Here is a 55241-nt window from a genome sequence, read left to right as displayed (position 1 = left end):
CTACCCCTCAGGACACGATCAGCCATGGACCCACTCCTTAAATCTCTGCGCTAAATCTCTTCGGGCTGAGAACGCTACGACGGACTATGTAGTTCCCAGGTGCGATTGCCCATCATCGACGGGCGATCGCGACGCGACCTTCCATGATACCGGGAGGGCAACGTCGGCCGGGCTAAAGTCGGGCGCGTGACCCGTCGTACGCGACCGCAACCGTGCCGCTGGTGTGGTCGTGACGTCACCGACACCGGGATGGGACGACGCAGGCAGTACTGTCGCCAGTCCTGTCGACAACGCGCCTACGAGCAGCGGGCCTCGATAAATGGCGGGCCGGGCTCGGCGTTGCCGCCCGATTCCGTGGTGTTGTCCGCGGACGAGGCCGCCGACCTGTCCGACCGCGTCTACCAGGTGCGATGCGCAGCGGAAGACGTCGCGACAGCGCTCGACGAAGGAGCCGGCGCTACCGAGTTGCGCGGACTCTGCGACACGTTGATGCGAGCCGCCAGGGCAGCCGACGGCTGGCGCTGACCGCGATAGTCCGAGACCAACCGCAGAACAGGTACAGTCGCGCCATGGATCGCTGGGCTAGGCCGGAATAGGGGAGGACCGAGCCCGCGGAACTGTCGTGACGTGGCTCGTCACGTCAGAGGTCGCGTCCCGCGTTCGGCGGCGACCGGCGTTAAGCGAGAGGTAAACAATATGGTTGACCAACTCCAGCATGCGACCGAGGCGCTGCGCAAAGCGCTGGTCCAGGTGGAGCGGCTGAAGCGCAAGAACCGCGCACTGCTGGAACGGTCCGGCGAACCGATCGCGATCGTCGGGATGTCCTGCCGCTTTCCCGGCGGAGTGGATTCCCCCGAGGGGCTATGGGACATGGTGGCCGACGGCCGCGACGTGATGTCCGAGTTTCCCACCGACCGCGGCTGGGATCTGGCCGGTCTGTTCGATCCCGATCCCGATGCGCCGCACAAGTCCTACGCCCGAGCCGGGGGATTCGTCGACGGTGTCGCGGGTTTCGACGCCGGCTTCTTCGGAGTGTCGCCCAGTGAGGCGCTGGCGACCGACCCCCAGCATCGAATGCTGCTGGAGTTGTCGTGGGAGGCGTTGGAGCGGGCCGGGATTGACCCGACCGGGCTGCGGGGCAGCGCCACCGGTGTGTTCGCCGGGATCATCGTGCAGGGCTACGGCATGCTCGCCGAAGAGATCGAGGGCTACCGGCTGACCGGCATGACATCCAGTGTCGCCACCGGGCGGGTGGCTTATGTGCTGGGGCTGGAAGGGCCGGCGGTGTCGGTGGATACCGCGTGCTCGTCATCGTTGGTGGCGTTGCACATGGCGGTGCAGTCGCTGCGCTCGGGGGAGTGCGACCTGGCGCTGGCCGGCGGAGCGACGGTCAACGCAACGCCGACGGTGTTCGTCGAGTTCTCCCGGCATCGGGGTCTGTCGCCCGATGGCCGCTGCAAGCCGTACGCGGGCGCCGCCGACGGAGTCGGCTGGTCCGAGGGTGGCGGCATGTTGGTGGTGGAGCGGCTCTCGGATGCGGTGCGGTTGGGGCATCCGGTGTTGGCGGTGGTGCGGGGTTCGGCGGTCAACCAGGACGGTGCTTCTAATGGGTTGACGGCGCCCAATGGTCCGTCGCAGCAGCGGGTGGTGCGTGCGGCGTTGGCTAATGCCGGGTTGAGTGCGGCTGAGGTGGATGTGGTGGAGGGCCATGGCACCGGTACCACGTTGGGTGATCCGATTGAGGCGCAGGCGCTTTTGGCGACTTATGGTCAGGATCGCAGTGAGCCGTTGTGGTTGGGGTCGATCAAGTCGAATATGGGTCATACTCAGGCGGCGGCCGGGGTGGCGGGTGTGATCAAGATGGTGCAGGCGATGCGTCATCAGGTGTTGCCGGCGACGTTGCATGTGGATGCGCCGAGTCCGCATGTGGATTGGTCGGCGGGTGCGGTGGAGTTGTTGGCCCAAGCGCGCCCGTGGCCGGGTGATGGGAGGGTGCGTCGTGCCGGGGTCTCGTCGTTTGGGATTTCGGGGACGAATGCGCATGTGATTGTGGAGGCGGCTCCGGTGGTGGAGGCGTCGGAGCAGCAGCCGCGGTCGACGCCGGCGGTGGTGCCGTGGGTGATCTCGGCCAAAAGCGCTGTGGCGCTGGAGAACCAGGCCGCAAGGCTGGCGGGATACGTTGAGGACCGCGGTGAGCTGGACGCGGTTGATGTGGGGTGGTCGCTGGCGGGGCGGTCGAGTTTTGAGCATCGGGCGGTGGTCATCGGGTCTGATCGTGACCAGTTGTTGGGCGGGCTGGGCGAGTTGGTCGATGGCCTGCCGGGTGGCGGTGTGGTGTCGGGGCGGGCGACCCCGGCGGGCAAGACCGTGTTCGTCTTCCCCGGCCAAGGCTCCCAATGGCTCGGTATGGGAATCGAGTTACTGGACACCGCACCGGTTTTCGCTCAACACATACACGCTTGCTCAGAGGCCTTTGCCGAGTTCGTCGACTGGTCACTGATCGACGTCCTGCGCGGTGCACCGGACGCCCCCGGGCTGGACCGCGTCGACGTCGTCCAGCCGGCCCTGTTCGCGGTCATGGTGTCGCTGGCAGAGCTGTGGCGATCCATCGGCGTTCGGCCCGATGCGGTGATCGGCCATTCCCAGGGTGAAATCGCCGCCGCCTACGTCGCGGGCGCGTTGTCGCTACGCGACGCCGCACGGGTAGTGACGCTGCGCAGCAAGGCGTTACTGGCACTGTCCGGCCGCGGCGGCATGGTATCGCTGGCATGCGACATCGAGCACGCGCGAGAGTTGCTGTCGCCCTTCGACAGTCGGATCGGCATCGCGGCCATCAACGGCCGAACCGCTGTCGTCGTTTCCGGTGACGCAGAGGCACTGGACGAGCTCATTGCCCACTGCACCGAGCGGGAGCTGCGGGCACGTCGCATCGACGTCGACTACGCGTCGCATTCCGTCGACGTCGAAGCGATCCGTGACGAGTTGGCCGAGGTCTTGGCCGGCATCGAACCGCAGTCGTCGCGCACCGCGTTCTTCTCCACGGTCACCGGCAGCCTTTACGATACCGCCGGCTTGGACGCCGACTACTGGTACCGAAACATCCGGCAGACTGTCGAATTCGACCAGGCAGTACGCAGTGCGTGCCAACAGGGCTACCGAACTTTCATCGAATCAAGCCCGCATCCGGCGTTGATTGCCGGCATCGAAGACACCGTGACCGATCACGGTGCCGCCGAACCGATCGTCCTGCCCACCCTCGGCCGTGAGGAAGGCGGGTTGAGGCGGTTCCTGGCCTCGGCCGCGCAGGCGTTCGTATCGGGTGTCGGAGTGGACTGGCGCGAGCTGTTGCCGGGCGGTGAATTCGTCGAGTTGCCGACGTATGCCTTTGAGCGACGCCGGTTTTGGCTCTCCGGTGACGGCGCCGCAGTCGATGCCGCCGGGTTGGGGCTGGGATCCAGCGAGCATCCGCTGCTGGGTGCGGTGGTTGAACTGCCGGACTCCGGTGGGGTGGTGCTGACCGGCCGGCTGACGCCGGCATCGCAGTCCTGGCTCGTCGACCATGCGGTATCCGGGTTGGTGGTGTTCCCCGGCGCCGGATTTGTCGAGCTTGCCATCCGCGCCGGCGACGAGGCCGGCTGTTCGGTTGTCGACGAATTGACGTTGCAGGCACCGCTGATGCTGCCGGCGTCGGGCTCGGTGGCGGTCCAGGTTGTTGTGGGAGCCGCCGAGCAGGCCGGCCAGCGCAATGTGTCGGTGTTTTCCAGGGCGACCGCGGATTCGGACTGGGTGTGTCACGCCGAGGGTGTTCTGAGTGCGGAATCGACTCAACCGGCAGCGGACTTGTCGGTATGGCCCCCGGCAGGGGCTACCGCGGTGGACGTCGGCGACGGCTACCAGCGGCTGGCGGCTCACGGCTATGGATACGGTCCGGCGTTTCGCGGGCTGACTGCGATGTGGCGCCGCGGCGACGAGATCTTCGCCGAAGTAACGGTGCCGGAAGCCGCCGGAGGCGTCACCGGGTTCGGTGTTCATCCGGTGCTGCTGGACGGCGCGCTGCACGGGGCGGCGATGGCCGCCGATGCCGAGGACGTGGCGTTGCCGTTCTCCTGGCAGGGCGTCTCGCTGCACGCTGCGGGCGCTTCGTCGGTGCGGGCCCGGATCGCCCCAACGGGCCCGTCGGCGGTGTCGGTCGAACTCGCTGATGGGCTGGGCCTGCCCGTGTTGTCGGTGGCTTCGATGGCGGTCCGTCCAGTCTCGCAGCAGCAGTTGACGGCGGCCGCGTCGAGTTCGGCAGCGGATCGACTCTTTGAGGTGGCGTGGTCGCCGGCCTCGCCGGGCACCGGAGCTGTTCCCTCGCATGAGGTGTTCGAATTCCGTTCCGTCGGCGACGATCCCGTCGCGGAAGTCTACGAGCGCACGCACGCGGCGTTGGGCGCAGTGCAGTCCTGGCTTGCCGACCACGACTCGGGTGTGTTGGTCGTCGTCACCGGCGGTGCGATGGCGCTACCCGGAAAGGACGTCACCGATCTGGCCGGCGCTGCGGTGTGGGGGCTGGTGCGGTCGGCGCAAACCGAGCACCCGGGCCGATTGGTCTTGGCCGACGTCGATACCCCCGTCGGGGAAGCCGACGTGGCCGCGATTCTTGAGACCGGCGAACCGCAGGTGCTGGTGCGCGACGGGGCGGCCTACACCGCCCGGGTGCACGCCAGCCGGTCCGTCGACGGCTTGTTGACCCTGCCGGATGGAGTTCGGCCGTGGCGGCTGGGTCTTTCGGCTGCCGGCACGTTCGAGAATTTGCAGCTCGAACCGGTGCCCAACGCAGATGCGCCACTGGAACCCGGCCAGGTCCGGGTTGCCATTCGCGCCATCGCCACCAACTTCCGCGACGTGATGATCACTCTGGGCATGTTCACCCACGACGCACTACTGGGTGGCGAAGCCGCCGGTGTGGTGGTCGAAACCGGGCCGGGAGTAACCGAATTCAACGTCGGCGATGCCGTGATGGGGTTCTTCCCGGACAGCAGCGGAACCCTGGTCGCCGGCGATGTCCGGCTGCTGCTGCCCATGCCCACGGACTGGTCATACGCCGAAGCTGCCGGTGTCTCAGCAGTTTTCACGACCGCCTACTACGCCTTCCTGTACCTGGCCGATGTGCAGCCAGGGCAGCGAGTGTTGGTGCACGCCGCCACGGGCGGGGTGGGGATGGCCGCCGTCCAACTGGCACGGCATCTGGGCTTGGAAGTATTTGCCACCGCCAGCCGCGGCAAGTGGGACACGTTGCGGTCCATGGGCTTTGACGAAGACCACATCGCCGATTCGCGCACTTTGCAATTCGAAAACAAGTTCCGGGCGGTCACCGACGGCCGCGGGATGGATGTCGTACTGGATTCGCTGGCCGGCGAGTTCGTCGACGCCTCACTGCGGCTGGTGACTCCGGGCGGGGTTTTCCTGGAGATGGGCAAGACCGACATCCGTGACCCGGGCGTGGTCGCCGACAATCATCCCGGCGTGCGCTACCGCGCCTTCGACCTCTTCGAACCCGGCCGGGTACGCATGCACGAATACATGCTCGAACTGGCAAAGCTGTTCGATGCCGGCGTGCTGAATCCGTTGCCGGTGACCACCTTCGACATCCGGCGGGCACCGGCGGCGCTGCGCTATCTGAGTCAGGCCCGCCACACCGGCAAGGTCGTGCTGACGATGCCCGATGCCTGGACGTCTGGCACGGTGATGATCACCGGTGGCACCGGAATGGCCGGGTCGACGCTGGCCCGGCATGTGGTGACGCAACACGGGGTGCGCCATCTGGTGCTGCTCAGCCGGCGGGGCATCGAAGCCCCGGACGCCGCCGAGTTGGCCGGTGAATTGACCGCCGCCGGCGCCGAGGTCCAGGTGGTGGCCTGCGACGCGGCCGATCGCGCCGCGTTGGCCAAAGTGATTTCCGACATCCCGCGACAGCACCCACTTTCGGCCGTGATTCACGCGGCGGGAGTCCTCGACGACGCGGTGGTGACGTCGCTGACGCCGGACCGCATCGATGCGGTATTGCGTGCCAAGGTGGACGCCGCCTGGAATCTGCATGAGCTGACCCGAGACCTGAATCTCTCAGTGTTTGTGATGTTCTCGTCGATGGCCGGTCTGGTCGGCTCGTCGGGCCAGGCCAACTACGCGGCGGCCAACTCGTTCCTGGATGCGCTGGCAGCGCACCGGCGGGCCCACGATTTGCCGGCGATTTCATTGGCTTGGGGCTTGTGGGAGCAGGCCAGCGACATGACCGGCGGGCTCGACGCGGCGGACCGGGCCCGACTGGGCCGCAGCGGCGTCGTCGGCCTTTCCTCGGCCGAAGCCTTGCAACTGTTCGACACGGCGTTGGCCGTCGACGAGCCGTATCTGGCACCGGCGCGTATCGACACCGCAGCGCTGCGTGGCCACGCCGCCGCGGTGCCGCCGATGTTCACCGACCTGATCAACGCGCCGACCCGCCGTCGGGTCGACGACTCGCTGGCCGCTGCCAAGTCGAAATCAGCGCTGGCACAACGGCTACACGGACTCAGCGATGACGAGCAGCACGCCCTGTTGCTGAATTTGGTGCGGTCACACATCGCGACCGTCCTGGGCAACACCACACCGGAGGCGGTCGACGCCGACAAGGCCTTCCAGGACCTCGGGTTCGACTCGCTGACCGCGGTCGAGATGCGTAACCGGCTCAAAGCTGCCACCGGGCTGACGCTTTCGCCCACGCTGATCTTCGACTATCCGACGCCCAACGGCCTTGCCACCTATATCCGCACCGAGCTTGCCGGTGTCCCGCAAGAAACCAAGCACGTCCCGGCGGTTCGTGCGACCGGCGACGATCCGATCGCGATTGTCGGCATGTCCTGCCGCTTTCCCGGCGGAGTCAATTCGCCAGAAGACCTGTGGGACATGGTGCTCCAGGGCCGCGATGTGCTTACCGAGTTTCCATCCGACCGTGGCTGGGATCTGGCCGGGCTGTTCAATCCCGACCCCGACGTATCCGGTGCCTGCTACACCCGCACCGGCGGCTTCGTCGACGGTGTCGCGGACTTCGACCCCGGGTTCTTCGGGGTGGCGCCCAGTGAGGCGCTGGCGATGGACCCTCAACAACGCATGTTCCTCGAGTTGTCGTGGGAGGCGTTGGAGCGGGCCGGGATTGACCCGACCGGGCTGCGGGGCAGCGCCACCGGTGTGTTCGCCGGGGTGATGACGCAGGGCTACGGCATGTTCGCCGCCGAACCGGTCGAGGGTTTCCGGTTGACCGGCCAGTTGTCGAGCGTGGCATCCGGCCGGGTGGCTTATGTGCTGGGGTTGGAAGGGCCGGCGCTGTCGGTGGATACCGCGTGCTCGTCATCGTTGGTGACGTTGCACATGGCGGTGCAGTCGCTGCGCTCGGGGGAGTGCGACCTGGCGCTGGCCGGCGGCGTCACCATCAACGCCACACCCGACATCTTCGTGGAATTCAGCCGCTGGCGCGGACTCTCACCGGACGGCCGCTGCAAAGCCTTCGCCGGTGCCGCCGACGGCACCGGATTCTCCGAGGGTGGCGGCATGCTGGTGGTGGAGCGGCTGTCGGATGCGGTGCGGTTGGGGCATCCGGTGTTGGCGGTGGTGCGGGGTTCGGCGGTCAACCAGGACGGTGCTTCTAATGGGTTGACGGCGCCCAATGGTCCGTCGCAGCAGCGGGTGGTGCGTGCGGCGTTGGCCGGAGCCGGACTCACGGCGACCGAGGTCGACGCGGTGGAAGGTCACGGCACCGGAACCACATTAGGCGATCCCATTGAAGCCCAAGCCCTGCTGGCGACCTACGGCCAGGACCGCAGTGAGCCGTTGTGGTTGGGGTCGATCAAGTCGAATATGGGTCATACTCAGGCGGCGGCCGGGGTGGCGGGTGTGATCAAGATGGTGCAGGCGATGCGTCATCAGGTGTTGCCGGCGACGTTGCATGTGGATGCGCCGAGCCCGCATGTGGATTGGTCGGCGGGACGGATCGCATTACTCACCGAACCCCAGCCCTGGCCGGCCGACGATCACGTGCGCCGCGCCGGGATCTCGTCGTTCGGGATCAGTGGCACCAATGCGCATGTGATCATCGAGGCCGCTCCGCCCGTCGAAGCGCCGGCCGAAGAATCGGTCAAGCCGCCGTTGGCGCCGTGGGTGCTGTCGGCGAAAACCGCTGGCGCACTGGGTAAGCAAGCTTCTCAGTTGGCCGGGTACCTCCGAGACCACAGCGCGCTGGACGTCGTTGATGTGGGGTGGTCGCTGGCGGGGCGGTCGACCTTTGAGCATCGGGCGGTGGTCATCGGGTCTGATCGTGACCAGTTGTTGGGCGGGCTGGGCGAGTTGGTCGATGGCCTACCGGGTGGCGGTGTGGTGTCGGGGCGGGCGACCCCGGCGGGCAAGACCGTGTTCGTCTTCCCCGGCCAAGGCTCCCAATGGCTTGGCATGGGCATGGGACTGCACGCCGCATACCCGGTATTTGCCGAAGCGTTCAACACCGTCGTCGGCGAATTGGACCGGCATCTGTTGCGACCACTGCGCGAAGTGATGTGGGGGCACGACGAAGAACTCTTGAACACCACCGAGTTCGCCCAACCCGCGTTGTTCGCCGTGGAAGTGGCCCTGTTCCGGCTGCTGGAGTCGTGGGGCATGCGGCCCGATTACCTGATGGGGCACTCGGTCGGCGAGCTGACCGCCGCGCACGTCGCCGGTGTCCTCTCGCTGGAGAACGCCGCCGTTCTGGTGGCCGCACGCGGCCGATTCATGCAGGCGCTGCCCGCCGGCGGCGCCATGTTCGCGGTGCAGGCGACCGAAGAGGAAGTGCGGCCGATGCTCGTCGACGACGCCGGCATCGCAGCAGTGAACGGTCCGTCGTCGGTCGTCATCTCCGGGGCCGGGGACGCGGTGACCAGGATCGCCGAACAACTGCGCGCCCAGGGCCGCAGAACGCACCAGCTCGCGGTGTCGCACGCCTTCCACTCGCCATTGATGGAACCAATGATCACCGAGTTCGCCACGGTGGCAGCCGGACTCGCCGTTGCGCAGCCCATCATCCCGATCATCTCCAACGTCACCGGGCAGCTGGCCGGCGACGACTTCGCCTCCGCGCAGTACTGGACTCAACATGTCCGGGCAGCGGTGCGATTTGCCGACAGCATTCGCTTCGCCCAATCCGCCGGCGCCACCCGCTTCCTGGAAGTCGGGCCCAGCGGCGGCCTGACCGCATCGATCGACGAGTCGCTGCCCGACGCTGACGTGGTGTCGGTGCCCATGCTGCGCAAAGACCGCCCCGAGCCGGTCACGCTGGCCAATGCGACCGCCCAGGGTTTCGTGTCGGGCGCCGCAGTCGATTGGCGTGCCGTGCTGTCCGGCGGCCGATTTGTCGAGCTCCCGACCTATGCCTTCGAACGCCGCCGGTTTTGGCTCTCCGGTGACGGCGCCGCAGTCGATGCCGCAGGTTTGGGCTTGGCCCCCAGTGAACACCCGCTGCTGGGCGCCGTGGTCGAACTGCCGACCTCCGGTGGGGTGGTGCTGACCGGCCGGCTGTCGCCGGCGTCGCAGCGGTGGTTGGCCGACCACGCGGTCGGCGGGGTGGTCCTGTTCCCCGGCGCCGGGTTCGTCGAATTGGTGATCCGGGCCGGCGACGAAGTCGGTTGCGGCGTCATCGAGGAATTGATGCTGGCCGCGCCGCTGGTGCTGCCCGCCGCCGGATCCGTCGCCGTGCAGGTCGTGGTGGGCGCCGCCGATGAGACGGGTTCCCGTGCCGTATCGGTGTTTTCCCGCGCCGACGCCGGCTCCGGCTGGGTGTTGCACGCCGAGGGGACGGTGGCCGCCGGCGCCGTCGAGCCGAGCGCGACCTTGTCGGCTTGGCCGCCAATCGGCGCCGACGCAGTGGACGTGACCGGAATCTACGACCAGCTGGCCGCACGCGGATACGGCTATGGTCCGGCGTTCCAGGGCCTGACCGCGATGTGGCGCCGCGGCGACGAGGTGTTCGCCGAGGTGTCGCTGCCGGCCGATGCAGGTGCATCGCCCGCCGGGTTCGGGGTGCATCCGGCGGTCCTGGATGCGGCGCTGCACGCAGTGATCGTCGCCACCAACGGCACCGATTCCGATGGTGGTGTGCTGGTGCCGTTCTCGTGGCAGCGGGTGTGCTTGCATGCCGCCGGCGCGTCGGCGGTGCGGGCCCGGATCGCGCCGACCGGACCGTCGGCAGTGTCGATCGAGCTGGCGGACGCGTTGGGCCTGCCGGTGTTGTCGGTGGCCGCAATGGTGGCCCGGCCGGTGTCCCAACAGCAGCTGATGGCGGCGGTGTCGGGCTCGGGCCCGGATCGACTGTTCGAGGTGATCTGGTCACCGCAGCCGTCGGTGGTCAACGCCGATGCCATCGCCTCCCACGAGGTGTTCGAATCTCTGCCGGTGGCCGGCGATCCCGTCACCGAAGCACACCAGCGCACGCATGCGGCGTTGAGTGCAGTGCAGTCCTGGCTTACCGAACACGATTCGGGAATGTTGGTGGTGACAACCCGCGGTGCGGTGGCGTTGCCGGGGGAGACCATCACGGATTTGGCCGGTGCGGCGGTGTGGGGGCTGGTGCGCTCAGCGCAGACCGAGCATCCCGGCCGGCTGGTGCTCGCCGACGTCGACGCGCCGGTCGACGATGCCACCGCCGCCGCGATCTTGGCGGTCGGTGAGCCGCAGGTGGTGCTGCGCGACGGCGTCCTCCATATCGCGCGGGTGCACGGCAGCCGCTCGATAGACGGGCTGCTGGTCCCTCCGCCCGGAGAAACCCCTTGGCGGGTCGGGCTTTCGGCGGCGGGTACCTTCGAGAACCTGCTGCTGGAACCGCTGCCCGACGCCGATGTGGCGCTTGAGTCCGGGCATGTCCGTATTGCCGTGGACGCCATGGCGGCCAACTTCCGCGATGTGATGATCACGCTGGGTCTGTACCCCGACGACGCTGCGGCGATGGGCGTCGAAGCGTCCGGCGTCGTCGTCGAGACCGGACCAGCAGTGACCCAATTCGCGGTCGGCGACCGGGTAACCGGGTTGTTCCCGGAAGGCACCGGCACTGTCGCGACCACCGACCAGCGTCTGCTGATCGAAATCCCGCCAGGGTGGTCGCACACCGAGGCCGCCACGGTGCCGGTGGTCTTCGCGACCGCGTATTACGCCTTGTCGGCGCTGGCCGAAGTCAAGCCGGGCCAGCGGATCCTCATTCATGCCGCCGCGGGCGGTGTCGGGATGGCCGCCGTGCAGTTGGCGCGGCATTGGGGCTTGGAGGTGTTCGCCACGGCCAGTCGCGGCAAGTGGGACACCTTGCGGTCCATGGGCTTCGACGATGACCACATCGCCGATTCGCGGAGCCTGGAGTTCGAGGACAAATTCCGGGCTGCCACCGACGGCCGCGGGGTAGACGTCGTACTGGATTCGCTGTCGGGTGATTTCGTCGACGCCTCGCTGCGACTGGTGGCACCCGGCGGGATCTTCCTGGAAATGGGCAAGACCGATATGCGCGACCCTGCCGTTGTCGCCGATAGCCACCCCGGGGTGCGCTACCGCGCCTTCGACCTTTTCGAGGCCGGGCCAGATCACATCCGGCGGATCCTCACCGGGTTGGCAGCGATGTTCGCGGACAACGTTTTACACCCGCTGCCGGTTACCACGTTCGACATCCGGCGGGCGCCGGCGGCGTTGCGGTATTTGAGTCAGGCGCGCCACGTCGGCAAGGTTGTGATGACGATGCCCGATGCCTGGACGGCGGGCACGGTGATGATCACCGGTGCTACCGGAATGGCGGGCTCCGCGCTGGCCCGGCACGTGGTGACCCGACACGGTGTGCACCACCTGATCCTGGTCAGCCGCCGCGGACTCGATGCGCCGGGCGCCGGGGAGTTGGCTGCCGAACTCACCGCCGCCGGTGCCGACGTGCGGGTGGTGGCCTGCGACGCGGCGGATCGGGATGCATTGGCCGAGGTGATCTCCGATGTCCCCGCGCAGCATCCGCTGTCGGCGGTGATTCACGCCGCGGGGGTCCTCGATGATGCAGTGATCACGTCGTTGACACCGGAGCGCATCGATACAGTAATGCGGGCCAAGGTGGACGCGGCCTGGAATTTGCACGAGTTGACCCGCGATCTGGGTTTGTCGGCGTTTGTGATGTTCTCGTCGATGGCCGCGCTGGTGGGATCCTCCGGGCAGGCCAACTACGCGGCGGCCAACTCGTTCCTCGATGCGTTGGCAGTGCACCGGCGTGCGGAGGGCCTGCCGGCGACCACGCTGGGCTGGGGTTTGTGGGATCAGGCCAGCGACATGACCGGGGGTCTCGGGGCAGTCGATTTCGCCCGGTTCGCCCGCGACGGCATTGTGGCCATGTCCGCCAACGAGGCGCTCGGATTGCTCGATACCGCAATGATTGTCGACGAGCCGTTCCTGCTGCCGGCCCGCATCGACCTCACGGCGTTGCGCGCCAAGTTCGACGGTGGCACGCTGCCGCCGATGTTCGTCGATCTGATCAGTGCGCCGGCGCGGCGTCAGGTGGACGACTCGCTGGCCGCCGCCAAGTCGAAAACCGCTCTGCTGCAGCGTCTGGAAGGGCTTCCTGAGGACGAGCAGCACGCCGTGCTGCTGGATCTGGTTCGTTCGCACATCGCGACCGTGCTGGGCAATACGACGACGGAGGCTATCGATCCGGACAAGGCCTTCCAGGAGCTGGGATTCGACTCGCTGACCGCGGTCGAGATGCGTAACCGGCTCAAAGCCGCCACCGGATTGGCTCTTTCACCCACACTCATTTTCGACTACCCGAACTCGGCTGCGCTGGCTGGGTACTTCCACCAAGAACTGCTCGGCGCCGCCGATCAGCCTGCGCCAAAGGCCGCGCCCGGGGAAGCGGAAATTCAGCGGGTGGTCGCGTCGATTCCAGTCAAGCGCCTGCGGCAGGCCGGGGTGTTGGACTTGCTGCTCGGCTTGGCCAATGAAGTCGACGGCAACGGCGCCGGGGAGACCAGAGAAAAAGACCTCGCCGACATGGATCTCGATGATCTGGTCAATGCGGCGCTGCTCGATGACGACGAGTAGCGAGTTGAGATTCCGGGTCCTTCAGTGAAGATCGCCGTCACCGGAGCCAGCGGCGTGATCGGTCGCGGCGTCGTGGGCCGATTGCTCTCTGCGGGGCACGAGGTTGTCGGGCTGGCACGTCATCGCCCCGAAAGCTGGCCCAGCGCAGCCACCCTCGTCGAAGGCGACATTCGCGATGCAGCGGCGGTCCGGCACGCCATCACCGGGGCCGATGTCGTCGCGCACTGCGCCTGGATGGCTGACCCCGGCGCCGATGAACAGCTCGCGCACGACATCAACCTCGGCGGGACCGCCAACGTGCTGGACGCGATCACCCGGGCCGGCACCCGGCGGACGGTGTTCGCGTCCTCGGCATCCGCATACGGTGCGCGCGAGCGCGGAGCGCCGCCGTGCAGCGAAGACCATCAACTCAGCTCGGTAACCGCCGAAGCCCGCGCCGAAGAAATGCTGGCGGCCTCCGGCACGGAATGGGTGGCGGTCCGCTCCGCGGTCATCCTCGGCCGAAACGTCGACAACTGGGTGCTCCGGTTCTGGGCGTCGCTGTTCTTTCCGGACATCGACAGGTCCACGAACCAGGCGCTGCAGGTTGTGCACGCCGACGACGCACATCGGGTGTTCGTTCGAGCGATTCTCGACACCGGCATCGACAGCGGGCCGGTCAACCTTGCTGCGGCGGGGGAGCCGACGTTCGCTGAGATCGCCGTTGCGGTGGGCCGCCCGACAGCGCGGGTGGGAAAGCGGCTGGGCGTACTGCTTCGGCGGATGAGTGCAGCCGCCGAGCTCGATCACCTACTAACTGCCCCCTTGATGGAAACCGCACGGCTGCACGACACCTGGAAGTTCACCCCGGCCTGGAGCGCCGCTGAATGCGTCGCGGATTTCGCGTTGGCGGTACGTGGGCGGGTGAGCCTGGGCCCGCGGGTGATATCGCTGCCGTGGCAGTTGACCAATGTCCAGGACATCCCGGCGGTTGACGCGCCGGCCGCTGACGGCACGGTTCCCGCCCTGGCCGGCCCGGACGGCTGCAACGGGGAGTTCGACACTCCGATCGACGGGCGCTTCCCGACCTTTTTGGCCACCAACCTGTCGGAGGCGCTGCCCGGACCGTTTTCACCGTCGTCGGTGTCGGTCGCCGTGCGCGGCCTGCGGGCCGGCGGTGTCGGCATCGCCGAGCGGCTGCGGCCGGGCGGGTTGATCCAGCGCGAAATCGCCATGCGCACTGTCGCGGTGTTCGCCCACCGGCTGTATGGCGCCATTACCGCCGCGCATTTCATGGCCGAAACCGTGCCATTCGTCAAACCGGCGACGGTCGTCAGTAACAGCGGATTCTTCGGCCCCAGCGCCGGCAGCCTGCCGATCTTCGGTGAGCAGCGATTGCCGAGCCAATCCGGCCGCGCCGCAAAACAATTGCGTACCCTCCGCAATATCGGGGTATTCGGGGTCAATCTGGTCGGCCTCAGCGCCGGATCGGGGCGGGATACCCGCGACTACATCGCCGATATCGACCGGTTGGAACGTCTGGTTGGCGACGACCCCACCCAACTGGACGACCATCGCCTGCTCAGCTTGATCTTGCTGGCACGCGATCACGTCGTGCATGGTTGGGTGCTGGCATCGGGGTCTTTCATGCTGTCGGCAGCGTTCAGTGTGATCCTGCGGGGGCTGGGCGGACGTAACATCGCGCCGTCGGCCGGGCCGGACTTGGCCAGTGCGCGATTGCTGGGCGCGCTGCACCGGCTGGTGGCCGCGGCGCAGAACGATCCGGATGCGGCTGGGGTGCTTGCCGGTCCGGGCAACCGGCTCGCGGCGTTGTCCGAGAAGGCGCCGCAATTTCACGCCGCGGTTCTCGACGAGCTGGCGCAGATCGGTCACCGAGGCCCGGCCGAAGTCGAGATGTTGTCGACCACCTATGCCGACGATCCCGAACTGCTGCTCCGGATGGTGGCGAAATCGTTGAATGCCCCGGCGCCGGCACAGCCCCGTCATCGGCGAATCCCGGTCCAGGCTCGACCGGTCGCGCAATTGGCCGTGCACCAGATTCGCGACCGCGAGGTACGGCGCGACAAAATGGTGCGAGCCATCTGGATCTTGCGAAAGCTGTTGCGGGAGCATGGCCGTCGCCTTACCGACGGCGGAGTTCTCGACACTCCCGACGACGTGTTCTATTTGTTGGTTGATGAGCTCGACGCGCTGCCCGCCGACGCGGCGGACATTGTGGCGCGCCGCCGCGCCGAACAGCGCAACCTGGCAGACGTCATTCCACCGGCAGTGTTCAGCGGCAGCTGGCAGCCGGCCCCTGGTCCGAAAAGCGTCCTCACCGCCGGACAGACCCTGCATGGCCTCGGTGTCTGCGGTGGACGGGTCAGCGGCCGCGTTCGAATCGTCCGGCCGGAAACCATCGACGACCTGGAACCCGGTGAGATCCTGGTCGCGGAGGTCACCGATGTCGGCTACACCGCCGCGTTCTCCTATGCCGCCGCTGTCGTGACCGAACTGGGTGGCCCGATGTCGCATGCCGCGGTCGTGGCGCGCGAGTTCGGGTTTCCCTGCGTGGTTGACGTCGAGGGCGCCACTCGACGCCTCACACCCGGGGCGCTCATCGAGGTCGACGGCAGTACCGGAGAGATCCGCGTCCTCGATATTGCCGGCCTCAGCAGCTGAACTTCTGCCCGACGCCATCGGGCGGCGGAACGGACTGCAGACACCCGAACGGTTCGATACCCGTGGCGGCGAGCGCGGCCGCCGACCGATGCGCATAGTTCACGCAATACACGCCGACTTGGTTTGCGCGACAACGATAGTCACCGAAGGACAACGATTTCCCAACCGGCAGATCGGCCCCAGCGCCGCGTGCGAACGGCCCCGGATCGGCATGGGCCGACCCCACCTGCAGGCTGGCGCCATCGAAGTCGACCCAACCGCCCTGCCACTGCCCGTAGGCGGTCGCCGGTCGCGGCGGCGGATGGGCCAAGCTGACCAGGCAGGACAGCGCGCCGCCGGTGTGTTTGGTGTCGGTCATGCAGCGGACTTTGGAAACGGTGAACGCAATGTCAGTACCGAGGTCGGCGGCCACCCCGTCGCGCGTTGCGCGGTGATACCCGCCGGCGTCGGCCGGGGCGCCGGCTTCCACCCACGCGATGACATCGGAGATCGGTGCGCCAGCACTCGGCGCGACGGCAGCGGCCGGCGGCGGGCGGTTCGAGGGCGGGGTGGAAGTTGCCCGCGAAGGTGTGGATGCAGAGGTCGAGGGCTGCGTGCCGCGGCTATCGGTCGTGTGCGAGCACCCGGCGACCAGCAACGACGCTGCGACCAGCGCGGCAATCCGCATTGTGCCAGGCTAACTGTCGTCGCTTGATTCTGCGGACCTGCCCCACCCACCATGGGCGCATTCGCTAACGTCGGCTTATGCACGAGCACACCGTCCGCGCAAGCACCGCCACCGGCATAGTCGAAGGATTCACCCGCGATGGTGTGCACCGGTGGCGATCCATTCCCTATGCCCACCCGCCCGTCGGGCCGCTGCGGTTTCGCGCACCGCAACCGGCGCAGCCTTGGTCCGGTGTGCGGCATTGCCACGGGTTTACCAACTGCGCTCCGCAGCAGCGTCGCTACACCATGCTGGGAATCGGAAAGTACCAGCCGAGGGGCGAAGACTGCCTGACGCTCAACGTCGTGGCGCCCGCAGCCGCGCCCGTCCAGCCGCTGCCTGTGATGGTTTTCGTCCACGGCGGCGGATACCTGCTGGGCAGCTCGGCCACCCCGCTGTACGACGGCGCCGCACTGGCCCGGCGGGGCTGTGTGTACGTATCGGTCAATTACCGGCTCGGCGCGCTGGGCTGCCTGGACCTGTCGTCGCTCTCGACTCCCGATATCACCATCGACAGCAACCTGTTCCTGCGTGATCTGGTGATGGCGCTGCGTTGGGTCTCCGACAACATCGCCGAGTTCGGCGGCGATCCCGACAACGTCACGCTATTCGGTGAAAGCGCCGGCGCGCATGCGGTCGCCACCATGTTGGCGGTGCCGGCAGCGGACGGCTTGTTCGCCCAGGCGATTTCGGAAAGCCCGGCATCCGGGATGGTGCGCACCAGCGAAATGGCGGCCGACTTCGCGACACGGTTCGCCGGGCTACTCGGTATGCGCAAACACGACGCCGCTCATGCGTTGATGCAGGCTTCACCTGCCGAATTGGTCGCGGCCCAAGACCGTCTGATCGACGAAGGAGTGCGCGACATCCTGGGCGCCTTCCCGCTCGGGCCGGCCTGCGGCGACGATGTGCTGCCGCTGGATCCCATCGATGCGATGCGACAGGGTAAAGCCCACCGGGTGCCGCTGATCGTGGGCACCAACGCCGACGAGGGCCGGTTGTTCACCCGATTCCTGCGGCTGCTGCCTACCACCGAGCCGATGATCGAAGCGCTGTTGGCGGAAGCGGAACCGGCTGCGCGGGAACGCATTACCAGCGCCTATCCTGACTACCCCGATTCGGCGGCGTGTATCCGGCTCGGCGGGGATTTCGCCTTCGGCTCGGCCGCGTGGGAGATCGCCGAGGCGCACGGCGGTCACGCGCCGGCCTATCTCTATCGATATGACTACTCGCCGCGCACGTTGCGCTGGTCGGGGCTGGGCGCCACTCACGCCACCGAACTGCTCGCGGTGTTCGATGTCTATCGCAGCAGGTTCGGCGCCCTGCTCAGCGCGGCCGGCGACCGCCGCTCTGCGCTGCGGGTCAGCAACGAGATACAGGGGCGTTGGCGCGCATTCAGCCGCACCGGCGTGCCGGGCGATGACTGGCCCGCCTACACCGACGCAGACCGCGCGGTGATGGTGTTCGACCGCAAGTCGCACGTCGAATTCGATCCGCACCCCGAGCGGCGGATGGCGTGGCAGGGCTTCTCGATGGCACGCTGATCCGGTGAACCCAACAGTGCCTCCGCAGACCGACACCGTCATCGAACGACCGGACGACCTCACCGCCGGTTGGCTCTCCACGGTGCTGGGGTCGGGAACCGTCAGCGATTTCACCGTCGAGCGCATCGGTACCGGACAGATGAGCGAGTGCTACCGCGTCGAGCTCAGCTACGCCGACACGGAAGGCGCTCAGCCGGGCCCGGATTCGGTGGTGCTCAAGGTCGCCGCCAGCGACCCGGTGAGCCGGCAGACCGGATTGAGCCTGGGCCTCTATGAACGTGAAGTGCGCTTCTACCGTGAGGTCGCGCCACACCTGACCGGACCGGTTGCGCCGTGCTACCACGCCGCGGTCGACGCGTCGACCGGAGTCTTCGACCTGCTGCTCGGCGATGCGACTCCGGCCGTGGTCGGCGATGAAATCCGCGGCGCCACAGTCGCACAGGCCCGGCTCGCCGTCACCGAACTGGCCCGGCTACAAGGCCCGTTGCTGGGCGATACCGCACTCGCGGATGCGCCGTGGCTCAACCGCGACGCACCGATCAACCAAGCGCTGATCAGCCAGCTCTACGCCGCCTTCGTCGACCGCTACCGCGACCAGATCGAACCGTCGTACCGCGCGGTGTGCGAACGGCTGGTGGCGGGATTCGACGCTTACCTGGCCGAAGAGGCGGCGGCCGGCCGCATTCAGGGGCTGGTGCATGGCGACTACCGACTGGACAACATGTTGTTCGGCGCGGTCGGCGCCGACCGGCTGCTGACCGTCGTCGATTGGCAGACCGTCACCCGGGGCCCGGCCATGACCGACCTGGCCTACTGCCTGGGATGTGCGCTGTCGGTTGCCGATCGGCGCGCGAATTATGACGAGCTGCTGCACGCCTACCACGAGGCGCTCGGGCCCGACACGCCCATCAGCCTGACCGACGTCCGCGACGGTGTGCGGCGGCAGAGCTTCTTCGGGGTGATGATGGCCATTGTCTCGTCGATGCTGGTCGAGCGCACCGATCGCGGCGACGCAATGTTCATGACGATGCTGCAGCGCCATTGTGAGCATGTCCTCGACACCGATGCGCTCGCGACGCTGCCGGCGCCGGCGCCGGTCGAGCCGTTGGTTCCGGCCGGCGACGACGAGTGGGCGCACACCCCGACCAACGAACCGCTGTGGAATGAGAGTTGGTACGCCGATTTCACCGACCCCACACAGGAATTCGGCGGCTGGATACGGCTTGGCCTGATGCCCAACGAGCACACGGCGTGGCTGAACGCTGTGCTGTGCGGGCCCGGTATGCCCACTGTCGCAGTCGTCGACTTCGACGTCCCGCTACCCGATGATCCGTGGCAGGTGTGCACCGACGCCATCGAATTCAACCACTCCGTCGCCGAACCGCTGCGCAGCTATCGTGTTGTCCTGCATGGCCGCGGTCAGTCCTACGCCGACCCGGCCGCGTTGCTGCGCGGCGAAGACGGCGTGCCGGTCGAGGTAACCATGGACTTGGCGTGGACCACCGATGGCACGCCGTACCAGTACCGGCTCACCACGCGCTACGAGATCCCCTGCACCGTTTCGGGCACTGTCACCATCGACGGCACCGAATACACCGTCGACTCGGTGCCCGGTCAGCGTGATCACTCCTGGGGGGTGCGGGATTGGTGGGGCATGGACTGGGTTTGGAGCGCACTGCATTTCGATGACGGCAGCCACCTGCACGCGGTGGACATCCGGATTCCCGGCGCCCCGGCGATCGGCGTGGGCTACCTTCAGGACCGCGACGGCGCGTTGACCGAGGTGTGTACCGTTGCGGCCCGGGAAGTGTTCGACGCCAACGGGTTACCGACCGAAGCGACGCTGGCCGTTGATCCCGGTGGCATCACCGCAACAGTCGAGGTCCGCGGCCATGCACCGTTGCGCCTGGTGGCCCCTGACGGACGGGTAAGTCAATTTCCGCGAGTCTGGGCGGCGGTGAACACCGCCGACGGCCGGCGCGGGGTGGGCTGGCTGGAATGGAACCGCAACCAATTAAGCCCGTGACCGACCAGTTTCCGCCGATCGTGGTCATGGGAGTCTCGGGCTCGGGCAAATCAACGGTGGGCGCGGCGCTGGCGCAACGACTGCGGGTGCCGTTCGCCGACGCCGACGCCTTCCACCCGAGCGCCAACATCGCCAAAATGGCTGCGGGGGAACCACTCAATGACGACGACCGCTATCCGTGGCTGGAAGCCGTCGGGGCCTGGCTGGCCGACCACCGCAACGGCGGTGTGATGAGCTGCTCGGCGCTCAAACGCAAATATCGCGACCAGTTGCGCGCCCGCTGCCACGATATCGAGTTCCTGCATCTGTGCGGGTCACCGGAATTGATCGGCCACCGGCAATCCGGCAGGCGCGGGCATTTCATGCCGCTGGCGCTGCTGCAGTCGCAATTCGACACGTTGGAGCCACTGGGCTCCGACGAAGATGGTGTCGCCATCGACGTCGGCCAAACCGCCGATGAGATCGTCGAGGACTTTCTGGCGCAACGTGTCCGGCGGCCCCGGTAGCATAGTTAGCCGTTAGGACGGCCGACAATGTATGAAATCGTGGTCGCGCTCGCGGTGGCGTTCCATTTCGCGTTCATCGCGTATCTGATGGTCGGTGGGTTTCTCGCACTGCGCTGGCGCCGCACGATCTGGCTGCACGCGGTAGCGGTGTTCTGGGGAGTGGCCAGCGCAGCCGGACGCGTCGGGTGTCCGCTGACCGGGTTGGAGTGTTGGGCGCGCGCCGAGGCCGGGATGGCGCCGTTACCGTCGGAGGGATTCATCGCCCACTACATCACCGGAGTGCTCTATCCGGCGAGCTGGTTGGGCGCAATGGAACTCGCCCTGTTCGCGGTGGTGACTGCATCCTGGACTCTGTACTTCTGGCGCACGCGAAACCGCGACCTCGCTCGCGCCGGACGTCGACCACCCAGTTAACGCATACGACGGATCTTCGTCCGCCCGCGGTCAGCCAAATCCCCGCCACGGTCGCGGGCGGTTTCGGCGAGCTCAGGGCCGCGTTCGCGGGCCACATCCGCCAGTTTTGCGCCGCGTTCGCGGGCGGTTTCGGCGAATTCAGCGCCGCGTTCGCGGGCAGTTTCGGCGAGCTCAGGGCCGCGTTCGCGGGCCACATCCGCGAGTTTGGCGCCGCGTTCGCGGGCGGCCTCGGCCAGTTCGGCACCGTGCTCACGTGCGCTGGCCGCGAGCTGTGCGCGACGCTTGCGTGCCTTCTTGCGCGCGGCTTCAACCAGCGGAGCACTCTTTTCCTCCGCGGTACTGGCCAGTTCACTTCCGCGTTTGCGCGCCGACTCGATCAGCGGCCCGCTCTTCTCAGCCGCGGTACTGGCCAGCTCGCGACCGCGCTCGACGCTCACCTGCAAGCCATGTTCGATTCGTTCACCCAGCTCGGAGTCGAGAAGCGCGCCGTTGGAGGCTCCGGCCGGCAGCGCTGCGGTGACCGCCGCCGAAACCCGCCCCGCGGCCCGCCGGCCGCGCCATCCCAGCGACGGCTTTCCTTCGGTGTCGGCCGAGGCGATGATCAGCCCGCCCAGCAGGCTCAGGTCGGTCAAGAATTCGCGGCGCTTCTGCGCCTTGCGTTCGGGATCGGATTCATTCCAAAACAGGTGTCCGGCAAGGCTACCGGGGACTACAGTGCACGCCAGCGCCACCGAGGCGGCCCGGGGCATTTTGCCGATGGCAAGCATGAGGCCGCCGCCGATTTGTACTGCCGCGTTGATCCGCGCTGCGGTCTCGGGGTCGGCCGGAACCTTCGTTCCGACGGGATCCGGCAGGGTCCGCAATGCCGCCACGGTGGGTTCGGCAGCATCGACGCTGGTCTTGGGGTTGCGCAGGGTCTCGACGCCTTGGCCGATGAACACCGCTGACAACAGGGGCCGGGCGATTCTACGAAGCAACATGGCCGGTGTGTTCCCGGGCTGACCGGTCCGCAAACCGGTCGGATCATCGCTCAGCGGGCTCGCGGACCGCTCGTCGTGCGCATCCACAGTGGCAAAGCCACCCATAAACCGCCGAGCGCGATCAGCGCACAGCCGCCCGCGACGACGCCGGCGGCGTGGCCGGCGACCGAACCGAAAATGACCACGGTGACGCCGACCAGGGCCAAGCCCAGCAGCACCAGTCCGGCGTAGGCGAACCGATGGGCCGTCGATACCAGCGGTCGCAGCCGATGCCGGCGAAACAGCAAGCGGTGCATCCCGACTGGAGCGATCAATAGCACCGTCGAGCTGATCGAGCAGGCCACCGTAACCAGATACACCATCCGCATCGGCTCACCGAGTTGGTCGAACCGTTGCTGGAAGGGCAGTGTCAAAAGGAAGCCGGTCAGCAACTGCACCCCGGTCTGCACCACCGATGAGCCGCGAGGGTGCCGTCGCTTTAGCGGCCGGGGAATCGGGGCGTAGGTGAACAGTGTCGTTACGTAAGTTTTGTCGGTGTCATTGCGTAACCTTCGCGTCATGTCAGGTCAGCGGTTTCGTCGCGCGCCGGAAGGCGTGTGCGCGCTGGGCCTGTATCTAGTGTGGTGCCCGAGGTACCGGCGCCGGGTGCTGGGCGGGCGGGTGGCTCGCCGCTTGGATGAGCTGATCGAGCCGATCGCCGACGAGCACGGTTGGCAGATCGTGGCTCATGAAGTGATGCCCGATCATGTGCACCTGTTCGTGCGGGTCGGGGCGACCGACGCGCAGACGACGGTAGTGCGCGCGTTCAAAGGACGCACCGCGCGAGTGCTGCGTGAAGAGTTCCCGCACCAGCGGAATTTCGCGAAGGTGTTGTGGTCGCCGGCGTACTTCGCCGCCTCTGTCGGCTATGTGTCGGAGACGACGGTGCGCCGCGACATTGAGCATCAGTGGGACGCGGTGTTGGCGTCATGAGCCAACGGGTCAAGATCAGCAACGTCCGCGTGCATGGCAGTGCGGTCTATCTAGGTGAGGTCACGGAGCCGGATGGGACCAGGGCGCCGGTGTGGTCGGCCAACCCCGATGAGGTGTTGGGCTGGCTCTGCGATGGGTTCCGGTTCCGGTTCAACCAGCGCCGATCTAAACGCTGCCGGTACTTGACCTGCCAAGACCGCGACGGTGATCCGCTGATGGTGATCGATCCGGCCGGGGCGCCGGTGCTGGTGCCGATCGGTAACACGGTCACCGATATCACCGACGCCCAGGCACGCCGCACACATAGTTTCCTGGCGGCGATGCCTGGTTATGTTCTGGAGGCGACGTTGAAAACCGAGGCGATGGACTGGTTCTCAGCGGCCAAACGCCGCAAGACCAACATGGCTGCGGGCCGGCGACCGGGGGCGATGCCCGGTTTCCGTCGTAAGGATTGCGATCAGCGGTTTGTGTGTTGGTTCAACGGTGGCCGCAACGCGGTCTTCACCAAGACAGGCCGCCGCTCTGGCATGGTGACGATCAGCGGCGCTAACCCGAGAACGCACCGCGCGCCAGGTTTGGGACCCGATGGTAAACCGCGCAAGCTGGCCTGGCGGATCACGCTGCACGTCCGGTTGTCGCAGCCGATCCGCGCCTACACGTCGGTGCGGGTGAATTGGACACGCCGCCAGCTGGTGTTCGTCAACGAACCGCTACCGGTAACTGGCCAGGTCCGAACGGGTGAGGTGATCGGGCTTGATCGCGGCGTGGTGCACACCGCCGCCGATGACCGCGGCGGTTTCTACGACGCCCCCGACACCGCTGCCCTGGACAATCAGCGCAAATTCCATCAGAGGCGGATGGCCAAGTCCAAGTTGATCGCCGCCGGGCAGGGGCGCCGATTTTGGGAGTCCAAACGCTACCAAGTACACAAGAGCGCCGCTGCTGGCCTGGCCGCCAAACAGGCTCGTGTACGTGAGGATTTCGCGCACCAGCTCAGCACCCAACTCGTGCGTGGGCACGACTTCATCGGAATCGAGAAGCTGTCACTGGACCGGATGACCCGGCGGGGCAAAGGGAAAGGGGCTGCGGCCAAGCGGGGGCTCAACCGGATGCTGCAGCATGCCGCGCTCGGCAGAGTTGCCAAGTGCATCGCATACAAAGCCAACCTGGCGGGGGTGCCGTTTGTCGTTGTGCCCGCCGCGTACACCAGTCAGCGTTGCCATCAGTGCGGGCACACGCGCAAAGAAAACCGTAAAAGCCAAGCGGTCTTTCGTTGCCTCGCGTGCGCCTGGACCGGCAATGCTGACACCAACGCTGCCATCAACGTGCGTGAGGAAGCCCTCACCCGCTGGGCAGCGCAAACCGAACAACTGGCTGGGACATCCGCGGCGAACGCGGGCGGCGAAGCCGTCAGCCAGGCGGGGAGCAAGAGCGAGACCGACCCCCACACGGGTTCGGCCCCTGGGCCGGCGGCATCTGCGATGAACCGCAAACCACCCAACGCCGCCTAACGGCCAAGGGAATCCACCGCTTTTAAACGGTGGAGGATGTCAAATGCGGTGATCATGCCAGCCCCAGCCCAGTCCTGAGCGCCGTCCGGCCGCAACCGCAGCTATGTCAACAGCACACGCGCCGAGGACTCGAGCCGGTCGGCGATCTGCGCATACGACGCGTATCCCATGCCGGCGCGGACCAGCGCGCCCGCATACAGCAACTCCAGCGATTCGACCACGTCCGGGTTGCAGTCGGGCCCCAGCGCCGTGACCAGACGCTGGTGGATCTCGCGGCCGATACGCAACCGCAGATGCTTGACTTCCGGGTCCCTGCCCAGCAAAGCGTTGGTGACCGCGCCGGCCAGCTCTGGTTCGTCGGCAATCAGCAGCGCGATCTGGCGCAGCACCGCGATGACGCGGGCAGCGGGGTCGGGGGAGTCGTTGGGCGGAACCGGGCTGGAGGCCAACCGCCGCCAGAAAACCTCGGCGACGAGGTGCTCCTTGGACGCGAAATATGTGTAGGCCGTGGCCGCGCCAACTCCGGCCTCAGCGGCCACCATCCGAATCGTCAACCCGGCGAAGCCTTCTCGGCTCAGGACCCCGATCGCGGCGTGACCCAGCCGGTCAACTGTGTCGGCTTGCTTGGCGGTCAGTCGGCGTCTGGTCGACTCCCGAGCTACCGGGTCGGACACGTGTCTGGACACTACTACACCGTAATATGGGCGGCAACCATCGGCCGTTGCCGATTCGATAGTTAGGTTCTGGTGATGACAACCCCCGCCGAGCGCACCCGCCAGCTGTTTGACCTCGCCGATCGGGTGACCGGCTTCATGCCTGCCGACGAGGGACGGGCGCTCTACGACGCCGCATTGCGCTACTTCGATCACGGTGTGGGAGTAGAGATCGGGACCTACTGCGGCAAATCAACGGTGCTGTTGGGCGCGGCGGCGGTCGCAGGCGACAGCGTGCTGTTCACCATCGATCACCACCACGGCTCCGAAGAGCACCAGCCGGGCTGGGAGTACCACGACACATCGATGGTCAACGACTCCGGACGCTTCGACACCCTGCCGGCTTTCCGCCGCACCCTCGATGACGCCGACCTCGACGACAATGTCGTCGCGGTCGTAGGCAAATCCGGCGTCGTAGCACGGGCCTGGCGCACACCGCTGCAGCTACTGTTCATCGACGGCGGCCACAGTGAAGCCGCCGCCCACCAGGACTACGACGGCTGGGCACGATGGGTCAGCCTCGGCGGAGCCCTGATCATTCACGACGTGTTTCCCGATCCGCGCGACGGCGGCCAAGCGCCGTACCAGATCTATTGCCGTGCACTGCAAAGCGGCGAGTTCACCGAGAGATCCGTCACCGGAACACTGCGCGTGCTGGAGCGGACGGCGGAAAAGGCCGCCGATCAGGTCTAGCGATCCGTTGGACTGATCGCGCACTCGCAGTCGTAATCGCTCTCCAGGCCGCGGGGCAGATCGGCGCCGCGGAAGATGCCGTTTCCCGGCGTGGTGGCCGACAGCGCGTCGGCCGCCAGGATCACTGCAGCGCCCGTCCAGGTGGTCCGCTCGACCGGCCAGCGCTTGCCGTCGCTGAACACCAAGCCGGTCCAATAGGATCCGTCGCTTTCGCGCAGATGCTGCATAGCCGCGAACTGGCGCAGGGCCGCGTTGCGGCTGCCCATCGCCTCAAGCGCCAGGACCAGCTCGCAGGTTTCGGCGCCGGTGACCCACGGCCGGTCATCCACGCAGCGAACCCCGAGTCCGTCCACCACGAAATCGCCCCATCGCTCGGCGATTCGGGCGGTCGCGGCTGGGCCGCGCAGTGCGCCGCCCAGGATGGGGTAGTACCAGTCCATCGAGTGATGCGGCTTCTCGGTGAACACCGAGGGATGTGCGGCGATTGCATGGCCCAGTCGGCCGAGTGCGAGCTCCCATTCCGGTTGTGGCTCGTCGAGGTAATTCGCCAAGGCCAGGGCGCAGCGCAGGCTATGGAATATGCTTGCGCATCCGGTTAATAGTGCCTCGGTAACCGGGCCGGAAGAGCTGCGGGCCCAGCAGATTTCGCCGCCTTCCAATTGCAGTCCGAGTACGAATTCGATGGCCGCACGTACCGTCGGCCACATCTCGCTGGCGAAAGTGCTGTCACCGGTGACCAGCACGTGATGCCAGACTCCGACCGCAATGTAGGCGCAGAAGTTGCTGTCACTGTTGGCGTCCTCGACGACACCGGCCCGCAATTGGATGGGCCAGGAGCCATCCGCGCGCTGTTGGCGCCGACTCCAGTCGAACGCGTGGCGCGCCGGGTCCATCAGTCCCGCGACGGTGAGCGCCATCGCACATTCCACGTGATCCCACGGATCGGTATGACCGCCCTCCGACCATGGGATCGCGCCTGACGACTCCTGAACCGCAGCAATCGATTCCGCTGTTTGCCGGCATTGCTCGGGGGTCAGCACGTCCATGACACCCGGCGCGTCATACCAATTCAACAGCAGGCACCGGTTTCTCGAAGTACAACGCGACACTCTTGCCGACAAGTGGGTTGAGCGCTGATTCGGCCAGTCGGGTGACCCATGGCCGGCGCATCATGTCCCACACCAGCATTCGGTGATACGCGGCGACAGCAGGATGATCGGAGTTAGAAACCCCGACGAGGCATTTCAACCACCAGAAGGGCGCATGCAGCGCATGAGCATGGTGAGTATGAGTGAAGTTCAGGCCGCCAGCCGCGATTTTGTCACGTAGGTGGCTTGCCCGGTAGATCCGGATGTGACCGCCGTCGTTGTTGTGGTAGTCCTCAGACAGGAGCCAACACACCTGCTCGGGCAACCACCGGGGCACGGTGACCACCAGGGCGCCACCGACTTTGAGGACGCGAACCAGCTCTGCGATTACCGTGTCGTCGGCCGGGACATGCTCCAGGATCTCCGATGCGATGACGCAGTCGAAGGTGGCATCGGGATAGGGCAGTCGCAGCGCGTCGCCGACGACCGTCTCGGCACTGGCCGACGCCGGTGCTTCACCGGCCTGCGCCATCGCACGCAAGATAGTGCCGACGTTCGCCAATTCATCGGAATCCTGATCGAACGCGATGACGTCGGCACCGCGGCGGTAAGCCTCGAAGCTGTGCCGGCCCGCTCCGCACCCAACATCGATGAGCTTGGTTCCGGGCCCGACGCCGAGCCGGTCGAAGTCCACCGTCAGCACGGCTCACCCACCGGCTCGGTGGCATCGCCAATCTGCGTGTTGCGTTCGATCGCCCGTTCGTAGACGCGAACCGTCTGCGCGGCCACCGATTCCCAGCTGTAGACGTCAAGTGCGCGGCGGCGGCCGGCCACCCCGAGTTGACGGCGCTGTTCGGGAGAACTCAGCAGCTCACCCAGCACCCGGATCAACTCGGCGGTGTCGCCGGGCCGCACCAGGCGGGCGCAGGTGCCGTCAGGCCCGAGCACTTCGGGTAAGGCGCCGGCGCGGCTGGCCACAATCGGTGTGCCGCTGGCCATCGCTTCCACCGCCGGCAACGAGAAGCCCTCGTAAAGCGATGGAATACAGGCAATTTCAGCAGACGCAAATAAACCGGCAAGCTCCGCGTCGGACACGCCGCTGGAGGTGTGAACGATATCGGAGATGCCGAGCTCGGCGATCAGTTTCTCGGTGGGACCGTTCGGCTCGAGCTTCGCGACCAGTTGCAGTTCCAGATCGTGTTCGGTGCGCAGTTTGGCCACGGCCTGCAATAAATGCGCGACGCCCTTAAGGGGAGTGTCTGCGCTGGCGATCGCGATGATGCGCCCGGGAATTCGCGGTCGCGTCGACGGGGCGAACACACTGGTGTCGACTCCCAGCGGCACCACGTGCAGTTGGTCGGGATTGACTCCGAAGTCAGTGGTGATGTCGGTGGCCGACGATGACGAGACCGTCAGCAGGTCCGCAATGCTGCGCGCGACGCGCTCCTGCATCCCCAAGAAGCCATACCAACGGCGCACCAACGGCTTACGCCACCATTGCGCTGCCGCCAGGTCCAATAGCCGGTCGCGGGTGATCGGGTGGTGAACCGTCGCCACGACCGGAAGTCCAGTTGCCGCGATCTCGAGCAGTCCGTCTCCCAGGCTCTGGTTGTCGTGCACCACATCGAAGTCATTGCGCCGACCGGCCAGCAGCCGCGCTGCCCGCATGCTGAAAGTGCGCGGTTCGGGGAAGCCCGCCGTCCACACGGTGGCAAGCTCCAGCAGGTCGATCCGGTCACGGATCTCGCGGGGACGCGGAATGCGGAATGGATCGGGTTCCCGGTACATGTCCAGGCTGGACACCTCGCGCAGCACCACCCGCGGATCGAGACCCTCGGGATACGGCTGCCCGGAAAACACCTCGACGTGATGTCCCAACTCGACGAGGCCGCGGCTAAGGTAACGAACGTAGACGCCTTGCCCTCCGCAATGGGTCTTGCTGCGATAGGACAGCAGAGCAATCCGCATGCTCACACCGGTCCCGCTATGGCGGCGCGGCCAACGGTCACGGTTGGGGGATCGGCGAGGAAGTCAGCGAACTGTCTGGACACGTGTCTGGACTATAATTTGACAAGCTACATGATGCAACGCGCAGCCTTCCCCGTGGCGCGACCGGTGCGTTCGATAAGTGTGACCGAGGTCAACACCGCGCTGTGACGCAGCTCATTGCCCGAACCGCCTATTTTAGGGCAGCCTAACCTGCATTTGCCCCGAATGCTGGGAGTGGCTGATGCCAATCAACTCAACCGCGCTGGAATTCGCCTACGACCTCACCCTTGACGAGGTCCGGCGTCGCAGTGCTGTCCTCGAAGCGATCGGCCCCGATTGGGATCCGGTCCGGGCGCTCGCCGAAGAGGAGCGGGCCTACGCCATGCTCTACGCGAACCTCGACCCCGAGCAGCAGCGCCATTACGACGCGCTGGTAGCGGCCGGGGTGTTGCCGGACCGGGCGGTGGACCGTGCTGCCGATTGATCCGGACGCCGACAAGAGCCGGCGCGCCTGGCTGGCCTGCCCGAACTGCGACCACGGCGCCGCCTGCGAGGTGTGCCGAGGTGGTCGCAATTGCCACACGCACTGGCAATACCTGATCAGCAATAGCGCCGCGGTGGTTCACCTGCAGTGCCCAACCTGTGCGCATCTGTGGTCGCTGGACACCGGTGCGCGCCGCCGCGGCCAGCGCCGCTCCGCGGCCTAGCCTGTCCCTCGGCCACCGGCGATACGGTGGGTGATATGCGAGCGTTGATCATCGTCGACGTCCAGAACGACTTTTGCGAGGGCGGCTCGTTGGAAGTGACCGGCGGTGCCGCCGTGGCCGGCGCCATCACCGACTACCTGGCCGATGCTCGCGACTACCAGCATGTGGTGGCCACCCAGGATTTCCACATCGATCCCGGTGACCATTTCTCCGACCATCCCGACTACTCGTCGAGCTGGCCGCCGCACTGCCTCGCCGGTAGCCCCGGGGCGGATTTCTGCCCCGACCTCGACACCACACGTATCGAGGCGGTGTTCCGCAAAGGCGCCTACAGCGCCGGATACAGCGGCTTCGACGGAGCCGACGATTCGGGCACCAGCCTGGCGGATTGGCTGCGCGACCGCGGCGTCGACGAGGTCGACGTGGTCGGCTTGGCCACCGACCAGTGCGTCCGCGCGACCGCCCACGATGCCGTCCAGGCGGGCTTTGCGACGCGCGTGTTGCTGGATCTGACCGCCGGAGTGGCGGAGGAGTCGACCGCACAAGCCGTCGACGCGCTGCAGACCGCCGGTGTCGCCGTGCAGCAGAGCAGCTCATGAGCACCGCGCAGTCGGATCTGCTGACGGCAGTGGAGCAGTCGCCGCGAGCCGCCGCGGCCCACGACCGTGCCGGCTGGGTCGGGCTGTTCACCGCTGACGGCCGCGTCGAAGATCCCGTCGGTTCCTGGTCGCACGTGGGCCACGCGCAGATCGGCCGCTTCTACGACACCTTCATCGGGCCGCGCGACATCACCTTCCATCGCGACCTCGACATCGTGACCGGCTCGGCCGTCGTCCGCGATCTCGAGCTCGAGGTGGCGATGAGTTCGTCGGTGACAATGCGGATTCCCGCCTATCTTCGCTACGACCTGCGCGAGGTCGACGGCGAGTGGAAGATCGCAGTGTTGCAGGCGTACTGGGAACTACCGGACATGATGGTGCAGTTCCTGCGCAACGGCACATCTGCCCTGCCGGCAACGGTCCAGCTGACGCGCGGATTGTTACGCAACCAGAAGTTGCGCGGCACAGTGGGTTTCGGAGCCGGTTTCCGTCGCGTCGGTTCGCGGCACAAGCGGCTAGTGGACACCTTCCTCAACGCTGTCGCCCGCGGGGACAGGTTCGCGGCGCTGCGAACACTGTCGTCCACTGCCGCAGTGACTTTCGGCGAGGACGACAGCGCGGACGTCGCCGATCTGATCCAGCGACTCGACGGCGCCACCTGGACGAAGGTGCTCGGCGCGGGCCCCACAGTCGCGGTCTCGATCGCGTCGGGACACCGGCGCGGTGTGATGTTCGCCGACGTGGCCCGGCGTGGCAACGAAATCCGCCGGATCCGTTACTTTTCCGACTGACCGGGCGCAGTTGTCACTGCGCGGCCAGCAGCGCCAACGACGTCGCCGACAACAGCAGATAACCGCCCGGAAAGGCGATGTTGTACAACACGCCGGCCCGAATATGGGTGATGATCGCACCGGTGAAGAACAGCACCAGCCCGGTCGCCGCCGCAATCCCGATCGCAGGCAGCACCAGACCGGCGACCAGCCCGATGGCTCCGGCAAGCTTGAGCGTGCCCAGCATAGGAAGCCATGACGATGGCACGCCAACCTGAGCCGAGTTCGCCAGTACGAATTTGGCGGGGACGTAGTCGGCCACGGCGATTCCCGCGGTGACGGCCACGGTGACTGCGGTGACGACAAAATATGCGATGCTCATGAGATTGGTCTCCTTCACACAAGGACGTTGAGCGGATTTCGTCACCTGCTTGACGGCTCCCATACCGGAAAGGTGACCATGACGACGCTCGACGATCTCGCCCAGCGGTTTGACGCAGACCGGCGACACCTGCGCTCAGTCGCTTTTCATCTATTGGGCTCGGCGGCCGACGCCGAGGATGCGGTGCAGTCCGCCTGGCTCAAGGCCAGCCGCGCAGACTTCGGCGCCGTTGAGAATCCGACTGGGTGGTTCACCACGATCACCGCACGCGAGGCGATCGACCAATTGCGCACCCGCAAACGGCGCGCCGAACTGCCGCTGGACAGTGTCGACCGTGTGCCGGCCAACCCGGCGCCGCCCGCGGACGAGGACGCTCTGCTCGCCGACTCGGTCAGCCGGGCCCTGCTGGTGGTCATCGACCGGCTCTCACCGACACAGCGTGTCGCCTTCGTGCTGCACGACGTGTTCGCGGTGCCATTCGAGACGATCGGCGAGCTGTTGGGCCGCTCGCCCGACGCGGCCAAGAAGCTGGCCAGCCGTGCCCGAGCGCAACTTTCCGGCGCACCGTCTGGGGAAACCCGCCGCACCGGCGAACACGTCAAGATCGTGGACGCCTTCCTGACGGCATCCCGCGGCGGCGATATCGCCGCCCTCATGAATCTGTTGGCTCCGGACGTGGTGCGCCGAGTGGATCCCCGGCTGGTGCCGGCCGATGTGCCGACCGAAATCCGCGGCGCCAAGCAGGTCGCCGAGGAAACCCGACGGTTCACTCACCGCTCGCGGGCAGGCGTCGTGGTGCTCGCCAACGGAGCACCGGGCATTGCGGTCGCGCCGGGCGGCCATCTCCAGGCGCTGCTGGTCATCGGCATCGAGGATGATCGCATTCACACCATCGACATCATCGGCGATGACGATCGGTTGAGCAGCACCGTCCTGACACTTGCCGCGGCCGGCGAGAGCCTGGATGACCATGGCTGATAAGCCATTTGGACGGCGGGCACTGTTGCGCGGTGCCGGTGTGCTCGGCGCGACGTCGCTGACGTGGTGGCAATCGGGATGCGCATCCGACGACGACGCACTCACCTTTTTCTTCGCGGCCAATCCCGAAGAAGCGGACGCGCGGCTGCGGATCGTCGACGCCTTCCAGCATCGGCATCCCGACATCAAAGTGCGGACGTTGCTGTCGGGTCCAGACCCCATGCAGCAGATGTCGACGTTTTGCGCGGGCGGCAAATGCCCGGACGTGCTGATGGCGTGGGAATTCAGCTATGCCGGCTTGGCCGACCGGGGGGTGCTGCTGGACCTGAATACCATGTTGGCCCAAGACCGGCCATTCGCCGCCGAACTGACGGCCGACAGTATCGGCGTGTTGTATGACACGTTCACGTTCAACGGGGGCCAGTACGCCTTTCCGGAACAGTGGTCCGGCAACTTTCTGTTCTACAACAAGCAGCTGTTCGCCGCGGCCGGCCTTCCGGCGCCACCGACACAATGGGACCGGCCCTGGAGCTTCGCCGAGTTCCTTGCCACGGCCAGTGCTCTCACCAAGCGCGACCGCTCCGGACGCGTGACCCAGTGGGGGTTCGTCGACACCTGGGTCGCCGCCTACTCGGCGGGGCTCTTCGGCATGAATAACGGCGTCGCGTGGTCTGATCCGCGAATGAACCCGTCGCACCTCAATTTTGGCAACGAGGCTTTCATCGAGGGTGTGCAGTTCTACGCTGACCTGGCCAATAAACACAACGTCGCACCTACCGCGTCTGAGCAGCAGTCGATGTCCACCATGGATCTATTCACTTCGGGCAAGGCCGCGATGGCCCTGGGCGGACACTGGCGCTACCAGACATTCGACCGGGCCCGCGGCCTGGATTTCGATGTCACCGTGTTGCCCACCGGTCCGCGATCCCGCGCGGCCCAGTCGAATATCGGTACTACGGGTCTCGCGATCGCAGCCGACAGCCGCCGTAAACACCAAGCATGGGAGTTCGTGAAATTCGCCGCCGGACCCGTCGGGCAAGCCTTGATCGGCGAAACAGGGCTTTTCGTGCCAGTACTGAAGCCTGCGATCAATTCCACCGGGTTCGCTCAAGCGCATCGCAGAGTCGGCAATCTCGCGGTGCTGACCGGCGGCCCCGCGCACTCCGAGGGTTTGCCGATCACCCCTGGGTGGGAAAAGATCAACGCGTTGATGGACCGCAATTTCGGACCGGTTCTGCGTGGCACTCGGCCGGCGACATCGTTGGCAGGCGCGCTGACGCAGGAGATCGACGAGGTGCTACGCAACCCATGACATTGATCGATCAGCGAGTTGGGCGACGCAGAATTTCCCAGCGGCGCGCCTGGGCCGGACGCCTTTTCGTCGTACCGAACCTGGCGGCGGTAGCGGTGTTTATGCTGTTTCCGCTCGGTTTTTCGTTGTACATGAGCGTGCAGGAGTGGGATCTGTTCAGGCCCGCCAAGCCCGTCGGACTGGCGAATTTTCGTCAGTTGTTCACCGCCGACCCGCTCTTTCTCATCGCGATGCGCAATACGGTGATATTCACCGTTGGAACCATCGTGCCGACCGTCCTGATCAGCCTGGCCGTGGCGGGTCTCTTGAACCGAAAAATCAAGGGCATCGGTATCTTTCGTACCGTTGTCTTTCTACCGTTGGCGATGTCGTCAGTGGTGATGGCGGTGGTGTGGCAGTTCGTGTTCAACACCGACAATGGCTTGCTCAACATCATGCTCGGCTGGATCGGGATCGGGCCGGTCCCGTGGTTGGTCGATCCCAACTGGGCCATGGTGTCGCTGTGTTTGGTCAGCGTATGGAAGAGCGTGCCGTTTGCCACCGTCATCCTGCTGGCATCGATGCAGGGTGTTCCCGAAACGGTCTATGAGGCAGCCCGAATCGACGGCGCCGGCGAGATACGCCAGTTCGTCTCCATTACCGTCCCGCTGATCCGCGGCGCACTGTCATTCGTGGTGGGCATCTCGATCATTCACGCGTTCCAGGCATTTGACCTCGTCTATGTGCTCACCGGTCGCAACGGTGGTCCGGAGACTGGGACATATGTGTTGGGCATCATGCTGTTTCAGCACGCCTTCGCCTTCCTGGAGTTCGGGTACGCATCCGCACTGGCCTGGGTGATGTTCGCCATTCTGCTGGTGTTGACGGCGTTACAGCTACGGTTAGCGCGTCGGCGCGCTTGGGAAGACTGACCATGGGCCACCTGACCAAACACAGCATCGTGCGCGGCCTGGTGCTCTATACGGCGCTGATCGGCGTCGCGTGGTGTGCCCTGTTTCCGATTCTGTGGGCGGTGTCGGGCTCGTTGAAAAGCGAAGGCGAGGTGAGCCAGCCGACGTTGTTTCCGTCGCACCCGCAGTGGTCGAACTATGGCGAAGTGTTTGTGTTGATGCCGTTTTGGCGGATGTTCGTCAATACGGTGCTCTACGCCGGATGTATCACGGCCGGTCAGGTGTTCTTCTGCTCGCTGGCCGGCTACGCCTTTGCCAGGCTGCCGTTCCGGGGCCGAGAGATCGTCTTCGTCCTGTACCTGGGCACGTTGATGGTGCCGCTGACGGTGACTGTCATCCCGCAATTCATTCTGATGCGCGTTGCCGGCTGGACGGACACGCCGTGGGCGATGATCGTGCCGGGCTTGTTCGGTACGGCATTCGGCACCTATCTGATGCGGCAGTTCTTCCGTACGCTGCCGGACGAACTCGAGGAGGCCGCCATCCTGGACGGCTGCTCGCCGTGGCAGGTCTATTGGCGGATCCTGCTGCCGCACGCCAAGCCTGCAGTCATGGTGCTTGCGGTGCTCACGTGGGTCAACGTGTGGAATGACTTCCTGTGGCCGTTGTTGATGCTGCAACGCAAGAGCATCGCCACACTCACGCTCGGGCTGGTTCGGATGCAGGGCGAATACGTGTCGCGGTGGCCGGTGCTGATGGCTGCGTCCATGCTCATCCTGCTTCCCTTGGTCCTCGTCTATGCGGTGGCACAACGAGCCTTCGTCCGCGGGATCGCCATGTCCGGATTCGGTGGCTAGCCAATGGCATCAGTGAGCTTCGAACAGGCGACACGGCGCTATCCCGGAGCGCAGCGCCCCGCGCTGGACAGGCTGGATCTGGCCGTCGACGACGGCGAATTCGTCGTGCTGGTCGGCCCTTCCGGATGTGGCAAAACGACGTCGCTGCGGATGATCGCGGGTTTGGAACCGGTGGATACCGGGCGCATCCGCATCGGTGCCCGCGATGTCACCGACGACGATCCCAAGGATCGGGATGTCGCGATGGTGTTCCAGAATTACGCGCTGTATCCGCACATGACGGTGGCGCAGAACATGGGTTTTGCGCTGAAGATCGCCAAGCTTCGCAAAGCTGAGATTCGCGACCGGATCCTGGATGCGGCGCGCTTGCTGGACTTAGAGCCTTACCTCGACCGCAAACCCGCAGCGCTCTCCGGTGGGCAGCGCCAGCGGGTGGCGATGGGCCGCGCGATCGTGCGCCGTCCGCAGGTCTTCTTGATGGACGAACCGCTGTCCAACCTGGATGCGAAGTTGCGGGTGCAAACGCGTAACCAGATCGCCGGATTGCAGCGACGGCTGGGCACCACGACCGTGTACGTCACCCATGATCAGGTCGAGGCGATGACCATGGGGGACCGGGTTGCGGTCCTGCGAGACGGCGTGTTGCAGCAATACGCACCGCCGCGAGAGCTCTACCGCAGCCCGGTCAACGTCTTCGTTGCGGAGTTCATCGGCTCCCCGGCGATGAACGTGTTCACGTTGCCGGTTGCCGACCGTTCAGTGACCTTGGGGGACTGGCTGATTCCATTGCCACGCGAGATCGGCGACGTGGCCGCTGAAATCACTGTCGGCATCCGGCCCGAAGACTTCGAGGTCGGTGGTCTGGGTGTTGAGATGGAGATCGACGTGGTCGAGGAGCTCGGCGCCGACGCCTACCTCTACGGCAGGATCTCGACGCCGGGCGCGGCGACTGACCACCCGGTGATCGCCCGCGCGGACGGTCGTAACCCGCCGCAACGTGGCAGCCGGGTACGTCTGCGCCCTCGATCCGACCATTTGCATTTCTTCGGCGCCGATGGCCGGCGACTGTCCTAGACGTGCCTTTCAGGTCGTGAGGACTGTCGCCGCGGCGGTGCCGGGTGCGCCGTACAACTGGGCGAAACCGACCTTCGGTTCGCCGGGAACTTGACGATCACCGGCCTCGCTGCGCAATTGCCGGACGATCTCATAAATCTGCCGCAAGCCCGATGCCCCAATCGGCTCGCCGTTGGCGATCAGGCCGCCGTCGGTGTTGATCGGAAGCCGGCCGTGAATTTCGGTGGCGCCGTCGGCCAGCAGCTTCTCCTGCTCGCCGTCAGCGCAAAATCCGCACTCGGCCATGTGAATGATCTCCGCGCCGGCATCCGTGTCCTGGAGTTGAATGACATCGACGTCTTCGGGTGCCACACCGGCCTTTTCGAATGCGGCGCGCGCCGCGTAAACGGTGGGCGCGACGTCCTGCTCGACGGGCGCGAACGTGGTGTTGACCTCGTAGGCGCCGTAGCGGCGGGTCCGGACCTCGACCGCGCGCAGATACACCGGCTTGTCGGTGTAGCGATGCGCGATGTCGGCTCGACACATCACCACTGCCGCGGCGCCCTCGTCGGGTGCACAGAACATGTACTGGGTCAGTGGGTAGTTCAGCATTGTCGAGTTGAGGATCTCGTCCTCGGTGATCGGTTTGCGCCGAAAGGCATTGGGGTTCAGCGCACCGTTACGAAAGTTCTTGGCAGCGACCCTGGCCAGCGTTCGCTGCGAGATGCCGTGGTCGTGCAGGTAGCGGTTGGCCTTCATACCGAAGAACTGCGTAGTCAGGTACTGCCCGTTCTCGGCGTACCAGCTCGGCATGCCGACCAACGCGGGATCTTCGGTGAAAGCGCCGCGGGGATGCTTGTCCAGTCCGACGGCCAGTCCGATGTCGTAGTCGCCCAGCCGGATGCCGTCGGCGCACGCCTTCGCGGCGCTGGCGGCGGTGGCGCACGCATTGAAGACGTTGGTGAACGGGATGCCCGATAGGCCCACCATGCCAACGATGGCGTCCGGGTTCGCGACGGTCCAACTGCCGCCGGTAGCGGCCTGTACGTCTTTCCAGTCCACGCCGGCGTCTTCGACTGCGGCGAAGATGGCGTCGACACCCATTTCCATCGCCGACTTGCCCTCGAAGCGGCCGAACGGGTGCAGGCCGACCCCGATGATGGCGACGTCGTTCATTGCGCGAATCCTCCTCAGCGTCCGCTGGCGCAAAGCCAACTGTAAACGTTACAGTAACTGTGCTGATACGCTAACGGCGGCGCACCAGTTGGGCCTGCTGTATTGCAGCGACCGCTCCTTGCTGGTCGAAAAGCGTTCCGCGTGAGACACCCACTCCGTCTCGACCGTAATGGGTTTCGGCTCGCACTCCGACCCATTCGCCGTCGGGGACACGGTGGATGTGCACGACGATGTCGGGGTTGAGGAACAGCCATTCGGACACCGCGAGCCGGCTTCCCATGCCGTTGGCGATGTCCGCTACGGTGAACAGGCGCTCCATGGGGGTCATTGTTTCGCCGGCGACGAGGTCGACGACGGGCCTGGCCCAACATTCCGCCGGCACGCTGTTGAGGATGTCGTTCAGCCACCGCCAGTCCAGGCTCTGGATGTAGGTCTGGTTGGTGTCGTCGTCGCCCGCAAGCACAAGCTGCTGCTCATCACGTGCGACCGGCGGGCCGAACCGACGTATCGCACACTCGGCGTCAACTACGAGTTGCTATCGCCGGTTTCCGATCCGTCTGCATCTGGCCGATGAGCGTAACTGCCGGCCCAACAACGTAAGACCGCAGCCCCGGCAAATCGTCACAGTGACGTATTGCTGTCGTGGCGCGGGAGGATAGGGACGGGAATCGGCCTCGCAGTTAGTGGCGTCCAACTGACCGACGCGAGTACCGACGGGTGTATCCGAGTCGGCGACGGGCAGCGACGGGATCCTTGGTCGCGCGGCCGGCACCGCGGCGCTTATGTGGCTTGCACATTGCGCAACCACGCCATGAACGTGACGGATGATGATTGGGCATTGGGTGCTCCAGAGTGACTCCGCTGCGCATGCGGCGAAGACGGCAACGATACACCTGGTGGACCCCAACTGTCAGCGCCGATCCGAATTACCGATAAGCGACATTATGTCGGGTAAAGTACGCCGTTTTCATCTGATGAATCACGCTCGTTCCGAGCGACCCTCACCCGCAGGGTCAGGCGCCAACCTCCGGCACCTTAATGAGTTCAGGGTAATCCATGTCCGATAGCACAATCTGAATTTGGCTAGTAGGCACCCGTCGCCTAGCTAGCAAACTATGAACATGCTTGGACCATCTCAACGGTTGCAATGCGTGCGGCCGGGCCCGCGCCCGAAGGAATACGGCGCAATCGAATACGGCGGGTTGCCAGTAAACGCCGCGTTTTCGGAACACGTTGTGCAGCAACTATCTTCAATCAATGGCCGCTGCTCCCAGTCGACCTGGGCAGGAACAATCAGGACATAGTTGGAGACGGTTGATGTGTTGCGCCCGTGAGCTTTTCGCTGCGGGACGCGATCACCAATCTCACGCCGGGCCGTGACAGCTGAAATGTTTCGCGGCGGACAACCAGGTGGACGATTCGTCACCCAAAACCCGTCAGGCCATTTCAGTCTGACCGGGATCGACCGCGTTGAGGAGCCGTTTGAGTTCGTGTCGCTTCTCGGCGCGGAGGTTGGACAGGACAGCATCCTCGGCCCGGCCAACGGCCGCTTCGGCTTTTTCCAGCAGCGTCTTGCCCTCGGTAGTCAGCCGGGCCGGGCGTGCCCGACCGGAGGACACCGTGGCGGGCCGGTCGACGGCACCCATCTCTTGCAACGTCAACAGCACGTAATTCATGGACTGCGGCGAGATGCTGGCATCCCGGGCCAGATCGGCACTGGACCGACCCGGCGATGCCGACAGGCTGCGCAGGCAGACGAACCCGGGCAGCGTCAGGCCCAACGGGCGCAGTTCCGCGGTGACGGCCGGGCGCAAGGCCGCCAGGATTCGGTACAGCAGATAACCGAGTGGAGCCTCTCCCATGTCATGCATTTTGACATATCTCAGGCGCTTTGATAATTATTGGTGCATGACTGAACCCAAGGACTCCGAGTTCGCTTACCAGGGCGAGATTCCCGGGTTGGGTCTGGGCGCTAAGCCGCCGTGGAGTATCGACGAGCCGCAATCCGACATCGCCACCCTGGTCGAGCAGGGCGAGGTTCACGGCGAGGTCCTCGACGCGGGCTGCGGGGAAGGCATCACCGCCATGCGGCTGGCCGAATTGGGTTACACCACGGTCGGATTGGATGCGGCGCCGACCGCCGTCGACGCGGCCCGCACCGAAGCGGCCCGAGGCGGTCTGGGCAACGTCACCTTCGAGGTCGCTGACATCAGCGACTTTGGCGGCTATGACGGCACGTTCGGCAGGATCGTGGAGACTGCGCGCTATTTCGCTCCATCCCCGTGGCCGCGCGGGAGGGCAACCCAGCGATCGATCGTCCGCGCCCCCGCCCCCGGTGCGTCCTATTTCGTGCTGGTCTTCGACCGGGCCGGGGTGCCCAACGGGCCGCCCAACGCCGTCACCGCCGGGGAGCTGCGCGAAGTGGTGTCCCAACACTGGACCATCGACGACATCGCCCCGGCCCGCATCCACGTCAACGCCGGGCTCGCCGCGATGCCCGGTGCCGAGGTCCGTGACGAACCCGACGGCCGCGATTCCCTGCCCGCCTGGTTGCTGACCGCGCACCTGACCTGACCACCACACCTTAAGGAGAACCGTCGGATGTCTGATCCCCGGCCACCGCGGTGGCTCAAGCCGATGAACAAAGTGCAGATGGCCTTGCAGAAATTGGGTATTCCGACCGGACCGGTCCAGGTCCTGACGGTCCCCGGCCGCAAGTCAGGCCAACCGCGCAGTACACCGATGACGCCGTTCGAGTTGAACGGGCATCTGTACACCGCGTGCGGTTATCCGGGGGCGGACTGGGCGCGCAATGCCCGCGCCGCCGGCGCCGGAACTCTGTCTCGGGGCCGCAAAGCCCGTCAGGTCCGCATCGTTGAACTGACCGCCGAGCAAGCCCGGCCGGTCTGGCGGGCATTCCCCACCTCGGTGCCCGCCGGTGTCGGGTTCTACAAGCGAGCCGGACTGGTACAACAGGGAACCCCGGAAGAGTTCGAAGCACTCGCCCATCGATGCGCGATCTTCCGGCTGGAGCCGTCCCCACAGGATGGGCCGGGAAACCGGTGAGCCTGGAACTGCTGCACAATGTCGTCGTGTTCGCCCATCTCGTCGGGTTCGCGATGCATCGATAGAACCGGTACCCACGTTGGGCCACCGCTCGATGAACAACCCAAGACCGTGCTCCGCGCTGAAGCGCTGGTAATACTGGGCCCGGAAACTGGCGCGCTCACAGTCCAACAGGCGATCGCTGCGGGAAACCTCAGCGGCGACCAACATGACCTCGCGGCGGTACTTACCCTCGTTGACGCCAACACGGCTGCGCAGACGAGGCCAGCAGACTACTGGAGCGCAAACCGCGCTACTCGGGACAGTCGAGGCCCTGGCTGCCGCAGTGGCCCACGGTCACGACTTCTCCCCTTGCCAAACCTCGGAACATTCGCGATTCACCGTGAGGAATACGACGGGATCGAATATGGCGGGTTACCAGTAAACTCCCCCCTGGCCAAATTTCGCTGCCGTCCAACGGTTCTCGCTTATCGTGCGAGGCCGAGGAATGCCATCATCGCTCGCTCGACTTCGACGACTTGTTCCGCCGTCAGCCGACCGACTCGGGCGTGGACGTTCGATCTCCTGACAGTTGTGAGCTTGTCGATCATCACGTCACTGTCGTGGTCGAGTCCGGATAGCCGACCGTTTCCGCCGGCTATCCGAATGCGTATCAGCGGAGCATCCAATGGTGTGCTGGTCATCGGCGCAACCGTTACCGAGTTGGTCGCATCGAAAAGATCATCCTGAACAATCACCGCGGGTCGCGGTTTCTTCGTGTAGACACCCCCCGCTACGGTCCAGATCTCTCCTCGGTTCACTCCTCGTCCCATGGCGTCGAGACAGCTTCGATGAAGTCCTGGTCATCGCTGCTTTCATCCGCCCGTGCGACCAGCGAGGATTGGCGATGCGCCTCGGCGGAAAAACTCTCAGTGCGCACGTCAGGCACCCAGACCTGCAGCGGCCGTAGGCCGCGCTCCCGCATCCGCCTTCGGTACTCGCTGACCCTCTCCCTCACTGCCATGCCCACATGTTACATGTAACGAGCGTCTGAGCGATGGAATAAAATGGGCGGCCTGGACAGCAAACAAGAATCCAAGCCGCAGCTTCCCATCTGCGGATTCGCCTGGGCGGTCTGCATATTGCATCAGATGAATCAACCCGCCTCCGCACGGCACTCGCTCGTGAGCACGCAACGCGCGGCGATAGACGCCTGCTCTTTGCGCCGTTCTCGACGTTCGCATTGGGATCTCGACGACGGCACTGTCCCTCGTCGGACGGTCACCGCCCGATGTCCATTTGGAAACGTAACCATCGCGCGTCTACCGTTAACAGCAGTCACATCGTTAACATCGCGCGATGCGCAATTTGTCCCCGGCGGCCAGCCATGGACGGCTGCGTACGGTTTCCCGGCGCGACGCGTTGCGCTACGCGACTGCGTTGGCCGGTCTGGGTGCCGCATCAGTAGGATGCGGCACGCCCCCGGCGGCCGCAGCCGCTCCTCAACTGATCGACTTCGCCGCGCGCCAGATTCCGGCGCAGCAAATCCGAGCTGCCGGATATAGCGGGGTGATCAACTACGTCTCGCGGTCACGTCCTGGCTCGTCGTTTGGCGCCAAGCCGATCACTCGGCCCTACGCCGAGTCACTAACAGCCGCGGGCTTGGTGATCGTCAGTAACTACCAATACGGCAAGCCAGATGGGACGGCGCCGTCGGACTTCACGCGGGGCTACGCCGGCGGCATCGCAGACGCGCGTACTGCTTGGCAGCTGCACACCGCGGCAGGCGGCGGCCAGAGTGCTCCGATTTTCTTCACCATCGACGAGGACATCAACCGCGACACTTGGAATCGCCTCGCGCTGCAGTGGTTTCGTGGAATCAATGCGGTTCTTGGAGTCCAACGCACCGGGGTCTACGGAGGCATCAATGTCTGCCAGTGGGCCGCGACCGATGGCGTTATCGGCTTTTCGGGCACAACTGGACGCCGGTGGGCCTGGCAAACTCGAGCCTGGTCCGGCAATCGGGTCCACCCCGCCGCCGTTCTGTATCAGCGCGTGGTGAGCACCGCGTCCAATCCCGGCCCGCGGGTCGGCGGACTCGAAGTCGACGTCAACGACGTCCTGGCCCCCGACTGCGGCCAGTGGAACCTCCATCCGTATGGCGACGTGCGGTAGGTGCTGTACCGGCAAGTGGCAGCTGCGATCACCGCCGGCCGGCCGGCGCCACTCCGTCGCAGGAATACGGCACCATCGAATATGACGGGTTACCGGTAAATCTGGCTGTTTTCGCTGGATGTGTTGCGCTGTGTCCCAATGATTTTCGTGGTTGCGGCCATCCGATGTGTCGGTGCAGCTTTTAGAGATCGAGCACGATGCGCAGTGCCGCATCAACGCGGCGCATATCGTCGAGGCTGAGGAACCCGACGCCCTTACCCAGCCGTCCCGGGTCAACCGCGGCCGTCTGCTCGGCAAGTATTCGGGTGTTCATTCCGCCGATTTCGACCTGGGGACGAAAGCTTGCGGCACGAGCTGACGTGGACGTGGGCGCTACCAGCCAGGTCGACAGTGGTAAGTGAGCGGACTGGACGACGACGGCATAGCGGGAGCCGGACTGCTCGCGACCGCGGCTCCCCCGCGGGGCGTGCAACTGAAAGATCTCACCACGCACGCAGCGTCTCCATATCGCGCAGCACCTGCATACCTTCAGCGCGGTCGGACTCGTCTTCGGCAAGCATTTCCGCCTCAGCGCGAATTGCTGCATTAGCCTTTCGCCGTGCTGCATCAACGAGGGCGGCTCGAACCGCCGCGGATACAGCCGTTCCATCCTTGGTCAAGACCTCTAGTGCCTTCGATGTGTCTTCGTCTGGTCGGAAGGTGATCGTGTCAGCCATGGCAATAGTGTACGACACTTTGTAAGACGATGACCTTATTCGCAGCCTCTCAGGCTCAGAAGCAGATGGCCAGGAGGAGGGTCCGGAGCGGTTGGATTTTCAGTGGCGGTCGCCGCTAGGTGCAACGATACTGCCCGTTGAGCACACAATTGATCGGTGGCGAGTAGGCACCACTTAGCACGCCTCGGAAACCACCTGTAGCTGAGCCACCGGGCGCAATGACACGATTCCAATTTGCGGGGGTGACGACAAAGTGTGTGCCAGATTGGCTGACGGTGCTGTTCCACGCGTGCGAGACGGATTGTCCGAGCGGCATGTCGAATTCAAGCTTCCAATCGCTTAGCGGCACCATGCTCGCGTTGGTGATGGTGAAGCGGGCGATGAAACCGGTCTGCCACGTATGTTCCACCGACAACTTCGCCGTGACCGCGGCCGCGTAGGCTACCGGGGCGATGGCGAGTCCGAGGATAACCATTAATACCGCCACGGTTACGTGAAGCGCTGTGCGCCAGCGCTTCACGTAGTTGTCCAGTCCCGGCATAACAGCCAACACTAAAGCCGAACGGGCGTTATCGGCCCTTCGCGTCGCAGGTAAGCTGCAGTACCTTTGCTCAAATGAAACCGTCGTGAAACCTTGGTCTCGATCCACCCGAGCGCTATGTCCGTGCCGCCGGTCCAGCAGATTGCGGCAGTGGAAATAGGTGTCGGAATCTTTCGACGAGCGCGCGGTCGCCCGCTAGGCGCAGCGATCCATCACCAAGGATTTCGTCGAGGTCACGGTCGGTGCGTAGCAACGTCAGCAGCGTGGTCTGATCGGTTTCCAATGTGGCGTCCGGCCGTTCGTGCTCGCCGCGCGCGACGGTGAGCTCACCCCCGGTGATGCGGAGCCGGAACGACTGGTCACCTAGGCGTATGGCGATTGTCGCGTCCATACCCGCCGCGGCCTCGCGGTCGAAAAGCGCTGTCAGCGACAGCATCACGGAATCGACGCCAATTGGCGCGTGGTAGGGCATTGTCGGTGAGCGGCTGGCCCAGCGAGCCAGGTCGAGAACGATCGGCGCCAACTCGGCTCCCCAAGGCGTCAATTCGTACACCCATGACGCGCTGGGTGGGCTGAGCCGACGACGACGCACCACTTCTGCGTCGGTGAGCTCGCGCAACCGCTGGGTCAGCATGTCCGGGCCGGCGCCCGGCAGGCCGGCCAGTAGATCGGTGAAGCGTTTGGGGCCCAGCAATAGTTCGCGAACCACCAATAACGCCCAGCGCTCCCCGATCAGGTCTAGTGCGTGGGCCACTGCGCAGCCGGTGTCGTATCTGCGTTTTCCTGCCATGGACCCTATGCTACCAGCAATAATTCAACAATCCAACTATTTACTTGGGTTTTCCAAGTAACGCTGTTAGCGTCGGAATGGTCCCACCCGGGACGGACCACGAAGGAGATGAAAACCATGCCTGTGTTCACCGTCGACGCGCCCAACGGGGCGACGCAGAACGCCAAGCAGACGATGTTGAAGGAGATCACCGACGCGCTCGATGAGGCCTACCACTTTCCCGACACGCGTGGCTGGCTGCGCGAGTACTCGGGTGAAAACGTATCCCAAGACGGCCGCGTGCAAGCCGAGCCAGTGCGGCCGGTGGTGTCCTTGGAGGCGCCGGAACTGGCCAGTCTGGACGCCAAACGCAAGCTGGTCCAAAAGATCGAGTCGGCCGTCGGCGCGGCCTATGACGGGATCGCCAATATCGAGGAAGTCCTCGTGCTGATCAACCACTACCCATTACGGGACGTCGGCTGGAGAGGGAGCCTTCAATCCGATAAGCCAGAAATTGTTGCCGCCGTTACCGCGCTGAATCGCTGAGATTCCCGCCCGGAAGCACGCTCGCTGTCCGACTCGGACCACGGTGCTGACACGGCATCTTGGTCCGAGTCGGTAGTAAGCAATCTTGTACCGCTTGCAAGGTCAAGGACAAAGCCGGCGGAATTCAACCATGAAGGGCACATGCGTCATGACCGATGCCAACGACGAAGTTATCGCAGAATTCCGCGCCAGCGCCGGGTTAGTGCTTGAGGCCATGGGTGGGCACTTCGATGGGGTGCAGTTGCTCCTGCTGCACACCACAGGCAGGCGCAGCGGCCGACACCACGTGATTCCCCTGGTGTACATCGAAGACGGTGAAAGATTCGTCGTCGCGGGCTCCAACGCCGGTGCGGACCGGGAGCCGGCCTGGGTGGCCAACGTTGTTGCCATGCCGGAGGTGGTCGTCGAGGTGGGTGAGCGGACACTGACCGCGAAGCCGACGGTCTTGCGGGACGGCCCGGAACGCGACCGCCTCCACGCCGTAATGGTGGCCTACTCCCCCGACATCCGCGAATACCAGACCCGGACCGACCGCACGTTCCCGCTCATCATCTTGGAGCCGGCCCCCACCTGATCCGCTGCCACTGTTGTTGAGGGTGGGCGCCTAGGCCGTCATCGGGTTGCGCGGCAGCGAGCAAACTTAACGAGAACGGCTGAGGCGACGCGAGTTTGACTGTTCTCAGGCGAGGCCAAGGTGCGACGCGGCGGCCGTGACTGCATCGTCGTCGATAGCGAGGGCCCGGACGCTGCGCACGCTTAGCGCACCGAGGGCACGGTCGAACAATGTCACCTGAATCCAGCTCGCCTCCAGAGTCGACCACCACCGGAGCCCGGCCGCATTGGAATGAAGTTCGAACTGACCGACAGCGTAGGCCTGGGTGGCTGAGCGCTGACCGGTCGCTACAACCGACGGGCGCAGTGATTCGGCCATCAGCACGCCAGGGTCGTCGAGGTCGATAAGCCTCGCCGCCTCTGCGAGCTCCAACTCAGCCAGCGCGAGCTGTCGACCCGAGCGAATGAGTAACTCGGACTGCAGGTCCCCCGTGCCACGGAATGGTGCGAGCATCTCGGCGACCGCCGAGACGGCCGCCTCGGCCACGTAGAGACAGCCGTACCGATCGGGAGCGTCGTGACGTCCGCTGCCCTGATATGCCCTGGGAATCCAGAGAGCATGGCCGGGGTTCCCGGCCGGGGCCGACGGATCCCATGGCAGGACCCGCCACAGTTTCATGCGAAACTACCGGCTCGCTCGTTTGCGATCGCGTCCAATACCTCTCGCGCCTGGCCGCGACGAATGAGATCCAACGGCCGGCGATCTCCCAAGCTCGGGTTCAATCCGACCAGCCAGCGCTCAGCGGCCTCAGTCGAATAAAGGCGCAACAAGTGCGCCATCACGAGCTCCAGCAGGTCCACCCGCGCCGCGTTGACGTCGTCGATCCCCTGGCCTCGGCGCCACCGCGTGATCTGCGCGGCGTTGACACCGAGCAGCTCAGCCAGACGCCGCTGCGAGCCGAAGTCACGGCTCAGGGCGGTTACCTTCTCTTCGGTTGACACAGGCACAAGTCCAATTTAGCGCAACATATTATGTTGCGCAGATCCGTGCAGCGACGGGGGCCGCCGGCATCGCGCCCCCCCTGGCAACCGCCCTCGACCACGCAGTTCAAACTTGTTGCTCATGACGATTGCGGAAGACGTCGAAGCCGAACGGGCGGCATTAACGGAGTCGTTGATCGAAGCCGGCGCGTCGGCTCGTACCGCATGTGGTGAGTGGACTGCGCTGGATCTCGCGGCCCACCTCGCAGCGGAAGAACGCATCGGTGGTGTGACGACCTTCGTCGCTCGATCGCTCGCGGTGCGTGGCGTTTCCGTGTCGGGCACGCCGAAACTCGTCGACACCGCCATTCGCCTTGAGCGACGCCACGGCTTCGCCGCACTGATCGACCGGTTGCGTCGACCCATGCCATGGCTGCTGTTACGGCCGCGGGTGGCGCCGCTGGCTCTGTTCGAATACTGGACGCATCACGAGGATCTCATCGCGCTCAATGACCTAGCCCATGCGGTACCGGCGACACTGGCGGAGGCCATTCCGCTACTGCTGCGCTATCAGCTCAAGAAGCTGCCCGCCGATATCCGGCTAACGGTCGGCACCAGCGATGGCATCCACCAGTGGTCCGTCGGCCCCACGTCGAGTGCAGAGGTGACGCTCGACGGCACTGCCGCGGACCTGATGCGATGGCTTGCGGGGCGTCGAACGCTGACCGAAATCACCATGACGGGTCCCGAAACCTACGTGCAGACCTTACGTGCGTTCGAGGGTCATGTATGACACCCGCAGCCCCAAGTGCAGGCCCCGACGCCGCGCGGTGTCGTGGTGATGCTTCAATACAGTTGGCGCTCTTCACAATAGACATTGCGTTGATGTCCGACGTTGGGGCGCTCGCCCAACCTCTTAAGCTAGCGCGATGAAGCGTTCGAGGGCCATCGAGCATCTCGTCGAGATGGCTAATGTCGCGTCGGAGTGGCGGGAGCTCAGTAACCGAGGTCAATGGGCCCTCAAGGAGATGTGGGTGGCCGGCGAGCTGCTGTCCTTCGCGCAGACCCTGGAGGCAGGGGTAGTCGTGCTTGTCCTCGATCTTCCCGCCGAGGAGCTCCCCTGGCTGGCCATGCACCCCACCGGGGAAGCGATCGGCCACCAACTGGGACTCGGTAAGCGGCCGTTTTTCTGGTGTTACCGACCGCGCACATGGCCGGTATGGACTTATCAGCATCGCCGGTTGGTGAGGTTCTGGTCCGGTGACAGCGGCCTCGATTCGTCTGCGATTGCGGCCCTTAAGTCACGGCGCCTTGACGGCCTGACCGCCGTGGAACCGTCCGACGACGAGCTGATGACACAGCTGCGGGCTGAGCTCATCGTCTCGCGGCAGCACCTTCGATCGGCGCTTGAGGGCTATTGGGACCGCGACTGGCGTCGGCGTCACAAAAGTTATGACGAATCGCCCGAGGATCACCTGTGGCGCGCAGCGACCGCTGTGTCAGAGATGCTGGACGTCGTTGGCAGGATGGCGAACTAATCCAGCCGCACAACCCTCGCGGCACCGGCCGGGCGGCTAAAAGGCGTGTGGCATAGTTGTGGCATGAATCGCATACGCTTGAGCACCACGGTTGACGCCGGGTTATTGAGCAGCGCGCGCAGCGCGCGGGCGGGTATCACCGACGCCGCCCTCATTGATGAGGCTCTCGGTGCCTTACTCGCTCGCCATCGATCGGCTGAAGTGGATGCGAGCTATGCCGCCTATGACGAGCACCCGGCCGATGAGCCTGATGAGTGGGGTGATTTGGCTTCGTGGCGGCGAGCGGCTGGAGCCTCGTGAGTGCACTGCCGGCACGCGGAGAGGTCTGGTGGTGTGAGACGGCCGAAATCGGCCGGCGCCCAGTTGTGGTGCTCTCGCGTGATGCGGCGATCCCTCGGCTTCGACGGGCACTCGTCGCTCCGTGCACCACGACCATCCGAGGGCTGGCAAGCGAAGTTGCTCTCGACCCTGATCTCGACCCAATCCCCCGACCGTCGGCGGTGAACCTGGACTCGGTCGAAAGCGTCTCCGTCGCGGTATTGGTCAGTCGGATTGGCCGGCTTTCGGAGACCCGGATGCGCGCGGTCTGCGTGGCGCTTGAGGTCGCGGTCGACTGCTCTGAATGACCGCGTCAACAGCGAACAACCGAGCGAGGCGGTTTCGACCGGAACGACAGGCCGGAATCATCGCAGCTTCTGCGCGAATTCGATGATGTTGCCGTCCGGGTCGGCGATGTGAAGCGTCCGTTCATGCCACGGTCGATCCACCGGTCCGCTGAGGATCTCAACGCCGAGCCCTCTCAACCGCTCCGCTTCGGCATCCACGTCTTCGATCCGGAAGCCGATCTCGCCGCAGGGCGGGTTGCCGCCTTCGCGACAGATGAGCTCGGGTAGCTTCGACCGTTCGAAAAGCGAGAACTTAGTGTTATCCATGTCGAACTCGATGTAGCCGTCGCCCTCGGTCCGTACCTTGAGCCCGAGCACTTTCCGGTAGAACGTCACCGACCGTTTGAGCGACTCGACATATTGGATGACGTAGTCCACGCGAGGCATGAAATACACCGTATCGACTTCCAGGCGCCTCGATCGTCTCCCGCAAATACCTGCTGCCCGCGCTACAACCGCGTTAGGCTCTTCGATGTCCGGCCACATCGTGCATCAGGAGTCCGCCATGAAGTCCGATGCAAAGGGGCTTAGCGAAGACGCCCGTCGGCTCCGCGAGTTCGCAGCATTCGACAAGTTCTCGGATGATGAGCTGGAGCGTCTCGTCCGAGCAGCAAATCGCACATCGACGAGGGTGCCATCGCCGCTGATTCATGAGCAGACTCCGTCGGATGCCTGCTACATCCTGCTCAGCGGGGAGGCCGGGGTGTACGTCGGCCAGGATCGCATTGCGGTAGTGGGGCCAGGCGAGATGATCGGGGAATCTGTGCTGCGCCGGGGGACGCTGCGTTCTGCGACCGTAACGACGACCGGCCCGGCCGATGTTCTGCGCATCGGGCGCGATGATCTCGTCGGATTGCTCGACGACATTCCCGCGCTGCGTGAAACCATGGACGCAACTGTCGCGCGCCACGTGCCCGTAGCTCCGCCACTGAAGCCAAAACCGCAACGCTCCAAGGTAAACGCCTCGGTGTCGACGGATTTGGTCGAGCGGTTCGAGCAGGCGGCCAACACCGCCGGTGTGAGTCTCGCGACCGCGCTCGGGGATGCGCTCACCCAGTGGATCGAACGGAGCAGCACAGCCGCTTCCCCGTAGCCTCCGGTAGTAGCTTGAGCTAAATATGCTGTCCCCCAGCACCTTCCATGACCGTTGCTCCGGCAGGCCGCGTCCGGTACGGTGCGCTCATGTGCGATCGAAACCGCCGCTTCCTCCTCCGCGAACGTCCCACCGGACGCATTGGCCCTGACACGTTCGAACTCACCGAGGAGGCGGTCCCCGAGATCGCCGACGGTGAGGCGCTGGTACGCGTCGACTGGATCTCACTCGATCCGACGAACCGCGCGTGGATCAACGACATGCCGTCGTACTTGCCGCCGGTCGGCATCGGCGAGGTTATGCGCGCAGGCGGGCTGGGTGAAGTGATCGCGTCGAAGAATCCGAACTATGCGGTCGGCCAGATCGTGCAGGGCCTTGTCGGGTGGCAGGAGTATGCGGTCGTCTCGGACGCGATGCCGTTGCTGCCGGTTGAGGTCGCCAAGGGCGTTTCCCCCAGCGCATATCTCGGCGCGCTCGGGATGACGGGCCTTACGGCGTGGATCGGGATCCGCGACATCGGCAAGCCTCAGCCGGGTGAGACGGTCGTCATCTCGGCCGCGGCCGGCGCGGTCGGCTCGGTTGCCGGCCAACTCGCCAAGGCCGATGGCGCGCGTGTTGTCGGAATCGTCGGCGGCCCCGAGAAGTGTGCGCTGCTGACCGAACAACTGGGGTTTGATGCGGCCGTCGACCACCGCGCAAACGACTGGGCCGCCCAGCTTGCCGCAGCGACACCTAACGGCATCGACGTCGACTTCGAGAACGTCGGCGGTGAAATCATGGATGCGGTCTTCGCGCGTCTCAACATTCGCGCACGCGTTGCGCTATGCGGGCTGATCTCCGGCTACAACTCGGCTGACCCGCCGCCTGGACCCCGCGCGTTCGGCAACCTGCTCGTCCAGCGTGCCACGTTGCAGGGGTTCATTGTTCTCGACCACTTCGGTCAGGCGTCAGAAGCAACCGCCGAGATCGCCGGCCTGATCGGCGAGGGCAGGCTCACGCCGCTCGAGACGGTCGTCGAGGGCTTTGAGCAGCTGCCGACGGCCATCAATATGCTGTTCGACGGCAAGAATGTCGGCAAGCTCGTCGTCAAAACAACCGGCTAGTTACTGCGGGTGGGTGGCCAGATAGTCGTCGACCGGAATCCGTGACGGCGCAGCGTAACCGACGGGTAGCAACACATCTCCCGCGGTCGTGTAGTAATAGACGTCCCAACGGTAATAGCCGTTAAACGCGATGGGATCGGCTGCGAGCACCGCTGCGTATTGGTTGACCGCCCGCACGTATTCGTTCGCGTGGTTGTACCGGTACAGGGCGTGATCACGGTTGGTGGCAAAGCCATTGGCCGCCAGGTAGCGGCCCGCTGCCAAGATGCTGTCGCGCGGTGACTGGATATCGCCGCCCTCGCCGTAGGCGCCGAACGTCGAGGGCAAGAACTGCATTGGGCCCTGCGCGCCGGCGGTGCTCGGCCCGACGATGCGCCCAAAGCCGGTTTCGATGAGGTTGATCGCGGCCAGGTAGGTCCAGTCGACGCCGGACTCCGACTCCGACTGGTGGTAGTAGCTCAGCAGCTCGTCGGCTGGGGCGGGCGGCTCGATGCGCCACGCGGGCAGCGTGTCTTTCACCTCTGCCATCGCCCGGAGCTGGCGGCGGGCGTCGATGTTGCGGTCGTAGACCTCGAGTAGCGACGGCGGGATGCGCGGTCGCGTGATTGCATCCCATTCGGGGTGTCGCCCGATGGCCCGATAGGCCGCCTGCTGGCGGCGCGCCGCCGTCACCAGCGTTCCCTCCGCCGTCGATGCATCACGCAGCGCGAGCTCGTCGGCGACAAGGTCGTCCGCCAGTTGCGCGGGGTCTGATGCCAGCTGTGGCTGCGCTCGCTCGGGCCTGCTCGGCGCCGCCGCCACCGTTGTGGTTGACACGAGCGTTGCAGCGGCTACTTGCTCTGTTGGCGGCGCAGTTGGCTTTGTACACCCGACGAGTGCGAACATGATCGTGCCGAGCACAAGCGGAACAACGACTACGCGGTTGCGGCTCACTGTGATCACTTCCGTCGAATCCACGCTGCGACAATAGGTTTCGTGAGTCAGTCGGCCAAGGCGCGTCCTATCATCAGCGGATCAGCCTGACCCACTGCGTCGCGATCTTTGTCATCGTAGTCAAACTTGTCTAGGAAGTGCCTCATGGCGTTGATCCGCGCACGCTTCTTATCGTTGCTTTTGACCACAATCCACGGCGCGAAATCGGTGTCGGTCGCGTCGAACATCTCCTCCTTAGCCGCGGTGTACGTGTCCCATCTGTTGATTGACTCGATGTCCATTGGCGAAAACTTCCACTGCCGGACCGGGTCAACCATTCGGATGGCGAACCGCGTGCGCTGCTCTGCCCGTGATACCGAGCACCAGAACTTGGTCAGGCTGATCCCGTCGTCGATGAGCAACTGCTCGAAAAGGGGCGCCTGCCGGATGAATTCGGCATATTGCTCGGGAGTGCAGAACCCCATCACCTTCTCCACACCTGCGCGGTTGTACCACGACCGGTCGAACAGCACTATCTCACCGCCTGCAGGCAGGTGGGCAATGTAGCGCTGAAAGTACCACTGGGTGTTTTCGCGTTCGCTGGGCTTATCCAGCGCCACTACCTTCGCGCCGCGTGGGTTCAGATGCTCCATGAATCGCTGAATCGTTCCGCCCTTACCAGCGGCATCGCGGCCCTCGAACAAGATCGCATGGCGAGCGCCAGTGCGTTTGGTCCATTTCTGCAACTTCAGCAGCTCGATCTGCAGCCGTCGCTTCAGCGGCTCATACTCGTCGCGCGGCATCCGCTCGTCGTAGGGATAGTTCTCGCGCCACGTGTCGACCGGGTTGCCGTCGCGGTCGAGCAGGACGGGAGCGTCGTCGTCCTCGTCGTCCACGGTGTACCCGTGTTCGCTGGTCGAAAGGTCATCCAGGTCAATGTCAGTCATCGGCAGACGCTATCCACAAAAATTATGGTGTCACTCCCGACGCTGAAACGCCCGGGTAATTGGTTGGAGCGCTCAGACGGTGAGCAGTCCTATGCCGAGTGAGGCCAGGCCCACCGCGAGCATCAACCCGCCGGCGTACACAAGAGCGATCAGCGCGTTGGGGCGCTCGCGACCTGCGCCCATCGATGAGAAGAAGAAGCCGCCGGGCATCAACAACGCCGCGATCGGCACCCCGATGCGTGATACCCAACCCCAGAAGCCGGCCATGTCCACGACCTCGGCGTAAAGCAACGCCGTTAACGACAGAATCAGCAACACTCCCGCGTGGGCATGCCCGGCACGCGCGAACGACATCTGAAACGGTGTGGCCGGGGCAGATCCACGCACCAGCTTCACCAGGTAGAGACCGCCAGTCTCCACGGTGACCAGGGACAGTAGCAAGATCCCGGCAAGGATCCGGGTGACATCAGACATCGAGTCGCCTCTCAATCGGATACTTTTGGTATCCAATTATTGGATACCTTCGCTACCTGATATGTCAAGATGGACTCATGCGACTGGCTGAGCTGTCCTCACGGAGCGGGGTCGCCGCTTCGACCATCAAGTACTACCTGCGGCTCGGGCTGCTTCAACGCGGTGAGTATCAGAGCAGCACCTGGGCGATGTACAACGATTCGCACCTGCGTCGGCTCGCTCTCATCCGCGCTTTGGTTGAGGTGGCCGGGCTGCCGCTCGAGGCGGTGCAGCGGGTCGTCGAGGTGGTCGACGACGAGTCGGTGCCGTTGCACCGCGCGCTCGGAACCGCGCAGTGGCTGCTGTCTCCCAGTCCCGCCGAGGCGCCAAGCGCCGGGTCGACGGAGCGTGTTGATGCCCTGCTTGCCCGGCACGGCTGGGAGTTGGCGGTCGACAGCCCGCACCGCGCCGTGCTCGCCGGCGCGCTCGACCGGCTCGACAACCTTGCATTCCCAGCCAGCGATACGCGGCTCGACCTGTACGCAGAGGCACTCGGCGAACTCGCGCCGAGCGAGGTGGAAGCGGTCACCGCCGAGGCCGAGCGCGCAACCGCGATCGAGCACCTGGTGATCGGAACCTTGCTCTACGAGCCGCTATTGGCCACGATGCGCCGGATGGCGCAGGAGGCCGAGTCGGCCCGCCGCGCCGGCCGCCCGTGACGTGATCCCTGGCTAGAGATCGCCGGTGAAATCAGCGCTGAGCCACCGGTCCGGCCGGATGGTGAATAACACGTTGTCCCCAGACTCGATGTCGCGAACGAATGCGCGCCCACCCTCCTCGCCGAGGTAACGGATGGCGATGGCTTCGCGCGCCTCGATTGGGCTAGGCGCGGTGCTGTCGACGACGGTGCCCTCGACGACCACGTACTGATAGGGCAGTTCTTCGCGTTGGACGACCAGAGTTACCGTGCCCGCGCGCTCGATGAGCCGAGCCTTGCGAGTAGCTGGCGAGGTGCTTATCCGGATGTTTCTTCCGGGCGTGTAGTCATACCAGATCGGGACACTGGCCGGCGGCCGGCCGTCGGTGGCTGCAACCGACAGCACGGCGACGTGCTTGGCTGCGAGGAACTCCTGGCATTCGGTTTCGCTGAAGCGTTTCACGCCGACTGAGAACGCACAGCCCGACGTTCTATTCCCCGGCCGTTGACCTGGAGTTGGCAGTATCTGGCAGCTCGCCACATGGATCTGGCAGCACCATTGAACTTCGATTTTGGCTAGATCCTGAATACCGACTATTCGAGGAGGAGCGACCGACATGGCAGAGCTCGCACTCAAGCAGGCCACGATCGAATATCAGGAATTCGGGCCGCAGGATTCGGCGCACACCGTGCTGTTCGTTCACGGCATCCTGGTCGACGGGCGACTATGGCGCGACGTCGTCGAGGGATTGACGCTTCGCGGTTTTCGCTGCATTGTTCCCACGTGGCCGCTGGGCTCACACACCATCCCGGTTAACGATGCCGCCGCACTCTCGCTATCCGGCGTCGCGGAGATGATCAACGACGCGATTGTCGCTCTTGACTT

The 55241-nt window shown here is 65.3% G+C and carries 55 protein-coding genes and 2 pseudogenes (2 of these 57 only partly in view); 32 read left to right on the top strand and 25 right to left on the bottom strand.

Going from position 1 to position 55241, the window contains the following annotated elements; genetic code table 11:
* Nucleotides 1-26, bottom strand: the 5' end (the start) of a protein-coding gene (locus AC5Y5W_RS14310) for an RNA polymerase-binding protein RbpA (RefSeq protein ID WP_065016459.1). The gene continues 313 nt to the left of window position 1, outside the view; the window shows 26 of its 339 coding nt (coding positions 1-26); its start codon is at nucleotides 24-26; its stop codon lies beyond the left edge, outside the window.
* A gap of 160 nt (nucleotides 27-186) precedes the next feature.
* Here AC5Y5W_RS14310 and AC5Y5W_RS14305 point away from each other — a divergent pair, with 160 nt between their 5' ends.
* The 3 genes from AC5Y5W_RS14305 to AC5Y5W_RS14295 all read left to right on the top strand — a co-directional run bounded on the left by AC5Y5W_RS14305 (nucleotide 187) and on the right by AC5Y5W_RS14295 (nucleotide 15756).
* Complete coding sequence (locus tag AC5Y5W_RS14305; RefSeq protein WP_500010276.1) at nucleotides 187-525, top strand: hypothetical protein; 339 nt, start codon at nucleotides 187-189, stop codon at nucleotides 523-525.
* A gap of 171 nt (nucleotides 526-696) precedes the next feature.
* On the top strand, nucleotides 697-13095 hold the full coding sequence (locus AC5Y5W_RS14300; protein ID WP_500010275.1) for a type I polyketide synthase: 12399 nt from the start codon (nucleotides 697-699) through the stop codon (nucleotides 13093-13095).
* Between the two features lie 24 nt (nucleotides 13096-13119).
* Nucleotides 13120-15756, top strand: coding sequence for a PEP-utilizing enzyme (locus AC5Y5W_RS14295; RefSeq protein WP_500010274.1), 2637 nt, complete (start codon nucleotides 13120-13122; stop codon nucleotides 15754-15756).
* On the opposite strand, the gene AC5Y5W_RS14290 is transcribed toward AC5Y5W_RS14295, so the two are convergent.
* Nucleotides 15746-16423 (bottom strand): hypothetical protein, encoded by a 678-nt coding sequence (locus AC5Y5W_RS14290; RefSeq protein ID WP_500010273.1) that lies wholly within the window; start codon nucleotides 16421-16423, stop codon nucleotides 15746-15748. The two genes, AC5Y5W_RS14295 and AC5Y5W_RS14290, sit on opposite strands and share 11 nt — an antisense overlap.
* A 77-nt stretch (nucleotides 16424-16500) precedes the next feature.
* Here AC5Y5W_RS14290 and AC5Y5W_RS14285 point away from each other — a divergent pair, with 77 nt between their 5' ends.
* Genes AC5Y5W_RS14285 through AC5Y5W_RS14270 form a run of 4 tightly spaced genes read left to right on the top strand, consistent with a single transcriptional unit; the run spans nucleotide 16501 to nucleotide 20952 of the window.
* The gene (locus AC5Y5W_RS14285) at nucleotides 16501-18006 is read left to right on the top strand and encodes a carboxylesterase/lipase family protein (protein WP_500010272.1); all 1506 of its coding nucleotides are present in this window, start codon (nucleotides 16501-16503) and stop codon (nucleotides 18004-18006) included.
* Nucleotides 18007-18010: 4 nt separating this feature from the next.
* The gene (locus AC5Y5W_RS14280; RefSeq protein WP_500010271.1) at nucleotides 18011-20032 is read left to right on the top strand and encodes a phosphotransferase family protein; all 2022 of its coding nucleotides are present in this window, start codon (nucleotides 18011-18013) and stop codon (nucleotides 20030-20032) included.
* Between the two features lie 26 nt (nucleotides 20033-20058).
* Nucleotides 20059-20538 (top strand): gluconokinase, encoded by a 480-nt coding sequence (locus AC5Y5W_RS14275; RefSeq protein WP_500010341.1) that lies wholly within the window; start codon nucleotides 20059-20061, stop codon nucleotides 20536-20538.
* 27 nt (nucleotides 20539-20565) lie between these two features.
* Complete coding sequence (locus AC5Y5W_RS14270) at nucleotides 20566-20952, top strand: DUF2784 domain-containing protein (protein WP_500010270.1); 387 nt, start codon at nucleotides 20566-20568, stop codon at nucleotides 20950-20952.
* On the opposite strand, the gene AC5Y5W_RS14265 is transcribed toward AC5Y5W_RS14270, so the two are convergent.
* Complete coding sequence (locus AC5Y5W_RS14265) at nucleotides 20949-21932, bottom strand: DoxX family membrane protein (RefSeq protein ID WP_500010269.1); 984 nt, start codon at nucleotides 21930-21932, stop codon at nucleotides 20949-20951. The genes AC5Y5W_RS14270 and AC5Y5W_RS14265 overlap by 4 nt on opposite strands.
* A gap of 50 nt (nucleotides 21933-21982) precedes the next feature.
* Complete coding sequence (locus AC5Y5W_RS14260) at nucleotides 21983-22492, bottom strand: DUF6328 family protein (RefSeq protein WP_500010268.1); 510 nt, start codon at nucleotides 22490-22492, stop codon at nucleotides 21983-21985.
* Here AC5Y5W_RS14260 and tnpA point away from each other — a divergent pair.
* Both tnpA and AC5Y5W_RS14250 read left to right on the top strand, forming a co-directional pair.
* Complete coding sequence (tnpA, locus tag AC5Y5W_RS14255) at nucleotides 22491-22904, top strand: IS200/IS605 family transposase (RefSeq protein ID WP_500010267.1); 414 nt, start codon at nucleotides 22491-22493, stop codon at nucleotides 22902-22904. The two genes, AC5Y5W_RS14260 and tnpA, sit on opposite strands and share 2 nt — an antisense overlap.
* On the top strand, nucleotides 22901-24415 hold the full coding sequence (locus AC5Y5W_RS14250) for an RNA-guided endonuclease InsQ/TnpB family protein (RefSeq protein ID WP_500010266.1): 1515 nt from the start codon (nucleotides 22901-22903) through the stop codon (nucleotides 24413-24415). Before tnpA ends, AC5Y5W_RS14250 begins: the two co-directional genes overlap by 4 nt.
* A 101-nt stretch (nucleotides 24416-24516) precedes the next feature.
* Here AC5Y5W_RS14250 and AC5Y5W_RS14245 read toward each other — a convergent pair whose 3' ends face one another.
* Complete coding sequence (locus AC5Y5W_RS14245; protein ID WP_500010340.1) at nucleotides 24517-25089, bottom strand: TetR/AcrR family transcriptional regulator; 573 nt, start codon at nucleotides 25087-25089, stop codon at nucleotides 24517-24519.
* Nucleotides 25090-25164: 75 nt separating this feature from the next.
* Here AC5Y5W_RS14245 and AC5Y5W_RS14240 point away from each other — a divergent pair, with 75 nt between their 5' ends.
* On the top strand, nucleotides 25165-25821 hold the full coding sequence (locus AC5Y5W_RS14240; RefSeq protein WP_500010265.1) for a class I SAM-dependent methyltransferase: 657 nt from the start codon (nucleotides 25165-25167) through the stop codon (nucleotides 25819-25821).
* Here AC5Y5W_RS14240 and mmpH read toward each other — a convergent pair.
* Genes mmpH through manT form a run of 3 tightly spaced genes read right to left on the bottom strand, consistent with a single transcriptional unit; the run spans nucleotide 25818 to nucleotide 28877 of the window.
* Entirely contained in the window at nucleotides 25818-26867 is a 1050-nt protein-coding gene (mmpH, locus tag AC5Y5W_RS14235; RefSeq protein ID WP_500010339.1) for an MMP endo-(1,4)-3-O-methyl-alpha-D-mannosidase, read from the bottom strand. The two genes, AC5Y5W_RS14240 and mmpH, sit on opposite strands and share 4 nt — an antisense overlap.
* Nucleotides 26868-26880: 13 nt before the next feature.
* A complete protein-coding gene (locus AC5Y5W_RS14230; protein ID WP_500010264.1) occupies nucleotides 26881-27612 on the bottom strand; it encodes a class I SAM-dependent methyltransferase in 732 nt (243 codons plus the stop codon).
* Nucleotides 27606-28877 (bottom strand): MMP alpha-(1->4)-mannosyltransferase, encoded by a 1272-nt coding sequence (gene manT / locus AC5Y5W_RS14225; protein ID WP_500010263.1) that lies wholly within the window; start codon nucleotides 28875-28877, stop codon nucleotides 27606-27608. Before manT ends, AC5Y5W_RS14230 begins: the two co-directional genes overlap by 7 nt.
* Nucleotides 28878-29139: 262 nt before the next feature.
* Between manT and AC5Y5W_RS14220 the strand changes: the two genes are divergently transcribed.
* Genes AC5Y5W_RS14220 through AC5Y5W_RS14205 form a run of 4 tightly spaced genes read left to right on the top strand, consistent with a single transcriptional unit; the run spans nucleotide 29140 to nucleotide 30995 of the window.
* Nucleotides 29140-29382, top strand: a complete 243-nt coding sequence (locus AC5Y5W_RS14220) for a DUF6400 family protein (RefSeq protein ID WP_500010262.1) — start codon at nucleotides 29140-29142, stop codon at nucleotides 29380-29382.
* A complete protein-coding gene (locus tag AC5Y5W_RS14215; RefSeq protein ID WP_500010261.1) occupies nucleotides 29369-29605 on the top strand; it encodes a hypothetical protein in 237 nt (78 codons plus the stop codon). Before AC5Y5W_RS14220 ends, AC5Y5W_RS14215 begins: the two co-directional genes overlap by 14 nt.
* 35 nt (nucleotides 29606-29640) lie before the next feature.
* Nucleotides 29641-30204 carry a pyrazinamidase PncA gene (pncA, locus tag AC5Y5W_RS14210; protein ID WP_500010260.1) on the top strand — a complete coding sequence of 188 codons (564 nt, stop codon included), beginning with the start codon at nucleotides 29641-29643 and terminating at the stop codon, nucleotides 30202-30204.
* Nucleotides 30201-30995: a ketosteroid isomerase family protein gene (locus tag AC5Y5W_RS14205; RefSeq protein WP_500010259.1), complete on the top strand. Its 795-nt coding sequence runs from the start codon at nucleotides 30201-30203 to the stop codon at nucleotides 30993-30995. Before pncA ends, AC5Y5W_RS14205 begins: the two co-directional genes overlap by 4 nt.
* Before the next feature lie 13 nt (nucleotides 30996-31008).
* Here the strand turns inward: AC5Y5W_RS14205 and AC5Y5W_RS14200 are convergent, their stop codons facing one another.
* The gene (locus tag AC5Y5W_RS14200; protein WP_500010258.1) at nucleotides 31009-31356 is read right to left on the bottom strand and encodes a DoxX family protein; all 348 of its coding nucleotides are present in this window, start codon (nucleotides 31354-31356) and stop codon (nucleotides 31009-31011) included.
* A 78-nt stretch (nucleotides 31357-31434) separates the two neighbouring features.
* Here AC5Y5W_RS14200 and AC5Y5W_RS14195 point away from each other — a divergent pair, with 78 nt between their 5' ends.
* From AC5Y5W_RS14195 to AC5Y5W_RS14175, 5 genes are read left to right on the top strand one after another with little or no spacing between them, the layout of a single operon-like run.
* Entirely contained in the window at nucleotides 31435-32334 is a 900-nt protein-coding gene (locus AC5Y5W_RS14195) for a sigma-70 family RNA polymerase sigma factor (protein ID WP_500010257.1), read from the top strand.
* Entirely contained in the window at nucleotides 32327-33646 is a 1320-nt protein-coding gene (locus tag AC5Y5W_RS14190) for an ABC transporter substrate-binding protein (protein ID WP_500010256.1), read from the top strand. The genes AC5Y5W_RS14195 and AC5Y5W_RS14190 overlap by 8 nt, the downstream gene beginning before the upstream one ends.
* The gene (locus tag AC5Y5W_RS14185) at nucleotides 33643-34557 is read left to right on the top strand and encodes a carbohydrate ABC transporter permease (protein ID WP_500010255.1); all 915 of its coding nucleotides are present in this window, start codon (nucleotides 33643-33645) and stop codon (nucleotides 34555-34557) included. The genes AC5Y5W_RS14190 and AC5Y5W_RS14185 overlap by 4 nt, the downstream gene beginning before the upstream one ends.
* A gap of 2 nt (nucleotides 34558-34559) precedes the next feature.
* Nucleotides 34560-35393, top strand: coding sequence for a carbohydrate ABC transporter permease (locus AC5Y5W_RS14180; RefSeq protein ID WP_500010254.1), 834 nt, complete (start codon nucleotides 34560-34562; stop codon nucleotides 35391-35393).
* A gap of 3 nt (nucleotides 35394-35396) precedes the next feature.
* Nucleotides 35397-36467, top strand: a complete 1071-nt coding sequence (locus AC5Y5W_RS14175) for an ABC transporter ATP-binding protein (protein ID WP_500010253.1) — start codon at nucleotides 35397-35399, stop codon at nucleotides 36465-36467.
* A 9-nt stretch (nucleotides 36468-36476) separates the two neighbouring features.
* Here the strand turns inward: AC5Y5W_RS14175 and AC5Y5W_RS14170 are convergent, their stop codons facing one another.
* The 3 genes and pseudogenes from AC5Y5W_RS14170 to AC5Y5W_RS14160 all read right to left on the bottom strand — a co-directional run bounded on the left by AC5Y5W_RS14170 (nucleotide 36477) and on the right by AC5Y5W_RS14160 (nucleotide 39493).
* Nucleotides 36477-37622 (bottom strand): thiolase family protein, encoded by a 1146-nt coding sequence (locus AC5Y5W_RS14170; protein WP_500010252.1) that lies wholly within the window; start codon nucleotides 37620-37622, stop codon nucleotides 36477-36479.
* A 70-nt stretch (nucleotides 37623-37692) separates the two neighbouring features.
* A pseudogene (locus AC5Y5W_RS14165) lies at nucleotides 37693-38061 on the bottom strand (thioesterase family protein); the annotation flags it as partial.
* 997 nt (nucleotides 38062-39058) lie between these two features.
* Nucleotides 39059-39493, bottom strand: a complete 435-nt coding sequence (locus AC5Y5W_RS14160; protein WP_500010251.1) for a MarR family winged helix-turn-helix transcriptional regulator — start codon at nucleotides 39491-39493, stop codon at nucleotides 39059-39061.
* Between the two features lie 37 nt (nucleotides 39494-39530).
* Here AC5Y5W_RS14160 and AC5Y5W_RS14155 point away from each other — a divergent pair, with 37 nt between their 5' ends.
* Both AC5Y5W_RS14155 and AC5Y5W_RS14150 read left to right on the top strand, forming a co-directional pair.
* Entirely contained in the window at nucleotides 39531-40196 is a 666-nt protein-coding gene (locus AC5Y5W_RS14155; RefSeq protein ID WP_500010250.1) for a class I SAM-dependent methyltransferase, read from the top strand.
* A gap of 27 nt (nucleotides 40197-40223) precedes the next feature.
* Entirely contained in the window at nucleotides 40224-40688 is a 465-nt protein-coding gene (locus AC5Y5W_RS14150) for a nitroreductase family deazaflavin-dependent oxidoreductase (RefSeq protein ID WP_500010249.1), read from the top strand.
* A 467-nt stretch (nucleotides 40689-41155) separates the two neighbouring features.
* Here the strand turns inward: AC5Y5W_RS14150 and AC5Y5W_RS14145 are convergent, their stop codons facing one another.
* Entirely contained in the window at nucleotides 41156-41488 is a 333-nt protein-coding gene (locus tag AC5Y5W_RS14145; RefSeq protein ID WP_500010338.1) for a type II toxin-antitoxin system PemK/MazF family toxin, read from the bottom strand.
* Complete coding sequence (locus AC5Y5W_RS14140; protein WP_500010248.1) at nucleotides 41485-41691, bottom strand: antitoxin MazE-like protein; 207 nt, start codon at nucleotides 41689-41691, stop codon at nucleotides 41485-41487. The genes AC5Y5W_RS14145 and AC5Y5W_RS14140 overlap by 4 nt, the downstream gene beginning before the upstream one ends.
* A gap of 335 nt (nucleotides 41692-42026) precedes the next feature.
* Here AC5Y5W_RS14140 and AC5Y5W_RS14135 point away from each other — a divergent pair, with 335 nt between their 5' ends.
* Nucleotides 42027-42842: a DUF1906 domain-containing protein gene (locus tag AC5Y5W_RS14135; protein ID WP_500010247.1), complete on the top strand. Its 816-nt coding sequence runs from the start codon at nucleotides 42027-42029 to the stop codon at nucleotides 42840-42842.
* A 181-nt stretch (nucleotides 42843-43023) separates the two neighbouring features.
* On the opposite strand, the gene AC5Y5W_RS14130 is transcribed toward AC5Y5W_RS14135, so the two are convergent.
* From AC5Y5W_RS14130 to AC5Y5W_RS14115, 4 genes are all read right to left on the bottom strand, one after another.
* On the bottom strand, nucleotides 43024-43335 hold the full coding sequence (locus AC5Y5W_RS14130; protein ID WP_500010246.1) for a type II toxin-antitoxin system PemK/MazF family toxin: 312 nt from the start codon (nucleotides 43333-43335) through the stop codon (nucleotides 43024-43026).
* Nucleotides 43325-43558, bottom strand: coding sequence for a hypothetical protein (locus AC5Y5W_RS14125; protein ID WP_500010245.1), 234 nt, complete (start codon nucleotides 43556-43558; stop codon nucleotides 43325-43327). Before AC5Y5W_RS14125 ends, AC5Y5W_RS14130 begins: the two co-directional genes overlap by 11 nt.
* A 115-nt stretch (nucleotides 43559-43673) precedes the next feature.
* A complete protein-coding gene (locus AC5Y5W_RS14120) occupies nucleotides 43674-44099 on the bottom strand; it encodes a cellulose-binding domain-containing protein (protein ID WP_500010244.1) in 426 nt (141 codons plus the stop codon).
* 115 nt (nucleotides 44100-44214) lie between these two features.
* A complete protein-coding gene (locus AC5Y5W_RS14115) occupies nucleotides 44215-44889 on the bottom strand; it encodes a winged helix-turn-helix transcriptional regulator (protein WP_500010243.1) in 675 nt (224 codons plus the stop codon).
* A 117-nt stretch (nucleotides 44890-45006) separates the two neighbouring features.
* Between AC5Y5W_RS14115 and AC5Y5W_RS14110 the strand changes: the two genes are divergently transcribed.
* Together AC5Y5W_RS14110 and AC5Y5W_RS14105 are read left to right on the top strand one after the other, a co-directional pair.
* On the top strand, nucleotides 45007-45414 hold the full coding sequence (locus AC5Y5W_RS14110; protein WP_500010242.1) for a tautomerase family protein: 408 nt from the start codon (nucleotides 45007-45009) through the stop codon (nucleotides 45412-45414).
* A gap of 130 nt (nucleotides 45415-45544) precedes the next feature.
* The gene (locus tag AC5Y5W_RS14105) at nucleotides 45545-45988 is read left to right on the top strand and encodes a nitroreductase/quinone reductase family protein (protein WP_500010241.1); all 444 of its coding nucleotides are present in this window, start codon (nucleotides 45545-45547) and stop codon (nucleotides 45986-45988) included.
* A 105-nt stretch (nucleotides 45989-46093) separates the two neighbouring features.
* On the opposite strand, the gene AC5Y5W_RS14100 is transcribed toward AC5Y5W_RS14105, so the two are convergent.
* Together AC5Y5W_RS14100 and AC5Y5W_RS14095 are read right to left on the bottom strand one after the other, a co-directional pair.
* Nucleotides 46094-46645, bottom strand: coding sequence for an RES domain-containing protein (locus tag AC5Y5W_RS14100; protein WP_500010240.1), 552 nt, complete (start codon nucleotides 46643-46645; stop codon nucleotides 46094-46096).
* Nucleotides 46642-46974, bottom strand: a complete 333-nt coding sequence (locus AC5Y5W_RS14095; RefSeq protein ID WP_500010239.1) for an antitoxin Xre/MbcA/ParS toxin-binding domain-containing protein — start codon at nucleotides 46972-46974, stop codon at nucleotides 46642-46644. Before AC5Y5W_RS14095 ends, AC5Y5W_RS14100 begins: the two co-directional genes overlap by 4 nt.
* 115 nt (nucleotides 46975-47089) lie before the next feature.
* Between AC5Y5W_RS14095 and AC5Y5W_RS14090 the strand changes: the two genes are divergently transcribed.
* From AC5Y5W_RS14090 to AC5Y5W_RS14075, 4 genes and pseudogenes are all read left to right on the top strand, one after another.
* A complete protein-coding gene (locus AC5Y5W_RS14090; RefSeq protein ID WP_500010238.1) occupies nucleotides 47090-47740 on the top strand; it encodes a maleylpyruvate isomerase family mycothiol-dependent enzyme in 651 nt (216 codons plus the stop codon).
* 136 nt (nucleotides 47741-47876) lie between these two features.
* On the top strand, nucleotides 47877-48485 hold the full coding sequence (locus tag AC5Y5W_RS14085) for a DUF7711 family protein (protein WP_500010237.1): 609 nt from the start codon (nucleotides 47877-47879) through the stop codon (nucleotides 48483-48485).
* A 42-nt stretch (nucleotides 48486-48527) separates the two neighbouring features.
* Nucleotides 48528-48785, top strand: a pseudogene (locus AC5Y5W_RS14080) (type II toxin-antitoxin system antitoxin MazE5); the annotation flags it as partial.
* Complete coding sequence (locus AC5Y5W_RS14075; protein WP_500010236.1) at nucleotides 48782-49111, top strand: type II toxin-antitoxin system PemK/MazF family toxin; 330 nt, start codon at nucleotides 48782-48784, stop codon at nucleotides 49109-49111. The pseudogene AC5Y5W_RS14080 and the gene AC5Y5W_RS14075, both read left to right, overlap by 4 nt.
* A 57-nt stretch (nucleotides 49112-49168) precedes the next feature.
* Here the strand turns inward: AC5Y5W_RS14075 and AC5Y5W_RS14070 are convergent, their stop codons facing one another.
* Nucleotides 49169-49537, bottom strand: coding sequence for a VOC family protein (locus tag AC5Y5W_RS14070; RefSeq protein ID WP_500010235.1), 369 nt, complete (start codon nucleotides 49535-49537; stop codon nucleotides 49169-49171).
* A gap of 85 nt (nucleotides 49538-49622) precedes the next feature.
* Between AC5Y5W_RS14070 and AC5Y5W_RS14065 the strand changes: the two genes are divergently transcribed.
* Complete coding sequence (locus AC5Y5W_RS14065; RefSeq protein ID WP_500022380.1) at nucleotides 49623-50243, top strand: Crp/Fnr family transcriptional regulator; 621 nt, start codon at nucleotides 49623-49625, stop codon at nucleotides 50241-50243.
* Nucleotides 50244-50332: 89 nt separating this feature from the next.
* Complete coding sequence (locus AC5Y5W_RS14060) at nucleotides 50333-51346, top strand: NADP-dependent oxidoreductase (RefSeq protein WP_500010233.1); 1014 nt, start codon at nucleotides 50333-50335, stop codon at nucleotides 51344-51346.
* Here AC5Y5W_RS14060 and AC5Y5W_RS14055 read toward each other — a convergent pair whose 3' ends face one another.
* The 3 genes from AC5Y5W_RS14055 to AC5Y5W_RS14045 form a co-directional block, all read right to left on the bottom strand.
* A complete protein-coding gene (locus tag AC5Y5W_RS14055; RefSeq protein ID WP_500010337.1) occupies nucleotides 51347-52279 on the bottom strand; it encodes a lytic transglycosylase domain-containing protein in 933 nt (310 codons plus the stop codon).
* A 47-nt stretch (nucleotides 52280-52326) separates the two neighbouring features.
* A complete protein-coding gene (gene ppk2, locus AC5Y5W_RS14050; protein ID WP_500010232.1) occupies nucleotides 52327-53205 on the bottom strand; it encodes a polyphosphate kinase 2 in 879 nt (292 codons plus the stop codon).
* A 72-nt stretch (nucleotides 53206-53277) separates the two neighbouring features.
* Nucleotides 53278-53679, bottom strand: a complete 402-nt coding sequence (locus AC5Y5W_RS14045; protein WP_500010231.1) for a hypothetical protein — start codon at nucleotides 53677-53679, stop codon at nucleotides 53278-53280.
* Between the two features lie 77 nt (nucleotides 53680-53756).
* On the opposite strand from AC5Y5W_RS14045, the gene AC5Y5W_RS14040 reads away from it, so the two are divergent.
* Nucleotides 53757-54377, top strand: coding sequence for a MerR family transcriptional regulator (locus AC5Y5W_RS14040; RefSeq protein ID WP_500010230.1), 621 nt, complete (start codon nucleotides 53757-53759; stop codon nucleotides 54375-54377).
* Nucleotides 54378-54389: 12 nt separating this feature from the next.
* Here the strand turns inward: AC5Y5W_RS14040 and AC5Y5W_RS14035 are convergent, their stop codons facing one another.
* Nucleotides 54390-54818: a pyridoxamine 5'-phosphate oxidase family protein gene (locus AC5Y5W_RS14035; protein WP_500010229.1), complete on the bottom strand. Its 429-nt coding sequence runs from the start codon at nucleotides 54816-54818 to the stop codon at nucleotides 54390-54392.
* 154 nt (nucleotides 54819-54972) lie between these two features.
* Between AC5Y5W_RS14035 and AC5Y5W_RS14030 the strand changes: the two genes are divergently transcribed.
* Nucleotides 54973-55241, top strand: the 5' end (the start) of a protein-coding gene (locus tag AC5Y5W_RS14030; protein ID WP_500010228.1) for an alpha/beta fold hydrolase. Its footprint extends 565 nt past the window's final position; the window shows 269 of its 834 coding nt (coding positions 1-269); its start codon is at nucleotides 54973-54975; the stop codon falls past the right edge of the window.

This window comes from Mycobacterium sp. NGS51 (assembly GCF_059812525.1).
Note: the sequence above shows the minus strand (reverse complement) of the source record. Positions and strands in the feature narration are given on the sequence as shown.

What these genes read in the sequence shown, in the direction of transcription:
- AC5Y5W_RS14240 (WP_500010265.1), top strand. Translation starts at nt 25,165, where the DNA reads ATGACAACCCCCGCCGAGCGCACCCGCCAGCTGTTTGACCTCGCCGAT.
- AC5Y5W_RS14150 (WP_500010249.1), top strand. Translation starts at nt 40,224, where the DNA reads ATGTCTGATCCCCGGCCACCGCGGTGGCTCAAGCCGATGAACAAAGTG.
- mmpH (WP_500010339.1), bottom strand. Translation starts at nt 26,867, where the DNA reads ATGGACGTGCTGACCCCCGAGCAATGCCGGCAAACAGCGGAATCGATT.
- AC5Y5W_RS14220 (WP_500010262.1), top strand. Translation starts at nt 29,140, where the DNA reads ATGCCAATCAACTCAACCGCGCTGGAATTCGCCTACGACCTCACCCTT.
- AC5Y5W_RS14205 (WP_500010259.1), top strand. Translation starts at nt 30,201, where the DNA reads ATGAGCACCGCGCAGTCGGATCTGCTGACGGCAGTGGAGCAGTCGCCG.
- AC5Y5W_RS14285 (WP_500010272.1), top strand. Translation starts at nt 16,501, where the DNA reads ATGCACGAGCACACCGTCCGCGCAAGCACCGCCACCGGCATAGTCGAA.
- tnpA (WP_500010267.1), top strand. Translation starts at nt 22,491, where the DNA reads ATGTCAGGTCAGCGGTTTCGTCGCGCGCCGGAAGGCGTGTGCGCGCTG.
- AC5Y5W_RS14290 (WP_500010273.1), bottom strand. Translation starts at nt 16,423, where the DNA reads ATGCGGATTGCCGCGCTGGTCGCAGCGTCGTTGCTGGTCGCCGGGTGC.
- manT (WP_500010263.1), bottom strand. Translation starts at nt 28,877, where the DNA reads ATGCGGATTGCTCTGCTGTCCTATCGCAGCAAGACCCATTGCGGAGGG.
- ppk2 (WP_500010232.1), bottom strand. Translation starts at nt 53,205, where the DNA reads ATGACTGACATTGACCTGGATGACCTTTCGACCAGCGAACACGGGTAC.
- AC5Y5W_RS14250 (WP_500010266.1), top strand. Translation starts at nt 22,901, where the DNA reads ATGAGCCAACGGGTCAAGATCAGCAACGTCCGCGTGCATGGCAGTGCG.
- AC5Y5W_RS14100 (WP_500010240.1), bottom strand. Translation starts at nt 46,645, where the DNA reads ATGAAACTGTGGCGGGTCCTGCCATGGGATCCGTCGGCCCCGGCCGGG.
- AC5Y5W_RS14300 (WP_500010275.1), top strand. Translation starts at nt 697, where the DNA reads ATGGTTGACCAACTCCAGCATGCGACCGAGGCGCTGCGCAAAGCGCTG.
- AC5Y5W_RS14115 (WP_500010243.1), bottom strand. Translation starts at nt 44,889, where the DNA reads ATGGCAGGAAAACGCAGATACGACACCGGCTGCGCAGTGGCCCACGCA.
- pncA (WP_500010260.1), top strand. Translation starts at nt 29,641, where the DNA reads ATGCGAGCGTTGATCATCGTCGACGTCCAGAACGACTTTTGCGAGGGC.
- AC5Y5W_RS14260 (WP_500010268.1), bottom strand. Translation starts at nt 22,492, where the DNA reads ATGACGCGAAGGTTACGCAATGACACCGACAAAACTTACGTAACGACA.
- AC5Y5W_RS14200 (WP_500010258.1), bottom strand. Translation starts at nt 31,356, where the DNA reads ATGAGCATCGCATATTTTGTCGTCACCGCAGTCACCGTGGCCGTCACC.
- AC5Y5W_RS14135 (WP_500010247.1), top strand. Translation starts at nt 42,027, where the DNA reads ATGCGCAATTTGTCCCCGGCGGCCAGCCATGGACGGCTGCGTACGGTT.
- AC5Y5W_RS14190 (WP_500010256.1), top strand. Translation starts at nt 32,327, where the DNA reads ATGGCTGATAAGCCATTTGGACGGCGGGCACTGTTGCGCGGTGCCGGT.
- AC5Y5W_RS14180 (WP_500010254.1), top strand. Translation starts at nt 34,560, where the DNA reads ATGGGCCACCTGACCAAACACAGCATCGTGCGCGGCCTGGTGCTCTAT.
- AC5Y5W_RS14160 (WP_500010251.1), bottom strand. Translation starts at nt 39,493, where the DNA reads ATGCATGACATGGGAGAGGCTCCACTCGGTTATCTGCTGTACCGAATC.
- AC5Y5W_RS14105 (WP_500010241.1), top strand. Translation starts at nt 45,545, where the DNA reads ATGAAGGGCACATGCGTCATGACCGATGCCAACGACGAAGTTATCGCA.
- AC5Y5W_RS14155 (WP_500010250.1), top strand. Translation starts at nt 39,531, where the DNA reads ATGACTGAACCCAAGGACTCCGAGTTCGCTTACCAGGGCGAGATTCCC.
- AC5Y5W_RS14090 (WP_500010238.1), top strand. Translation starts at nt 47,090, where the DNA reads ATGACGATTGCGGAAGACGTCGAAGCCGAACGGGCGGCATTAACGGAG.
- AC5Y5W_RS14070 (WP_500010235.1), bottom strand. Translation starts at nt 49,537, where the DNA reads ATGCCTCGCGTGGACTACGTCATCCAATATGTCGAGTCGCTCAAACGG.
- AC5Y5W_RS14185 (WP_500010255.1), top strand. Translation starts at nt 33,643, where the DNA reads ATGACATTGATCGATCAGCGAGTTGGGCGACGCAGAATTTCCCAGCGG.
- AC5Y5W_RS14140 (WP_500010248.1), bottom strand. Translation starts at nt 41,691, where the DNA reads ATGGCAGTGAGGGAGAGGGTCAGCGAGTACCGAAGGCGGATGCGGGAG.
- AC5Y5W_RS14060 (WP_500010233.1), top strand. Translation starts at nt 50,333, where the DNA reads ATGTGCGATCGAAACCGCCGCTTCCTCCTCCGCGAACGTCCCACCGGA.
- AC5Y5W_RS14170 (WP_500010252.1), bottom strand. Translation starts at nt 37,622, where the DNA reads ATGAACGACGTCGCCATCATCGGGGTCGGCCTGCACCCGTTCGGCCGC.
- AC5Y5W_RS14110 (WP_500010242.1), top strand. Translation starts at nt 45,007, where the DNA reads ATGCCTGTGTTCACCGTCGACGCGCCCAACGGGGCGACGCAGAACGCC.
- AC5Y5W_RS14085 (WP_500010237.1), top strand. Translation starts at nt 47,877, where the DNA reads ATGAAGCGTTCGAGGGCCATCGAGCATCTCGTCGAGATGGCTAATGTC.
- AC5Y5W_RS14265 (WP_500010269.1), bottom strand. Translation starts at nt 21,932, where the DNA reads ATGTTGCTTCGTAGAATCGCCCGGCCCCTGTTGTCAGCGGTGTTCATC.
- AC5Y5W_RS14120 (WP_500010244.1), bottom strand. Translation starts at nt 44,099, where the DNA reads ATGCCGGGACTGGACAACTACGTGAAGCGCTGGCGCACAGCGCTTCAC.
- AC5Y5W_RS14175 (WP_500010253.1), top strand. Translation starts at nt 35,397, where the DNA reads ATGGCATCAGTGAGCTTCGAACAGGCGACACGGCGCTATCCCGGAGCG.
- AC5Y5W_RS14045 (WP_500010231.1), bottom strand. Translation starts at nt 53,679, where the DNA reads ATGTCTGATGTCACCCGGATCCTTGCCGGGATCTTGCTACTGTCCCTG.
- AC5Y5W_RS14040 (WP_500010230.1), top strand. Translation starts at nt 53,757, where the DNA reads ATGCGACTGGCTGAGCTGTCCTCACGGAGCGGGGTCGCCGCTTCGACC.
- AC5Y5W_RS14125 (WP_500010245.1), bottom strand. Translation starts at nt 43,558, where the DNA reads ATGGCTGACACGATCACCTTCCGACCAGACGAAGACACATCGAAGGCA.
- AC5Y5W_RS14275 (WP_500010341.1), top strand. Translation starts at nt 20,059, where the DNA reads ATGGGAGTCTCGGGCTCGGGCAAATCAACGGTGGGCGCGGCGCTGGCG.
- AC5Y5W_RS14270 (WP_500010270.1), top strand. Translation starts at nt 20,566, where the DNA reads ATGTATGAAATCGTGGTCGCGCTCGCGGTGGCGTTCCATTTCGCGTTC.
- AC5Y5W_RS14195 (WP_500010257.1), top strand. Translation starts at nt 31,435, where the DNA reads ATGACGACGCTCGACGATCTCGCCCAGCGGTTTGACGCAGACCGGCGA.
- AC5Y5W_RS14065 (WP_500022380.1), top strand. Translation starts at nt 49,623, where the DNA reads ATGTCCGGCCACATCGTGCATCAGGAGTCCGCCATGAAGTCCGATGCA.